Raw genomic sequence first — 46,729 nt, forward strand, 5'->3', positions numbered from 1 at the left:
GTTGGTCTGCTCGGCGACCGAACGGATGACGTCCAGCACCTGGCTGATGTCGCGGGTCTGCTCCGCCAGTTGGCGCGCCTGCTCGCTGGCGCCCAGCACGTTTTCGGTCAGCACCTCGATGGCGCCCAGGGTATCGCCCAGCTGGCGCTGGCCCTGGCGGGCGGTATCGGCGGCCTGGCGCGAGTCGGCCGAGGTCGAGGTGGCGTTGCCGGCCACCTCGTCCACCGCCTGGCTCATTTCGGTGACGGCGGTGGCGGCCATTTCGATCTCGCTGTTTTGCTGTTGCAGGCCGTGGGCGCTCTCCTGCATCACCGCGGTCATTTCCTCGGCGGCCGAGGCCAACTGGGTGGCGGAATGGCCCAGGTGCCCCAGGGTGTCGCGCAGGTTGGTCTGCATCTGCTGCATGGCCTGCATGAGCTGGGCGGCTTCGTCGTGACCGCGGGTATCCAGGGTTTGGGTCAGGTCGCCGCTGGCGATGGCCTTGGCGGTAAGCACCGCCTCGGCGAGGGGGCGGGTAAGACTCAGGGTCAGGCGCCAGGCCAGCAGCAGGGTCAGGCCCAGGGCCAGGCCGATGGCGATCCAGGTGACCACCTTGGCTTCGCCGTAGGTTTCGCTCGAGACGACCATGGCCTCATTCATTTCGGCCTCATTGACCTTGCGCAGGGCCTCGGTGTTCTCGTTCATCTTCCCACCCAGCTGCGCCATGCCTGCTTGCACCATGGCGCGCGCCTCATCCACCTTGCCGGCGCCCACCAGCTCAGCCAACCGGTTGATGTCGTTCAGGTATTCCCGGTGTACCTGCCGCAGATTCTCCAGCGCCTGCCGCTCCTGGTCCGAGTTGACCAGTTTGTCGTAGCGGGCAAAGGCCGCCGCGACCTCGTTGCTCTGGGAGTCGATCTTCTTGCGGGTGTTGGCCACGGTGACGGGATCGGGAATGGCCAACAGGCGCAGCACCTCGATCCGGGTGCGCGCGAGCAGCAAGGCCAGGTTGTCGGCCTCGACGATGCTGGGGACGTTGTTGGTCTGGATGATCAGGCTCTGGTCGCGGGTCTGCGACAACTTCAGGATGCCGAAGACACCCACGCTGGCGACCAGGATGGCCAGGAGGCTGAAGCACAACAGGCTGCGGGTAGCGATGTTGAACGAGCGGAAGGTCATGTCCATTTACCGATAGTGATTGTGCTAAGCACAACGGCAATGGCCAGGATTACTTGAATGCGGAGGGCGGGGGCGGGCCATTCCGCTGACAGATGGTGAAGCGGGGCGCCTGACGTCAGCATCGCGTTCGGCATGACGGCGATTGCTCCGGCGTGTCGTGCGCTACGGGCTAATCGTCGGCAGGCGTCCAACCAACGGTTGTCAAGGCTAAGTAGAGATGTCGCACTTATGACTAAGTAAAAATGTCACTATGACCTATGGTGATTGCGCGGGGAGCCAATAATCGAACGCCATAACACTTCGCTTAGCCAGGTATGGATCAACCGACGAAGTCGATGAGGTATAGGGCGATCAGATGGCCTGGGTAGAAGCAGTAACCCCATCGACGGACTGTCCAGATCTTCAGGTCGTAGGAGCAACGTAGCAGCCAAAGCCCGAGGACAAGGGCGATGAACGCTACCAGCAAAATAAGCGCGCCGAAGAGCGGCGGATCCCAGTCTTCCACCCAGCGATTGCGACAGTTGGCTAGTACGCAGAGAACGGCAGATAGGAGCCAGAGCAGGCCTGGCCGGCGTATGGCGAGGAGCGGCGCCGCGGGTAGTAGCGTGCCGAAGACGCCGTACATCAGCCGTTCGCGAATGAGCACGGCGACACCGACGCCAATCACCACCAGCAGCAGACCTTCGCGACCGCGATGGTGAACCCCCAGACAATCGATAACCCCAACATCAACGAGTACATGACATTGAGCGTACCGCTGTCGCTGGAGAGGAGCCGAAACGGCAGCTCGGAAATGACGGCAAATACCGTCATCCAGATCAGGTAGCGAGCGTTGCTTTCGGTATAGAGGTCGTCTGCCGGCGAGCGGGCGATGTTGGCGGCGATCCCCAGACAGAACAAAGGGAAGGCCAAGCGACCTACGATGAAAAGCCAATCAATGCTAGGCCACAGGTAGCGTAGATGATCCAGCACCATGGTAAGGATCGCGAGCCACTTGATCAGATCCAGGCCATTGTCTCGATTGTGCTCCTTCATCCCAGCCATCCCAGCGTTAGCCCGGCGAGTACCAGATACCGAGCGACTTTGGCCAGTGCGACGAGCACCAGAAAGCTCCAGAAAGGCTCACGCAGAATCCCTGCTACGACGGTAATCGGATCACCGATTATGGGCACCCAGCTGAACAGCAGCGATCCACGACCATAGCGCTGATACGCCCTTTGCGCCTTTTCCAGCTTCTCCGGGCTGATCGGAAACCAGCGTTTATGTCGATAGCGCTCAACCGAGCGGCCAAGCCACCAGTTCACGACGGAGCCCAGTACATTGCCCACCGTCGCGACCAGCACCAGCATCTATGTCTGGTACCGCTCAGTCGCCAACAGTCCAACCAGTACGGCCTCCGACTGCAAGGGCAGCAGCGTTGCAGCGCCGAAAGCCGCGACGAATAGGCCCAGGTAGCCGGATAGCTCCCACATTAGGCTAGGCGCTCAGGCCGATCCACCCGTGGATCCCTACGTAAATGCCGACTCCGATGATCAACAGGCTGGATAGGTAAGGAGCTCGCCGAGCGGCAGCGCTCAGCCAAGGCCACCGACTGGAAGCATGGCGGGCGCCTATGGCAGCCGCTGCACCGACAGTCACCAGGGTAACGGCCAGGCCGACGCTGAAGCACAACACGAGTACCGCCCCCAGCGCGATCTGCTTCACTTGTAGGCAAAGCAGCAGGACGGTAATGGCCGCTGGGCAGGGTATCAGCCCCCCCGTGAGCCCGAAGAGGAGGATCTGGCCCGTGGTGACATTCTGGTTGCTAAAGCGCGTCCGGATGTCATTGGCATGCGCCAGCTCGTGGGCATCCTGATAGCCCTCGGTGACGAGCGCCAGACCTTCCTGGTGGCCGTGATGATGATCGTGCTCCTGGAACGACAGATCGTAATCGTGAGAGTGGCCGGCATGCCCCAGGCTTAGGCGAACGTTGAATTCGTGGGGCTCGGGTATCTCGCCGACGGACTCCAGATAGGCACCATGATCGACGAAACGAAAGTGCTGGATCGCACCGTCTGGGCGGGCGGTGCTTAGGATCACTTCAGAGGCCGGCCAGGCATGCCCCTTCAAGGACTTCAGCCGCCAACGTGGCGGCACGCCGTCCTCAAAGATCGACAGCTCGACCCACCCATGCCCGGTATCGATGCGGCGCGTTTCATCGTGGTGGTGATCATGAGCGGCATGCCCCTCTTGGGCATGCCATAGCCGCTCACCCCGCCATGTACGCCAGAGCATCCACAACGCTATCGAGATGATGATGGCAGCCGAGGCCAGTTGGAAATAGGGCTCGGTAGTCTCTGCGTCTAGGCCTTGCCCAACATACATGCCGACCATGGCCACCAGCCAAACCACGGCCGTATGGGACAGTGTGGCAGCCAGACCCAGCAGCACCGCCTGCTTGACCGTGCCACGCACCGCCACGATGAAAGCAGCCATCATGGTCTTCGAATGCCCAGGCTCCAGGCCATGCAGGGCACCCAACAAGATAGCGCTCGGGAAATATAGCCAGGCGGGCGAGGCACCCTGTTGCAGCAGGTCAGCAAAGCTAGACATGGTGGGGCGGCCTACAGGTACTTGGTGATTTGCTTGAACTCTTCTAGCGAGGCCTGCCCGCCATTCACTACCGCTTCCATCGTGTCTTCAAGACAGTGATCGATGTGATCCTGGATCAGCGTGCGTTTCGCCTGGCAGACGGCCTTTTCAACCGCGTGCAGTTGCTGGGCGATGTCTACGCAGCCCCGGCCTTCTTCGATCATCTGGATGATGCTGCGCAGATGTCCGTCCGCTCGCTTGAGACGCTTGATGATCGCCTCATGAGACTGATGGGTATGGGGATGGGAGTGATCATGCTCGCTCATGACTTGAGCCCTCCGTGAGGATCAATTAGGCTTGCATGCTATCCCCCCCGGGGGGATACGATCAAGCAGGTGTCTGGTTTCTTCCCGGCACCTGCTCAGTTGGGCTGGCGGAGCTTCATGGCTAAACGAATCCGATCAATCATCGTTGTATGCTCGCTGCTGCTCGCCGTCATGACGGCGTGGACGGCGCATGCCTCGACATCGTTGATCACCGGTCATTCGCACAGCCTGGAAAGCAACGAGGACAGCGCCCACTCGCATGATGATCACGGTTCCGATCACGGCCACACGCCGTTGATGGGCGATCATCAGCATGAGGTGCCCCACCTCGGCGCGCCCCCTGCAATCAGGTACCCGACGTCAGTCTCCTTCCTAACCGGTGAGCGTTCCTATCCGCTTCCCATCGCGCCTGTATTCCAGATAAAACGCCCCCCGCGCCCTCAGTCCGTGCTCTGACCTCTGGCCTTTTTCGGCCCAAGACCACTGAGACTTAGGATCCGTTTATGTACACGTTCACCTCCAATGGGAGGCCGGCATGCGTCTCGACGATGCGCCGTCCGCTCCTGTTTCTCTTCGCCTGCCTGACCCTGCTGCTGGGTGCCAGTGATGCCCTGGCTCATGCCGTCGCGGAAGGTGACAAGGGCTTCATCCAGGAAAGTTCGGGAGTGATGCTGCTCCCGTTCATCTACATGGGCGCCAAGCACATGATCACCGGGTACGACCACCTGCTGTTCTTGTTTGGCGTGATCTTCTTTGTCTACCGCCTCAAGGATGTCGGCCTGTATGTCACCCTTTTTGCGGTAGGACATTCCGTGACACTGCTGTTTGGCGTCCTCACGAACATCAGCGTCAGCTCCTATGTTATCGACGCCATCATTGGTTTTTCCGTGGTGTACAAGGCGCTCGACAACCTGGGAGCGTTCCAGCGGTGGTTCGGCTATCAGCCAAACACACGGGTGGCCACCTTGGTGTTTGGCTTGCTCCACGGCTTCGGATTGGCAACCAAGGTTCAGGAGTTCGAGATCTCCCCAGACGGACTGATCCCCAATCTGCTGGCGTTCAACGTCGGCGTAGAAATTGGCCAGCTCCTCGCGCTCAGCGCCATCTTGATCGTGATGGGCTACTGGCGCCGAACCGCGAGCTTCTGGCGCCACGCCTACACGGCCAACGTCGCCATGATGAGCGCAGGCTTCTTGCTCATGGGCTTTCAGATCACCGGCTTCATCACTTCCGTTTGAGGACTCGACATGTTCAATTCCCCCCTGCCTACTGCCGCTGATCTTCCCTCCAGTGCCCAGCTACTACGCTCCACCGCCATCGCTCTGCTCGTCGCCACCGGCCTTCTGGTCACCGTAGTCATGCCCTCTGAATACGCCATCGATCCCACCGGCTTGGGCCGCGTCCTTGGCTTGCAGCAAATGGGTGAGATGAAGATCGCGCTGGCCAATGAGGCGTTGGCGGAAACCCAGGCGGCACCTGCCACCTCTGGTTCGGTACCGAGCCAGGCTACTGCAGCACCCGCCACAGCCATGCGTGCTACAGGCAATCAGTCGGTGCCCACTACAGCAGTAGCACCGGCACCGACCGCAGCCCCATCAGCCGCCCCGGTTAAAAGCGATACGATGACCATCAACCTCAAGCCTGGCGAAGGGCGTGAGATAAAACTGGAAATGGTGAAGGGCGCCAAGGTGCGCTACGAGTGGACGACGTCGGGCAGTGCGGTGAATTTCGATACCCACGGCGAACCCTACAACGGAGCAAAGGGGTACTACCACAGCTACAGCAAGGGCAAGCAGGTTACGAGCGATACCGGAGAGTTCACTGCGCTGTTTGACGGAACACATGGGTGGTTCTGGCGTAATCGCGGCGATGCGCCTGTGAGCATTTCGCTCAGCTTTAAGGGCGAATACTCCAATATCAAGCGATAGCCAGCTGCTCACCGATTACCCGACTGACTCCACCTGTCAGAGAGAACCTCCATGAACGCAATCCAGATTTTTCTACGCATCGCTCTAGCCGTTGTTTTGCTGGGATCACTCACTGCCTGTGGCGACAGCTCAACAAAGAGCGAAAAAGAGCACGGTCACTCCCACGAGTAGAAGCTCAGCAGGGGCCGCGCCAGCGGTCCTTGCTGATCCATCCGCTCCGTGCGGACGTCATGTGGATTAGTGGTTGCTGCAATAGATGATCGCGATAGCATATTGCCAGGTATCTACATGTATCCCTATCGATCCGCTTCGGCTGCAAAACCAGTAGGCTAGCCGCCTGGCGTGATCGGGACATTACTATCCGGCCGTAACAAGCGGTACTTAGTTCGGTCACGCGTCGACGCCCAGTCGAGCTTCAGCGAATCGGGTATTGGCGAACGGCCCGGCGAGGCGGGCGTGGCTGAGGCCCATTCGCGGCGGCGTGACGAGCAAGACGCTCACCCCGGCGGAGGTAAGCGCCTGCTTTGTGCCTCGAACCCTCGCGGTGCGAGGACTCGGGGCTACCGGGTCGAAAGGCTGCTACCGGGCGATCGCCGCCTCGATGTCCTTGAACTCCACCACTCGAACATAGGGTGCGATCTCGCCGCTGATGGAAAAATGGGCGCCGATCACGGTGACCTCGACGCCTTCGTTTTCCACCAGGTACTGGACGACCTCATGGAAGTCGCCGTCGCCGGCCACCAGGTAGAGCTTCTTCCAGCCACGCTTCGCATAGGAGCGCATCAGGTTGAAGGCAAGACCGACGTCCACGCCCTTTTGGCTCTTGGTCAGGTATTGCTCGCCCGTCTCCGGATGGAGGATAGGACCACCACCCACGGACGCCGGCCATTCGTGGGCCTTGCTTTGCAGCCAGTAGAGCTTGACCCGCAACCCCGCGCCCTTTGGCGGCGCCGAGCTGAGGAATTTGTTGAAGCCGGTCTGGGCGATGGTCGGCGGATCGCTATCGCAGTTGAAGTAATAGGCGTCGCCGATGGGTTCGCCGGCGTCCTGCTCGATGAAAAGACGAAGCTTCAGATAGTCGAATTTGGCACCGGAGATAGAGCCATTCCAGGCGCTCAGGGCATAGGCGCCGTCGACGAACCACGCCACGCCCGCTCGATTTGTAGTTGGCATCGTAATGCTGGGACCAAGCCTGTTACGGTTGATGGGCGCATACCCGCACGCGGGATACGCAGAGGACTATTGTGTGCTTAATTCGACGCTCGCGCCTCTTCTAGCGACAATTAGCTCCACGCAGGTCCAGGCGGGAGACCAGGGGGAGCGCCTGGACCAGTACGACCGGTTGGCGGGGTCTCTTGCCGTTACCCCGTGCCAGAGCGCTCACTGTCGAATGGTTTCGGTCGACCAGGCACGTGGATGGCCAGGACCAGTCTGCTCGCGAAGGATCGCCCTTGCACCTGGGGGCTGACCGGATGCCCATCAGGTGCCCTGAACGTCATGCTTTTTCGGCCGCCTCCGCCGCCAAGACCCGAGGACCTATGACCCGCGAACGCCGAACTTGAGGTAGGCGATGATGCTGACTGCGTCCTGGAAGGAGGATCCCGAAGCCCGGAGCTCTGGTGGTTAGAGAGTCCAGTTCGCGACGAAGGAAGCCAGAACGCCACCCCGATAGGGCTGCCAGAGCGTGAGCGTCGCTCTGTAGCTGGTACAGAATCTAGACGATTCAGCCTTGTGAGCTGGCAGGTCTGGGCTAACTGAGGCCCAGCCTGCCATTGCCGCGGTCCTCTTCGGCGGTAAGGCCTTCTGGCGTTCGCCGCCTTTTAATCAGGAAGAGTTCCGTACGACAATTGGCTCAGCCCAACTGCGCCCTGGCGAGCAGCGCGTACCCCAGCACCAGCAGCGGCCAGCCCAGCAGCGGCCCGAACAGCAGTCGCCACAGCCATGGCCGCGGCACGAAGCCGACGCCGTGGACCAACCCGGCGGAGATGCCGAGCATGACCCCCATCAGCAAGGGGTGGCTGTAGTGGCCGCTGGCGTCGAGCATCAATCCGGGGTGGATCAGCAACAGCAGCGCCAGCGGTGCCGCCAGCAGCAGGGACAGCGTCCGCCCCAAGGGGTGGACGCGGGGCAGGGCTTCAGCATTCGGCATCGTCATGGACGTCGAGCTCCCGGGTGCTTTCCAGCCAGAGGGCGTTGATGATGCCGAAGCTCGCGGCGAGCAGGACACCGAGGATCCAGGTGAAGTACCACATGGCGAATCTCCTTGGAGGGGCTGGTCAGTAGAGGCCGTGGGGATTGGCGTCGATGAAGCGGTCGTCGACCTTGCCCCACATCCGCACGTAGCTCCACAGGGTGTAGCCCAGGATCAGCGGCACGAAGAGGGCCGCGGCGACGAACATGATGCCCAGGGTGCGCTGGCTGGAGACGGCGTCCCAGACGGTGAGGCTCGAGGCCGGGTCAAGGCTCGACGGCAGCACGAAGGGGAACAGCGCGCAACCGGCGGTGGCCAGGGTGCCGACGATGGCCAGGGCGGTGCCGGTGAAGGCCAGCGCCGCCTGGCGCCAGCTGCTGCCGAGCAACGCCAGGATGCTGCCGAGTGCCGCCAGCAGCGGGGCGAGCAGGGTCAGCGGGTGGGCGTGATAGTTGGCCAGCCAACCCGGGTTGCCGGCGGTCACCACCTTGTGCAGCGGATTGAGGGCACTGCCCGGATCGCCCTGGCTGACCAGCAGGTAGCCCTCGAAGGCATGGGCCAGCCAGACCCCGGCCAGGCCGAAGGCGGCCAGGTGGAGCAGGGCGCACAGGCCGGTGGCGCGCCGGGCACGCTCGCCCAGTGCCTGGTGGGTACGCAGCATCAGCCAGGCACCGCCGTGGGCGCAGAGCATGGCCAGGCTGACTAGCCCGCAGAGCAGGGCGAAGGGATTGAGCAGGGCGAAGAAGCTGCCGTGGTAGCTGGATCTGAGGGTGTCGTCGAGCTGGAAGGGCACGCCCAGGAAGAGGTTGCCGAAGGCCACGCCGAACACCAACGCCGGAACCAGGCTGCCGGTGAACAGGCCCCAGTCCCAGGCAGTGCGCCAGCGGCTGTTGTCGAGCTTGCTGCGGTAGTCGAAGCCCACCGGGCGCAGGAACAGGGCGAAGAGCACCAGCAGCAGCGCCCAATACAGCCCGGAGAAGGCGGTGGCATAGACCAGCGGCCAGGCGGCGAAGAGGGCACCGCCGGCGGTGATGAACCAGACCTGGTTGCCATCCCAGTGCGGCGCGATGCTGTTGATGGCGGCGCGGCGCTCCTTGTCGGTCTTGCCGATCAGGGGCATGAGGATCATGGCGCCCAGGTCGAAACCGTCGGTGAGGGCGAAGCCGATCAGCAGCACGCCGATCAGCACCCACCAGGTGAGCTTGAGCACTTCGTAGTCGAACATGGCGGTCTCCTCAGACGTTGGCCGGGGCAGCGGGCTTGGCCACGGCGGCCTGGCGCAGGGCGTCGCCGACCTGGGCGGCGCGTTCGTGGTAGTAGCGGCCGGTATGCAGGCTGCTCGGGCCAAGGCGGGCGAAGCGGATCATCAGGTACAGCTCCACGATCAGCAGCAGGGTGTAGAAGGTCACCAGGGCGCCGATGGAGCCCCAGAGGTCCGCGGGGGCCAGGGTCGAGGCCGACAGGTGGGTGGGCAGCACCTCGCTGATGGTCCAGGGCTGGCGACCGTGCTCGGCGACCCACCAGCCGGTCTGGGTAGCGATCCAGGGCAGCGGCAGGCTGAACAGGGCCCACTTGAGCAGCCAGGGCTTCTGGAGTTCGTTGCGCCGGGTCGAGGCCCAGAAGGCGCAGACGAACAGCGCCAGCATCAGCACACCGCAGGCGACCATGAGGCGAAAGGTCCAGAACACGCTGGCCACGTTGGGGATGGTGTCCAGGGCAGCCTTGCGCACCTGTTCGTCGGAGGCGGCGGGCAGGTCGTTGGTGTACTTCTTCAGCAGCAGGCCGTAGCCGAGGTCCTGCTTGTGGGCGTCGAAGGCGGCGCGGGTGGCGGCGGAGTCGTCGCCGGCGCGCAGTTTTTCCAGCAGCGCATAGGCCTGGGCGCCATTGCGGATGCGCGCCTCGTAGTGCTTGACCAGGTCCTTGATGCCGGTGACCTGCTCGGTGGTGGAGCGGGTGGCGATCAGGCCCATCACGTAGGGGATCTTCACCGCGTAGTCGGTGCGCATCTCCTGCTGGTTAGGGATGCCGAAGAGGGTAAAGGAGGCCGGGGCTTCCTCGGTGTTCCACTCGGCCTCGATGGCGGCCAGCTTGACCTTCTGCACCTCGCCCACGCGATAGCCGGATTCGTCGCCCAGCACGATCACCGAGAGCACCGCGGCCATGCCGAAGGCCGCGGCCACGGCAAAGGAGCGCCGGGCGAAGCCGATGTCACGGCCCTTGAGCAGGTAGTAGCTGGAGATCGCCAGCACGAAGAGGGCGCCGGTGACGTAACCCGAGGCCACGGTGTGGACGAACTTGACCTGGGCCACGGGGTTGAGCAGCAGGGCGCCGAAGTCGACCAGCTCCATGCGCATGGTCACGTAGTTGAATTCGGCGCCCACCGGATTCTGCATCCAGCCGTTGGCCACCAGGATCCACAGCGCGGAGAGGTTCGAGCCCAGGGCCACCAGCCAGGTCACCAGCAGGTGCTGCCCTTTCGATAGCCGCTCCCAGCCGAAGAAGAACAGCCCGATCAGCGTCGATTCGAGGAAGAAGGCCATCAGGCCCTCGATGGCCAGGGGTGCCCCGAAGATGTCGCCGACATAGTGAGAGTAGTAGGCCCAGTTGGTGCCGAACTGGAACTCCATGGTCAGGCCGGTGGTGACGCCCAGGGCGAAGTTGATGCCGAACAGCTTGCCCCAGAACTGGGTCATGTCCTTGTAGACCTGTTTGCCGGTCATCACATAGACCGACTCCATGATCCCCAGGATCACCACCAGCCCCAGGGTCAGGGGCACGAAGATGAAGTGATACAGCGCGGTCATGCCGAATTGCAGGCGTGACAGGTCCACGACGGATTCCGAGATCATCCCGGCAATCTCCTCAACTAGAAGGAAGGGGGCTAGTCCAGCAGGTGGGCGCTGACCGCCTGGGCGGCGTCGGGCGGGACCGTGGGGGCGCTGAACCAGAGGCTCTTGATCGCCATCAGCAGCGCCAGCTTGATCAGCAGGATGACCAGCAGTTCCTTGACCAGGCGTCCGTTCATGGCGACCTCGCGAGCCGTGGCGCCCCTCCCGAACGGAGTGGCGACTGCAGGCAGGATGCGCCTGCTGGCCCGGGGCAAAACTGATCCAGATCAATTGGCCACTGGCCAGTAGCTGGGGCAGGTTGTCGCAGCCGTTCAGGTCGGGTTCAGAGGGGTTAAGACGGCGTTAAGACGGCAGGGCGCAAGGTGAAGCCGTGACTGACGCCGGACCGCTCTCGCGGTGACGCCAGCCCCCCTGTTCAAGACCGGAGGATCCACCATGAATGTCTTCAACAAGATGGCCGCACTCGCCCTGCTCAGCACCGCCAGCTACACCGCCATGGCCGCCGAGATCAACGAAAGACGCAGCCAGGCGCTGCCGCAGCCGCAGGTGGCGCCCGCCGAGGTCGTAGCCGTCCAGGAAGCGACCCCGGCCCGCTGGGACCAGGCGCTGGACCCCCACGCCTACCGCCAGGCCTCGGTGCGCTACCAGGCCCATGTGGTGGATCCGGCAACGTTGCGAGACCTGCGTTTCGGCTAGGCTGCTTCGCAGCGTCTCTCCCGTCACGCTAGAGCGACTTCCAGGAAGAATCCGACGTGCCCCTATCGATTGTTCACGAGGCGAAAGGGTGTGACGGGATCGCGGCCATGGGCCGCTCCTACAGGTTCGCGGTGAACTTAGGGGCGGCCGTATTGGCTGAGCGCCCTGGCCGCGTTGAGCGAAGCGCCGGATTGACGCGGGAGTGGCGGCTTCGGCAGGAGGTTGGGCAACGCCGTAGTCTGAGTCACCAGTGGACCTAAGGCCCATCAGTGGAAAACGCTGCGCCTTTTTCCACGCTACGGGCTCGACCACGGGGTAGGGTGCCTGGAGCATCGAACTCGACTGCCCCCTCTCCCCCCGGGAGAGGGCTGGGGTGAGGGCAGCCGTACCTTGGCGTATTCAACCGGTCAGGCTCTGGGCGCTCCGCCCACTCTATGTGGCGACGCTGACCGCTCAATCCGGGTTCTGCCGAGTAGTGAAGGCGTTGCTCAGGATATTGAAGCAGGCTCGCCGTGGGCTGATGTCCTGATCCTTCGTCAGTCTTTTCCCATTACGCATTGCAGCTGCCGTCCTGGTTACCTCTGGCCTGGTGACGGCTGCAGCCCGCTCCTTGTCACGACGTTCTTCCGTTAATCGCCCGGCAAAGGTGTCCTGGGGTCGAAACACCGTGCCAGACGGTCGCACGGCCACTTACCGTCTCGCTATACTGGTCCGAGGTGTGATCTTCATCACGCTTTTGTCTGGACGGCGAGTAGGACGGTTCTCGAATGGCGGGCTTCAGACCAGGGGCGAGCAAGGCAGGGAGTAGCAAATGGATTCGCCGGGGGTTGCCGCTGTTGGCCTTCCTCGGTTTTGTCCTCCTCGGCTGGACCCTGATCACCCGGTTCGACGACGAAACCCGCCGGATGGACCGGGTGCGCACCGGCGAGGTCGCCATGACCTTCGCCCTGTCGGTGGAGAAGGTGCTCGAAAGCGCACTCTCCGCCACACGAACCCTGGCGGTCATGGTCTACCAGGGCAAGGGCCAGGTTCCCGACTTCACCGCGCTCGCGCGCTTCCTGCTGCCGTTGTACAAGGGTGCCTACGCCCTGTCGCTGGCGCCGGACGCGGTCATTCGCCAGATCGAGCCGCTGGATCGCAACCTGCTGGTGCGCGACCACGACCTCTGGGAGCACCAGGACCGCGGCAAACTGCTGCAAACGCTGGAAAGCAAGGATTCGCGCATCCAGTTCATGGGGCCCTTCAAGTTGATCCAGGGCCCCATCGGGGCGATCGGCATGCTCCCGGTGTTTCTCCCCGACCACCAGGGCCAGCCGCGTTTCTGGGGCTACACCGTGGTCACCCTGACGCTACCCGAAGCTCTCGAAGACGCCAATCTCGCCGCCATCGAGGCCCAGGGATACGCCTATCGACTGACGGGGCTCGATCCGGAGACGGGCGAGCTGAGGGTGTTGCAACAGTCAACGGCGGCGGTGACCGATGGGCTCTGTCGTGACATACGGATCGAAGCGACGGTCTGGTCCCTGTGCGTGGCGCCGCTGCCACGGTGGCAGAATCAGGCGCGACACTACGTCGATTTCGGCTTGGTCGTGCTCGGCAGTGCCTGGTTGGCCTGGCTGGTCCAGGCACTGCTCAGCCGCCGCGAAAGGCGCGCCGAACTGGTGCGCCAGGCCTTGTTCGATCCGCTCACCGGCCTGGCCAACCGGCGACTGATGGTAGAGCGGCTGACGCAGGCCCGCGAGCATGCCCACCAGCAGGGTAGCGTCTTCACCGTGGCGCTGCTGGACCTGGATGGCTTCAAGGCCGTCAACGATAGCTTCGGCCACGCCCAGGGCGACCAGGTCCTGGTGGTGACCGCCGAGCGGCTGCTGAAGGAAATCCGCAGTTCGGACACCCTGGCCCGGCTCGGCGGCGACGAATTCGTGCTGATCATGGAAGACCTGCCCGGACGCGAGGTCAGCGAACGGGTGCTGGAGCGCCTGTTGCGCGCGGTGCGCGAGCCGCTGGCCCTGGAAGGCGGTACGGGGCAGGTCTATGCCAGCATCGGCGTGGTAATCAGCGACAGCCTGCCGGCCGACGACAGCGACAGCGTGCTGCGCCGGGCGGATGCGGCCATGTATGAGGCCAAGCGCCGCGGCAAGAATTGCTATGTCTTCGCAAGCGACCTGCCGAGTCCGGCAGCGGCCGATCCGCTACCCGCAGGCGGCTGAATGGCCCCGCTAGCCACCCAGGGACTGCAGCGCCGCAGGCGCGCCCGTTGGCCTGAACCCGGCGCAGGCCCAGAAAGCAGGCAGCGCTTGCTCGGCAATTCCCCAGAGGTGGGCCGCGGGGGCGGTCCTAGACGTATTGCGCCGCCGCGTAGCCCGAGGCCCAGGCCCACTGGAAGTTGAAACCGCCCAGGTGGCCGGTGACGTCCAGCACCTCGCCGATGAAGTAGAGGCCGGGCGACTTGAGGGATTCCAGGGTCTTGGAAGAGACCTCGCGGGTATCGACCCCGCCCAGGGTCACCTCGGCGGTGCGATAGCCCTCGGTGCCCGCCGGTACCAATCGCCAGTCGTTCAGGCGCGCGGCGATGGCCTTGAGTTCGTCGGCACCGTATTGCTTCATCGGCTTGGACTGGAACCAGCTGTCCGCGAGCAGCGTGGCCATCTTCTTGGTGAACAACTCCCCGAGCAGCGTCTTGAGTTCGCTGTTGGGCCGCGCCTGGCGCTGCTCGGCGAGCCAGAGCGGCAGGTCGAGGTGGGGCAGCAGGTCGATGCTCAGGGCGTCCCCGGGTTGCCAGTACGAGGAGATCTGCAGGATCGCCGGGCCGCTCAGGCCGCGGTGGGTGAACAGCAGATTCTCGACGAAGCTCTGCCCGTTGCAACTGATGCGGACGTCTTCCACCGCGGTACCGGACAGGCTGCTGCAGAAGTCCTTCAGCTGCGGATCGGTGACGGTGAAGGGCACCAGGCCCGCGTGGGTCGGCAGCAGCTCATGGCCGAACTGGCGGGCGACCTGGTAGCCGAAGCCGGTGGCGCCCAGGGTCGGGATCGACAGGCCGCCGGTGGCGATCACCAGGGATTCGCCGCGCACCGGCCCCAGGCTGGTCTGCAACAGGTAGCCCTGCTCGAGCCGGGCGATCTCGCTCACCGAGGTGTTCAGGCGCAGCTCGACACCGCCGCGCTCGCACTCGTCCAGCAGCAGGGCGAGGATGTCGCTGGCCTTGTTGTCGCAAAATAGCTGGCCGAGCTTCTTCTCGTGATAGGGCACCCCATGCTTGGCCACCAGGGCGATGAAGTCCCATTGGGTGAAGCGGGCCAGGGCCGATTTGCAGAAGTGCGGATTGTGCGAGAGGAAGTTGCCGGGCTCGCAGTACAGGTTGGTGAAGTTGCAGCGGCCGCCGCCGGACATGAGGATCTTCTTGCCGGCCTTGTTGGCATGGTCGAGCACCAGCACCCGCCGCCCGCGCGCCGCCGCGCTCAGCGCACACATCAAACCTGCGGCGCCGGCGCCGATGATGACGACCTGGGTATCGAACACGCTGAACTCCTTGCCTACTGACGTCTGGCCATTGGCCTGCGGCGGCGCATGTTACCCGATCGGTCGGGCAGGGTGGGGAACCGGCGGCGTGCCGCCGGTCCGCTACCCGTGGCCGGCGCTGTCGGGTTGGCCAAGCTGGCTCTGGCGGCACCCCTGGGGGTTCTGCTGGGGCGGGGAGCGCCGCTCGTGGGCGGCAGTGTCCCTGGCCACCGCGGGCTAGCTCACCAGGTGGGTGGCGGCTTCTTCCAGGATCGCCTGCAGGCGCCGAGACAGCTCTTCGATCGAATAGGGCTTGTGCAGCAGTTCGAAGCCCTGGGCACCATTGGTCGCGAGGATATGGCTGTAGCCGGAGGTCAGCAGGACGGGCAGGCTGCGATACAGCCGCCTGACTTCGATGGCGAGTTCGAGACCGCTCATGCCCGGCATCACCACATCGGAAAACACCACGTCATAGTGGTCCGGCTGATCGGCGAGCAGGGCCAGGGCGCGGTCGGCCGTGGTGGCGAGCACCGGGCGATAGCCGAGATCGCGCAGCGAGTCGACCGCGAAGTGACCCACCTCGGCATTGTCTTCGACCACCAGGACCGCGGCCCCACGGCCGTCGGCCACGTCTGGACTGGCATTTTCCGCCAGGGGCGGGACCTCGCCGGTCGCTTGCGGCAGATAGAGCTCGAAGGTCGTCCCCTGGCCGACTTCGCTGGCGACGTGGATCTCCCCACCGGATTGCTTGATGAAGCCGAACACCTGGCTCAGGCCGAGGCCCGTGCCCTTGCCCACGCGCTTGGTGGTGAAGAAGGGTTCGAAGATCTGTTCGAGGTGTTCCCGGGCGATGCCACTGCCGGTGTCCGTGATGGCGATGACCACGGCGGGCACGGGCCCCTCACGCGGCGGCGTGCTGTGCGGCATGTCGGCGACGGGGGTGACGCCTATGGTCAAGTGGCCGTTACCATCCATGGCGTCCCGCGCATTGACCACCATGTTGACCAGGGCGGTATCGAACTGGCCGGGGTCGGCATAGACCAGGCAGCTTTGCTCGGCCAGTTCCAGGGTGACATCGATGCGCGAGCCCAGCAGCGTTCCGAGCATGTCGTGCAGCGCCCGGACGTTGGCGGTGGCGGAAAAGGTCTCGGGCGTGAGTGCCTGGCGCCGGGCGAAAGCCAGCAGTTGCCCGGTGAGCTTCGCTGCACGATCCACGGTGGTGGAAATCGCGCCGACGTAGCGCTCGCGGCGCTCTTCGCTCAGGTTCGGGCGCTTGAGCAGATCGCAGGATGACTTGATGACCGTCAGCAGGTTGTTGAAGTCGTGGGCGACCCCACCGGTGAGTTGGCCGATGGCCTCCATCTTCTGGGCCTGGCGCAACGCGTCCTCGGCCGTGGCGAGATCCAGCGCCTGCTGCCGTTGCTGGGAGACATCGCGGACCGTGGCGTAGATGAGCTCGGCGTTGCGCACGGCATTCCATGACAGCCAGCGATAGGAGCCGTCGCGGTGCCGGTAGCGATTTTCGAAGCCGATCACCGGCGTCCCCTGCTTGAGCACCGTGAAGGCCTGTCGCGTGGCGGCCAGGTCGGCCGGGTGGACGAAATTGATGAACGGCTGGGCTTGGAGTTCTTCGATGGTCCAGCCCAGCGTCTTTACCCACGCCGGATTGAGGTTGACGAAGAAGCCGTCGGCGTTCGCCACGCACAGCGGATCGTTCGAGCAATTCCAGATCTGATCCCGCTCGGCGGTACGCGCCGAGACCTGTCGCTGCAGGTCATCGTTGCGGGTCGAGATGGCCGCGGCCTGGGCCTGTTGCGCCCGTTCCGCGAGCATGCGGCTGGTGATATCCCGCGTCACGCAGACGATCTTGAGACGCTCGGTGCCGGCGACCTCGACGGGTGAGCAGGACACCTCCCACCAGCGCGGCTCACCTTGGGCGGTCGGGCAGTAGCCCTCCACGCGCGTGGTCTGGCCTGCAGCCGCCAGGGCGACCGCGCGCCTGATCTTGCCGGCTTCCTCTGCCGGCCACAGCGCGGCGTATTCGCGCCCCAGGACCTGGTCCAGGCACTGCAGCTGGTTGAGCGCGAGGCCCTGGGCATTCATGAATTCGATATCGCCCGTGGCGGAGAGGACCTTCACGCAGTCCAGGCTGGCCTTGAGCAAGCTGCGGGAAAAGGCTTCGCTGTGCAGGACGTTGCGCGCGGCGTGGAAGCGGCGCCGCGCACCGATTTCCAGGGCGATCATGCCGGCGAACAGCTCGAAGGCCGGGAGGATCTCGGGGCTGCTCGGACGCGCGGGCTGGGGATCTATCGCGCAGAGGGTGCCGAAGAAGCTGCCGTCGTCCAGCACGATGGGAACGGAAATATAGCTGCGCAGCCCGTATTGCCTGGGGGTGTGATGGTCGCGATAGCGCTCGTCCTGGGCCACGTCGTCGATCACTACCGGCTGGCGATGGTCGCGGATCTCATCGCAGATGGTCGATTCGACCTTCAGTTCGCCTCCGGGCGCCAGGCCGAAGCCGATGTGATCCAGCGTGCAGCAGGCGATCCAGCGGTCATCGGTGACCCGGGCGACGGCGGCGAAGCCCATGCCGGTCATCCGGCAGACCACCTCCAGGATCTTCGGAATGGCGGCGATTTCGCCGACCAGATCGACATCGTCAGCGAGGGGGTACGCAGGCACTGCAGTCGAAATCGGGGCGCTCATTGGCTCGCTCGAACCGTGCCTAGGCAGGGCAGTAGGAAAGTGGCGAGCGACAGGCTGACCGCGCGGGAGCAGGGCGCCAGCGGTGTCTGTCACAGGCCTTGCGCGGCCAGTATAGCGAGGGTGACAGCGAAGCGGGGGATAGTATCGACCGGTAGTTGTGATGGTCGTCGCGGTCTTCCGGCGCGCCCTTCCAAGATCGCTCCCGCTAAGTTCCGCTTCGAGCAGCGGAATGGCTGCCAGGAGGTAATTCAAATACCCAGCCAGGCGATTACTACCGGAAAAATAAAACCCACATAACCCACAAATCCAATATCTTTCCGCTTGACCCCGCCCGTCCTTCGCTATTCAATGCCGCTCAGACACCCGAGCGGTGAGAACGGTCTGGAAGCCAATGAAAACGCCCGTAAAAGACGTAGTTGTACCTGATGTGATCAGTTCTGCGCGGCGCATTCGCGACGGGGGGCTGACCTCGGTGGCCCTCGTACAGGCGTGCCTGGACTCCATAAAAGCCACTAATCACACGCTCAATGCTTTCGGCGACGTCTACGCCGAGCGGGCGCTGGCAGAGGCCGCGGGGCTGGATGCCGAAGCGGGCGAAGGACGCTTCCGCGGTCCTCTGCATGGCGTACCGTTCGGCATCAAGGACCTGTTCCACACCGCTGGCCTGCGGACGACCCGGGGGTCGCTCACGGCGCTCGACTATGTGCCGACCCAGGATGCACCCATCATCCAGCGCCTCAAGGCGGCGGGTGGGATAGTGCTAGGCAAGACGGCGACCACCGAGTTCGGCTGGACCGGCGCCAGCACCTCGCGGGTATTCGGCGACGGCCGTACGCCGTGGAATACGAGTTTGACCAGCGGTGGTTCGAGCTCAGGCTCCGCCATTGCCACCGCGGCGTGCATGGTACCGGCGGCCCTGGGCTCGGATGGGGGTGGTTCGGTACGGATCCCCAGCGCCTTTTGCGGCACCTTCGCCCTGAAGGGTTCTCTCGGTCGGATACCGACCTGGCCGTGGTCGGCGACGGAAATGCTCAGCCACGCGGGCCCCATCACCCGTACCGTGCGGGACAGCGCGCTGCTGTTCGATGTCCTGTCCGGTCCGGATGCGCTCGATCACCAGGCGCTCCCGGCGCCGACGGAGTCCTACCTGGCGCGCTGTGACCAGTCGCTGCCGCCGCTGCGCGTGGCCTATTGTCCGACGCTGTTCGAGACCCCGGTGCATCCGGAGGTGGCGGCTGGCGTGGAAGCGGCAGTAAACACCCTGGCACGCCAACTGCCGATCGAGGTCGAGCGGTTGACCCTGGAGTGGCGCGATCCGCTGGCGACCTTCGAGACGCTCTGGGTGGCAGGGCGCGGCATCGCCTACGGCAAGACCCTGGGCGGACGCCTGGGCGAGCTCGACCCCGGCTTCGCCTCTCTGATCGAGAAGGCGCGTCAGTACGATCTCGCCGACTACCTGGCGGCGTCCCAGCAACGCGCGATCTTCGCCAACCAGGTCCATGCGTTGTTCGAGTCCTACGATCTGTTGCTGCTGCCGACCTTGCCGATCTTGCCTTTTCCCGCCCACCTGACCGGGCCGGAAGAGGGCTTCGAGGCAGCCGACAGCGGCACCCCGTGGGCGCGCTGGACCCCCTTTACCTACCCCTTCAACCTGTCGGGAAATCCCGCGGCGAGTCTGCCCTGTGCCTGGAGCGCCGACGAGTTGCCCATCGGCCTGCAGGTGGTGGGGCCCCGGCATGCGGATGCCGCGGTACTGCAATTCTGCGCCGCGGTAGAAGCCTTGCTGCCTTGGGCGCAACGAATACCGCCGCTGCTGCGTTGACCTGATCCATACGGCGCTCGCCCGCTAAAGAGGCTGGCCCGTTGCACCACCTTGTCACCCTGCCTTTCACCGCGCTACCTGTGAAAGGAAACGTTCCATGGCTTCACCCGTCCCGCTATCGCCTCGCCTGTTCTCGCCGCCCAAGGTCGCGGCGAGGCTGCACGCACGCCGCGCGAAATCAGCCGAAGCAGCCCGTTACACTGAGCGCTTCTCTCTGTTGCGGAAGATCCCTGCCATGCTGAATCAGCCTCGCCTCGACGAAATCCTGCGTCTCATCAACCTGCAGCAACGCGTCAAGGCCGCGGACCTGGCGCAGGCCATGCAAGTGTCGGAAGAGACCATCCGGCGTGATCTCAAGCACCTCGAAGAGGTCGGCAAGCTGCGCCGCATCCATGGCGGCGCGGTGCTACCCAAGCCCAACGAAGAGCAGCCCCTGCAGGTGCGCAGCCGCATCCAGACGCGGGCCAAGACCCGGTTGGCGGCCTGTGCGGCGGAGCTGGTCCAGGACGGCATGGCGCTGTTCCTCGACACCGGTACCACCACGCTTGCGCTCGCGCAGCAGCTCACCCGGTTCAAGGCCCTGCGGGTGGTGACCAATTCCCTGGACATCGGTCTGCTGCTCACGCAGCACAGCGCCAACCAGGTGCTGATGACCCCCGGCGACATCCGCCGCAACGACAACGCCCTGATCGGCCCCCATACCCTGGCGTTCGCCGCGGGCTTTCACTACGACATCGCCTTCATGGGCATCGGCGCGGTGGACGCCGAACTGGGGCTCATGGACTACGAGGAGCCCGAGGCGCATCTGCGTCGCACCCTGACGGCGAATTGCCGCCGCAGCGTGATCCTGGCGGACGACGCCAAGTTCGGTCACCGCACCTTCATCAATACCCTGCCGTTCTCGGCGGTGGACACGCTGGTCAGCAACCGGCCACCGTCCGCCGAGTTCGTGCGCTGCCTGGAGTCAGCCGATGTCGAGCTCGTTTATCCGTGATCTTCCCGTCGCCGACGCGGCAGACCTCGATGCCTTCGATGCGCTGTTCGCGCAAAGCTCGGCCATCGGCGCCACCGCCAACGGCGGCCTGCATCGCCTGGCCGCGTCCGCCGAGGATGGCGCCATGCGCGATGTCTTCAGCGCCTGGCTGCGCGCCCATGGTTTCACCGTGCAGGTCGATGCGGTGGGCAACCTGTTTGGCCTGATGACCTTCGATCCTGCAGCGCCCTATGTGCTCTGTGGCTCTCATCTGGATACCCAGCCCAAGGCCGGTCGTTTCGACGGCGTCTATGGCGTGCTCGCCGGCGCGGTCGCCATCGCCAGCATCGCCCGCCAACTCGAAGCGCGCGGCGAAACGCCGGCCTTCAATCTCGCCGTGGTGAACTGGACGAACGAGGAGGGCGCGCGCTTTCAGCCCAGTCTCATCGGCAGCAGCGCCTTCATCGGCAGTCTCTCGGTCGACGAGGCCTGGGCCAGCCGCGACGGCGCCGGGGTGACGCTGGGGGAAGCCCTCGGGCAGATCGGCTATCGCGGTGAGGCGATGCTGGACCTGCCCGTCGCCGCCTACCTGGAAATGCATGTCGAGCAGGGCGTTCAGTTGGAAAGCCAGGGGCTTGCCATTGGTGTGGTACGGCGCACCTGGGCCGCTTTGAAATGGCGAGTTCGTTTCGACGGGGAGCAGAACCATACCGGTCCGGCGCCCATGGCGGTGCGTCGCGATGCCCTCCTGGCGGCGGCCGAGGCGATCGTGGCGGTCAGGGCCGAAGCCGAGCGGCATGGCCTGGACATGCACACCTCGGTAGGCCGCCTGGAACTCGAGCCCAACTCCCCCAACGTGGTGCCGGCACTGACGCGGCTGTGGGTGGAGTTTCGTTCGCCGTCCATGGCGCTGCTGGTGGAGGCCGAAGAGCGCTTTCGTGCCAGCCTCGATTCGATCGCCGCCCGTACCGGCACCACCTTCACGCTGGAAAGCGAGCAACTGCGCCAACCCAGCCACCTGCACGAAGGACTGGCTGACCTGGCGCGACTGACCTGCGCGGCGCTGGGGGTGCCCGCCGGCGATAGCGCCACCGTCGCCGGGCACGACGCCATCAGCCTGGGGCGTCGCTATCCCGCGGCCCTGTTGTTCGTACCCAGCCAGGGAGGACTGTCGCACAACGAAGCGGAATTCTCGGCTACCTCCGATCTGCACCAGGGATTACGCGTCCTCACGGCCTTGCTGTATCGCACCTGTTGCCAACCTGAGCTGTACCTCTGAGGTCCTGCGCCATGACGTCCACCCTCGAATTCGATCGTTTGCAACATGCGCTGGCCGCAGCAGGCATGACCGTCCTGCAGATCACACCGGGCACCCCGGGCGTGGCCTCGCCAACCCGTTTGGCCTGTGAGTGGGCGGGTTTCCACGTGCACAGTGACCAGGGCGCCTTCTATGCCAAGGTGCTGTACGACGACATGCGGCCGCTCATCGATTTCGCCCAGAGCGTCGAGGCGACCCGCTGCGCGGCCGCGGCCGGGGTCACGCCGGCGGTGCGGCTCGCGGATGCCGACCAGGGTGTCATGCTGCTCGAGCGCCTGGCGCCGGAGGACTGGCATTGGGCGCGCCTCGACCGACTGCAGCCGGAGCTCAGCCTGGAGGTTCTCTGGCGGCTCAAGCGAGCGGTGCAGGAGGGGCCGGCACCGGCCTTCGAGCGATCGCCCTGGGTCGATCTCGAAAGGCTTCGCACGCTCTGTCGCCAGCAGGCGGTGGCCTTGCCCGCTGACCACGCCTGGATCGATGACTGCGTCGAGCAGGCGTGGCACGCCCTGCGCCAGCAACCCGGCGAGGTGCGCCCCCTGCATGGCGATGGCCTCGCCGGCAATGTGATGGTCAATGCTGCCGGCGAATTCCGGCTGCTGGATTTCGATCGGGGCGGTTGCTTCGATCCCTGGTACGACGTCGCCATCACGCTCAACGAGCTCTATCCCTTCGAGCCGCAATGGCGCGCCGGTATCGCTCACTGGAGTGCGACGGCGAGCGACGCGGACTACGCCCGCTGCCGCCTCTACGGTCTGCTCGATGACTGGTACTGGACGCTGTGGGGCCTCTGGGCCGGCGTCGCCTCGACGCGGCCGCTGGAGTTCTCCAAGGTCGGCCAGTGGACCCTGTTGCGCTGCCGCATGACGATTCAGGAGTCGCGCTTCGAAAGCTGGCTCCGTCAGGTACGAGGATGAGCGAGATGAAGCGACTAGGCGAAGCGAGTACCCAGGCGGAACGGCAGCTCGAGCAAGCGATTCTCGCTCATCGGCCCTGGGCCGGCTGCGCGGCCCACTATGCCCCGGTCAGCGGCGGCATTTCCAACACCAACTGGCGGGTGCAGATCGAAGGGGCGCCGACGGCGTTCTTCCTCAAGGTACCGGGGCAGGGCACGGAGCTCTTCATCGACCGGCGCACCGCCCACGATGCCAGCCTCAAGGCCGCGGCCACCGGTTATGGCGCCCCGGTGGTGGCCTTTCTCGAGGAACACGGCGTGGAGGTCTTCGAATTCATGGAGGGCTGGCGCGCCTCGTCCAATCGTGACTTCCTCGATCGCGACGTCCGCCACCGGGCGTTGCTTGCACTCAAGGCGTTCAACGACCAGCCCTTGCTGATCCAGACCAAGACGGCCTTCGACATGATCGACGAGCACCAGCGCCAGGTACGGGAGCTGGGCGGTCAGTGGCCTGACGACCATGCCTGGCTCGACCGCCAGTATCGCCGCGCCCGCCAGGCACTGGAGGCATCGGGTGTCGATCTGGCGCCCTGCATGAACGACACCCTGGCGGGCAACTTCATGCTCAACGCCGCCGCCGAGGTGCGCCTGGTGGACTTCGAATATGCCTCCAACAACGATCGCCACTATGAACTGGCGCTGTGGTTCGGCGAGATGTTCTTCGCCCCGGACATGGAATTGGCCTTGCTCGAAGACTACTTCGGCGCCGTGACCCCTCAGACGCTGGCGCGGGTGTACGTCAACAAGGCGCTGGCCGACCTCAAGTGGTCCACCTGGGCCATGGTGCAGCACGCCGTCTCGCAGATCGACTTCGACTTCTACAAGTATGGCGCGCTCAAGCACAGCCGCGCCCGCAGCGTCATCCACGATTCCCGCTGGGAGACCTGGCTCAGGCAGGTCTGACGGATCCCCGAGCCGCCTCGCAGAAGGTGGCCGACAACGACAGGAAACACCGGCGTACCCCAGGGGATGAGTTGCTCAGCCTCCTGGAACGCCCCTCGACTGCCTCGCGAAGCCTCTTTCGATCAACCGTCGGCCTGCCACAGGAGCCAGCCCTCGTGAACAGTCTCATTCTCCCTCGTGTGCCTTCCGCAGCGCTGCGCTGCGGCGTCCGGAAGGGGGTGTCGTCATGACGTCCTCCCGGCCTTTCTCGCTCAAGACCTGCGGTTTCGGTCTGTACTTCTTCGCCCTGCTGCTGATGGCGGTGTTCCCGCCGTTCTACCTCAGCGTGAGCGGCAGCGCTCGACTGGTACTGGGCATTCCCTTGCCGATCTTCTACTGGATCCTCATCGCCGTGCTGCTGGGCGTCGGCGTAGCGGCGCTCTATCTCGTCGAATCCGCCAATGGCGACATCCCCGAGGACCTTCAGCCATGATCCCTTCCGGCAGCACCTTCGACATGCTCATCAGCTTCGGCGTCATCGGCCTGTTCCTGGCCGGGATGATCGCCGTGCTCTATCTCACCAACAAGCAGAGCCATGACTTCGCCGACTACGCGGTCGGCGGTCGTTCCTACGGGCCCTGGTACATCGCCATGTGCTACACCAACTCCTGGTGGCCGGGCGCGACCTTCACGGCGTTCTTCTCCTTGTCGGTGGGCGGGGCGCTCGGCTTCTACGGCATGGTCTATTCGACCCTCGGCGTGACCGCCATGTACCTCATGGCCAATCGCGCCTGGACCTGGGGCCAGAAATTCAACCTCACCACCCAGCCCGACCTGCTGGGCATGAGATTTGGCAGCCCGGCGGTCAAGCGACTAGCCTCCATCATCGGCATCATCTCGGTGTTCCCCTGGGTGGTCATGGGCATCCAGGCACTGGCCATGCTGTTCCAGTTCGCCAGCTTCGGCAGCTGGGGCATCACCGCCTGCCTGACCGCCGGCGTGCTGGTGGTGCTGATCCGCCAATACTGGACGGTGAGCATGGGCATGCGTGGCCTGATCATGACCGACATGTACCAGGGCCTGATCGCCTATGTCCTGGCCGCCGCGCTCTGTGTCTTCCTGCTGGGGGGCAGTGAAAACGCCTCCTTCGCCAACCTGGCCGAACTGCCGGCCAAGATGCTGCTGATTCCCGGAGACACCGGCACCGGCTATGGCGCCTGGTATATGTTCAGCCTGATCTTCACCGGGGTGATCGGCTCCATGTGCTGGCCCATGAGCTTCCAACGCATCTACACCGCCAGCGGCGTCCGCTCGGTGAAGAAGGGCACGGTCTACACCATCCTGCTGGTGGGCGGTTTCTACGGCATCCTCATGCTGTTCGCCGCCGCGGTCAGCCAGGACCCGAACGTGGCGGCCCACCCGCAGCAGGGCTGGTTCCTGTCGCTGTTCGATATTGGCGGCCCCTGGCTGCTGGCGCTGGCCATCGCCATCGTGCTGGCCGCGAGCATCGGTCACGTCGACGGCTGCGTGCAGGTCTGCGGTGTGCAGTTCGCCAATGACCTGGCGACCTGGACCACGCCCCGGACCGACCGCCAGCTCACCGCGCTGGCCAAGGGTGGGATGATCGTCTTCATCGCCGCCGCCGCCGTGGTGGCCTACCTGACCTTCAACTACGCGCGCCTGCAGCTGTTGGCCCAGATTTCCTACCAGGGGATCATCCAGCTGGCCGTGCCGCTGTTCTTCGGCCTCTTCACCCGCTGGGGCAACAAGCAGGGCGCCATCCTGGGGATGCTTACCGGCATCCTCATCGCCATCGTCCTGACGGTGCTCTACCCGGATGACATCGCGGCACTGGGTTCGCTCACCAGCGGCATCGTCGGCGTGATCTTCAACGCGCTGGTGTTCGTCGGCTGCGCCCTGGCCATCAAGCCGAGCGAAGCGGAGAGCCGGCGGGTCGCCGAGCTGTTCGAACTCGGCGTGGTCTCGCGCGCGGCGGCCAAAGGTACCGCCGCGCCGGCAATGGGCTAAGCCATCCCTCGCGGCCGCCAGCGCCGGGTTGGCGGCCGCGTCTCTTCAACACGCTGGAAACTTCCCATGGCTCTTGCTTTGTTCGACCTCGACGAAACACTCATCCACGGCGACTGCGCCAGCCTTTGGAGTGCCTGGATGGCACGCATCGGCTGGGTGGACGCCGAGGACTTTCCGCGCCGCGACCAGGCGCTCATGGCCCTGTACGGCCAGGGGCGACTGGCCATGGAAGACTACATGGCGTTCAGCCTCGAACCGCTGGTTGGCCGGACGCCCGAGGAAGTGGCCGAGGTGGTGCGCAGTTACCTCGACACTGTCATCGCACCGCGCTTCTATCCCGACGCCCGCAGCACCGTGGCGGCCCATCGCCAGGCGGGTGACCGTCTGCTGGTGATCTCGGCATCGGCGGCCTTCCTGGTCCAGCCCATCGCGGCCTGCCTCGGCATCGACGAGGTGCTGGCGATAGACCTAGAGGTGGTTGCGGGCCGGTATACGGGGCGCACCTCGGGCGTGCTCACCTACCGCGAGGGCAAGGTGATTCGTCTCGAGCAGTGGCTGCAGGAGCAGCACGAGTCCCTGGCGGGCGCCAGTTTCTATTCCGACTCCCGTAACGACCTGCCGCTGTTGAGCAAGGTCGAGCACCCGGTGGCGGTCAACCCCGACGAGGTTCTGCTGGCCCAGGCCCAGGCCGCGGGATGGAAGGTGCTCGACTGGCGGATCGCCTGAACCTTCGCGGCTCGGCAGGCTGCGTCATAACGTCACGCTCCAGGGCGCTTTGACCCCGGTCGCGGCGCGGCAGAGTTACACCGCGACCTGCTGGAGCCGATGGACACGCCCTGGTCATCAGCGTGGCTCAAGCTGTGCGGGGCCAGGCGTCGCGTCTCGCCGAGCGCCGCTGCCGACCGTTCGTTAAAGCCTGAACTGACGGAGCGGTGCGGCTCTCTTGTGCGTGCTGTCGCCGATAGTCAGTGGCCGCCTCCGGCAATCGCAAGCGGCGCGCCAGACAGGTTCTGCTCAAGTAATCGCGGTTGCAGCCGCTTCGCTTGCCTCTCTCATCATGGGTTCCTCGCTATGTCTTTTCGCTTATTCAGCATCGCTCACCGCAGTCTCTTCTGTTTCGGCCTCATGGCTATCCTGGTCGCGAGCCTCGGCATCTTCAGCGTTCTGGAAATGACCCAGATCCGGCGGCAGAGTCTGGTGATAGAGACCAGGAGCGTTCCCGGTATCCTCGAGGCGGACAACCTGGCGGTCCAGGTGGCCCGTACCCGAATCGAAGTCTTGCGCCTGCTGGCCGTACCTGAGGCCGCTTCGGTCGCGGCGACGCGGAAGAAGATCGAAGCCATCAGCGCCGAGGTCTCGACGGGCTTCGGTCGCTATGAGCGACAGGGCATGTCCGATCGTGAGCGCCAATCCTTCGAGGTGCTGCGGGATACCTACCGGGATTATCTGGCCAACGCCTATCGGGTGGCCGACTTGGTACTGGCGGGGAAGATGGATGAGGGGCGCTCCCTCGTGCAAGCCGCCATGACGCAGCAGGGCAATCAGATGAACGAGCGCACCGAAGCCTTGCGCAAGATCAACCAGGAAGACATCCAGACCGCGGCGGATGCTTCCAGCGCCACCTATGGCCAGGCGAAGTCGGTCACCTGGGTCGCCATTGCCCTGGCTTTGAGCCTCACGCTGCTGTTGGCCTGGCGGCTGACGGTCAGCATGACCAGGCCGATCGCGGCAGCGGTCGCGGCGGCCAAGACCATCGCGAGTGGCGACCTGACGCAGGTCCTGGACACCCAGGGGCGCGACGAGGCAGCCCAATTGCTGCAGGCCATGCGTCAGATGCAGGCGAACCTGCGCGACACCCTGGGGCACCTCGGGCATTCGGCGACGCAGCTGGCGTCGGCGGCGGAAGAAATGTCGGCGGTCACTCAACAAAGCGCCCAGATGCTCCAGCAGCAGAACAGCGAAATCGAGATGGCCGCCACCGCCGTCACCGAAATGAGCCAGGCGGTAGAAGAGGTGGCGGGTAACGCCACTTCGACGTCTGCCGAGTCACGCCAGGCGGCCGAGACGGCGCGCCAAGGCCAGCAGCAGCTGGGCGATACGCTCAGCGCCATCCAGACGCTCACCGATAACGTCATGGGCGCGAGCGAACGGGCACGGGAACTGGCAGACCAGACCCGCAACATCAGCCAGGTGCTGGATGTCATTCGCTCGGTCGCGGACCAGACCAACCTCCTGGCCCTCAACGCCGCGATTGAGGCGGCACGCGCTGGTGATGCGGGGCGTGGCTTTGCGGTCGTGGCCGATGAGGTTCGGGCGCTCGCGCATCGCACCGGGGAAAGCACGCGGGAAATCGAAGGCATGATCGGCAGCATCCAGCAGGGCACCGGCCAGACCGTGGACGCCTTGCTGACCAGTGCCGACCAGGCACGGCAGACCCGTGACCGGGCGGAGTCGGCCAATGCCGCATTGGTCGCCATTGCCCAATCGGTATCCGGCATCGACGAGCGGAATCTGGTGATCGCCAGCGCCGCCGAGGAGCAGGCGCAGGTGGCGCGGGAAGTCGACCGCAACCTGGTGCAAATCCGTGACCTGTCGGTGCAGACCGCCACCGGCGCCAGCCAGACCCGTGCGGCGAGCCGGCAGCTGTCGGACCTGGCGCTTTCGCTCACGGGACAGGTCGGTCGCTTCCAGTTGTAAGACGAGGTCGGGCGCGCACCCTAGGGCCGTCACCCTGCCGCAGGCGGATTCAGCCAGGAGGGGAGCTGCCTGATGCGGGAGGGGGCAGGGTCCCTCGTGGCCCAAGTCGGACTTCGGCGGCCTCACGGTGAGGATGGGCAAGGGGCAGGGTCGCGCTGATCCCCGGTTTCGCCGGGCGCGCTGCCAGGATGACGAGCGGCACGCCCCGACCGGGAGGACGGCCGCATGAGGCGATGGTGGGACAGGAAGGTTTCCCCGTGCTGGTGCGTCAGGGTTCTCGCTGCACGCTACTGGTGCGCGGATCGATCATCGGCCGGGACACCGGTTGGTCATTCGAGCGCCTGGGGCTTGAGATAGACGCTGACGGCAGTCCTCGCCTGTTTCAGGGGCAGGTTGGCACAGAGCATGCAGATCTTGAATTCACACTTGTATACAAGAATGAATGCTCATGAATCCGTACCCCATCAGCACCCTGGCCCAGCGCTATGCCGCAGGTGATCTGACGCCCAGTCAGACCGTACAGACCTTGCTCGAGACGCTGGCGCTCAGTGATCGACCGGAGGTGTGGATTCACCGTCTACCGCAGGAGGTCCTGCAGGCGCGGGCTCGGGAGTTGGAGCAGCAGGCCCGCGAGCTCGGCGAGGCGTTGCCGGAGCGTTTGCCGCTCTATGGCATTCCCTTCGCGGTCAAGGACAACATCGATGTCGCCGGACTGCCCACCACGGTGGCCTGTCCAGAGTTCGCCTACGTGGCCCGGGAAAACGCCTACGTCGTCCAGCGTCTGCTGGATGCCGGCGCGATCCTGGTGGGCAAGACCAACCTCGATCAGTTCGCCACCGGCCTGGTGGGCGTCCGCTCGCCCTATGGCGCCGTGCGCAATGCGGTCGATGAGCGCTATGTGTCGGGTGGCTCCAGCTCCGGCTCGGCGGTGGCCGTCGCCCTGGGCCAGGTGGCCTTCGCCCTGGGGACGGATACCGCCGGCTCCGGGCGGGTGCCCGCTGGCTTCAACGGTATCGTCGGGCTCAAGCCGAGTCTGGGACTGCTCAGCAGCCGTGGCGTCGTGCCGGCCTGCCGAAGCGTCGACACCCTGTCGATCTTCGCCGCGGATGCGGCCAGTGCCTGGCAGGTCATGCAGGTGGCGGCCCACTACGATGCCGGGGACGCCTATGCGCGCCAACCCCTGGTCCGCCCCGTGCAGCGCCGGCAACGCCGGGTGGCGGTACCGGCGCAGCCGGAATTCTTCGGCGACGACCAGGCCAGGGAAGCCTTCGCCCAGAGCCTGGCGCGGTTGCGCCAGGATCCGAGCGTGGTGCTGACCGAGATTCCCTATGCCGTCCTGGCCGAGGCCGCCGCGCTGCTGTACCAGGGGCCCTGGGTGGCCGAAAGGCGGGCGGCCGTAGGGCCGTTCTTTGAGCAGCGACCGGCGGCCATCCATCCCGTGGTCAAGGGCATCCTGGCTGGCGCGGATCGTTTCAGCGCGGTCGATACCTTCGAGGCCCACTACCGGCTGCAAGCCCTGACCCGGGAGGCCGAGCGGCTGCTGGCCGACGTCGACCTGCTGGTGGTACCTACGGCGCCGTGCATGCCCACCATCGCCGAGGTACTGGCCGATCCCGTCCAGAGCAATGCGCGCCTGGGCCACTACACCAATTTCGTCAACCTGATGAACATGGCGGCCTTCGCCCTGCCAGGCGTGCGCCGCGCCGATGGCTTGCCGGCGGGTATCACCCTGATCGGCCGCGCGGGCTCGGACCAGTACCTGGCCGAGACGGCCGCCCGCTGGCAGTCGCTGTTCGGGGGCGAGGATCAAGGCGATGCCATCGCCCTCGCGCCGCTGGACGCGGGTGAACCCCAGGTGGAAGTGGCCGTCGTGGGCGCGCATCTCTGGGGCCAGCCGCTGAACTGGCAACTGCTCGAAAGCGGTGCCCGCCGCCTGTCCAGCACCACCACCAGCGACCACTACCGGCTCTATGCGCTGGCCAATACCCAGCCGGCCAAGCCTGGCCTGGTCAGGGTGGCGGAGCAGGGCGCGGCGATTAACCTCGAGGTCTGGGCCATGCCGCTGCGCCTCTTCGGCGCCTTCGTCGCCGCGATTCCCGCGCCACTCGGCATCGGCTCGGTCGAGTTGGCCGATGGACGCTGGGTCAAGGGCTTCATCTGCGAGCCTGCCGGGCTCGCTGGCGCCCAGGACATCACCCGCTTTGGGGGCTGGCGCGCCTATCGCGCTTCGCTCTGATCCCGACACCCACCGAGGACCTTGACATGAATCCTATCGACCGTCGCAATTTCATCAAGCTGGCAGGGCTGATCGGCGCCAGTGCCGCGCTCCCGTTCAGCCTGGCCCGGGCTGCCGACAAGCCCCTCGTCGTCGGCTTCATCTATGTCGGTGCCCGCGACGATTTCGGCTACAACCAGGCCCATGCGCAGGCTGCCGCGATTATCAAGACGCTGCCCAACGTCAAGGTGATCGAAGAGGAGAACGTCCCGGAAACCGTGGCGGTGCAGAAGTCCATGGAAGCCATGATCCGCCAGGATGGCGCCACCCTGATCTTCCCCACCTCCTTCGGCTACTTCGACCCCCATGTGCTCAAGGTGGCGAAGAAGTACCCGGATGTCCGCTTCGCCCACTGCGGTGGCCTCTGGCAGGAGGGCAAGGATCCGCTCAATGCCGGCAGTTTCTTCGGCTACATCGATGAGGGGCAGTACCTCAATGGCGTGGTGGCGGGCCATATGAGCCAGTCGAAGAAGCTCGGCTTCATCGCGGCCAAGCCCGTGCCCCAGGTACTGCGCAACCTCAATGCCTTCACCCTCGGTGCCCGTTCGGTGGATCCGAGCATCACCGTGACGGTGATCTTCACCGGTGACTGGTCGCTGCCGGTCAAGGAAGCCGAGGCGGCCAACAGCCTGATCGACCGCGGCTGCGACGTCCTGACCTGCCACGTGGATGGCCCCAAGGTGATCGTCGAGACCGCCGAGAAGCGCGGCGTCATGACCTGTGGCTATCACGCCAGCCAGGCCGCCCTGGCGCCCAAGGGCTATCTCACCGGTGCCGAGTGGAATTGGGAAACCCCCTATCGCGCCCATGTCGAGGCCGCGCAGGCCGGCAAGCCGATGGTCAACTTCATGCGTGGCGGGCTCAAGGACGGCTTCGTGAAGACCTCGGCCTATGGCCCGAAGGTGAGCGACGCCGCCAAGCAGCAGGCCGATGCCATCAAGGCGCAGATGCTCGCGGGCAGCTTCGTCATCTTCAAGGGCCCGATCAAGGACAACAAGGGCACGGTCGTCATCGCGGACGGTACCAGCCAGCCGCAGACCGACGTGGTGCTGGAGCGGATGAACTACCTGGTCGAAGGCGTCCAGGGCCAGATCTGAGGGCCGCATGAATAGCCTCGAACACAAGCTGCACCGGCTGGCCGCCAGGGCGCTGCCCGGACTGCCCACGCTGCTCGCCGTGCTGTCCTCGGGCGCGCTGTTTCTGCTCTTCCTCGCCGTGCAGAACAAACCAGCACTGGCGGCGGGCGCGCTGGTCTTCGAAGGCGCCTTCAGCTCTTCCTTCGCCTGGGAAAATACCCTCCAGCGCGCCGCGCCCCTGATGCTGACCGCACTGTGCGTCGCGCTGCCAGCCCGGGCCGGGTTGATCATCATCGGCGGGGAGGGCGCCCTGGTACTGGGTGGTCTGGCCGCCGCGGTGCTTCCCCTGTGGCTACCGGCGTTTCCCGGGCCTTTGATGCTGGTGCTGATGGGCCTGGCGGCCATGCTGGTCGGTGGCCTGTGGATCGGGCTGGCGGGCTGGATGCGGCAGACCCGCGGCCTCAACGAGACGATTGGCAGCCTGCTGCTCTCCTACATTGGCATCGCGCTGTTCCGCCAGTTGGTCGAGGGTCCGCTGCGCGATCCGGCGAGTCTGAACAAGCCCTCGACCGTGCCGCTCGAGGATACCTATCTCATCGGCACGGTGAGCGATGCCTTCGCCGTGCACTGGGGGCTGGTGGCGGGCGTCATCGCCTGCCTGCTGGCCTATGTCCTGTTGCGCCATAGCGTCAGCGGTTTCGCGCTGGGCATCGTCGGCGGCAACGTGCGCACGGCGCGGATGCTGGGACTGTCCGTCAACCGGCTGGTACTGCTGACCTGCCTGCTCGGCGGGGCGGCGGCCGGTTTGGCCGGGATGTTCGAGGTCGCGGCGGTGCAGGGCAGCGCGAACGCGGCGCTGATCGCCGGCTATGGTACCAGCGGCATCCTGGTGGCCTTCGCCGCCCGGCATAACCCCCTGGCCATCATCCTCTGCGCCACGCTGCTGGGCGGCGTCGAAGCCAGCGGCAGCCTGTTGCAGCGGCGCCTGGACCTGCCCGATGCGACGACGCTGATCCTCGAAGGCATCCTGTTCACCAATCTGCTGGCCTGGGAAGCCCTGAGTCCGCGCCTCACGGCCTGGCGTCTGCGGCTGTTGGCGAAGGCGGCAACCCCGGTCGGAGGCGTTCCCGAGCATGGCTAACCTCGATTGGCTGACCTTCTTCCTGGCGCTGCTGGCCGGCGCGGTACGGGTGGGCACCCCCTTTCTGTTCGTCAGCCTGGGTGAGTGCCTCACCGAGAAAGGCGGGCGCATCAACCTGGGCCTGGAGGGCATCCTGGTCGCGGGAGCCATGACCGGCTACGCCGCGTCCTACCTGTCCGGCTCACCCTGGCTGGGCGTGCTCGCGGCAGGCAGTACCGGCCTGGTCCTGGGGTTGCTGCATGGCATCGTCTGCTCGCTACCCAAGGTCAACGACATCGCCTTCGGTATCGCGCTGATCCTGCTGGGAACGGGCCTTGCCTTCTTCCTCGGCAAGGCCTTCATCCAGCCGCAGGCACCCGTGCTGCCGTCGTTCGCGCTGGGGCACTGGTCCGCGGATGAGCGGGTGCGCTCGGCACTGAACATCAATGTGCTGTTCTTCCTGGGTGTCGCCCTGGCCGTCCTGCTGCACTGGGGGCTGCGCAGCACTCGTTGGGGGCTAATGCTGCGCCTGGTCGGTGATCATGCTGAATCGGCCCAGGCGCTGGGCTATCGCCCGATCAGGGTGCGCATCTGGGCGACGTCGGTCGGTGGCTTTCTCGCCGGTGTCGGCGGCGCCTACCTGTCGCTGTACTACCCCGGCAGCTGGAACGAGGGGCTTTCCAGTGGCCAGGGGTTGATGGCCGTGGCCCTGGTGATCTTCGCGCGCTGGCAACCGCTGAACTGCCTGTGGGCCTCCCTGTTGTTCGGCGCGGCCGGTGCCATCGGTCCCGCGCTGCAGGCGGTGGGTATCAGCACGGGTTACTACCTGTTCGCCGCCGCGCCCTATGCCCTGACGCTGCTGGTGATGTTCGTCACCTGCCGGCCGAATCGAACCCTGACTGGTGCTCCCGGCGAGCTCAGTCTCACCCGCTAGAGGTATAAGCTCATGTCCAGTGGTCTTGGTGGTTTGAACAAGTCGCCCAATGGCGTCGTGATCGGTCTGGCGCAGCTGTCGCTGCCGGATCCCCATACCCGGGAGGCCCTGTGGGCGCAGACCCAGCGGGTGGTGGAGATGGTCGGCAAGGCCCGGCGGGGCATGCCCAGCCTGGACCTGATCGTCTTCCCGGAGTACTCCCTGCACGGGCTGTCCATGGATACCTCGCCGGAGATCCTCTGCTCCCTGGACGGGCCGGAAGTGGCGGCGCTGCGCCAGGCCTGCGTCGACCATTGCATCTGGGGCTGCTTCTCCATCATGGAGGCCAATCCCCATGGCAATCCTTTCAACAGTGGCCTCATCGTCGACGACACCGGCGAGATCCGCCTGTACTACCGCAAGATGCATCCCTGGGTGCCGGTCGAGCCCTGGGAGCCGGGCGACCAGGGCATTCCGGTCTGTGACGGTCCGCGCGGCAGCAAACTGGCACTGATCATCTGCCACGATGGCATGTTCCCGGAAATGGCGCGCGAGTGTGCCTACAAGGGCGCCGAGATCATGATCCGTACCGCAGGTTACACCGCCCCGATCCGCCAGGCCTGGCAGATCACCAATCAGGCCAACGCCTTCTGCAATCTGATGCAGACCGCCAGCGTCTGCATGTGCGGCTCCGATGGCACCTTCGATTCGATGGGCGAAGCCATGTTCGTCGATTTCGACGGTAGCGTGATGAACCAGGGCGGTGGTCGTGCCGACGAGATCGTCTGCTGCGAGATGCGTCCGGACCTGGTGCGTGAAGCGCGCCTGCACTGGGGCGTGGAGAACAACATCTACCAGTTCGGCCATCGTGGCTATTCCGCGGTCAAGGGCGGCGCCCAGGATTGCCCCTACACCTACATGCATGACCTGGCGGCGGGTCGCTATCGGCTGCCGTGGGAGGACCAGGTGGTCCACACCGATGGCACCTCCTGCGGACTGCCCGCGCCGGAGCGCCTGTTCACGCCCTCAGCCCAGGAGTGACCCATGAGTTCACGTCACCTCGCTTCAGCGCCTTACCCTTGGCCCTATGACGGTCGCCTCGATCCGGGCAACACCGCCCTGGTGATCATCGACATGCAGACCGACTTCTGTGGAGTCGGTGGTTACGTCGATGCCATGGGATATGACCTGTCGCTGACCCGCGCGCCCATCGAGCCCATAAAATCCGTGCTCGAGGTCATGCGGGCCCAGGGATTTCCTATCATCCACACCCGCGAAGGCCATCGTCCCGACCTGTCCGACTTGCCGGCCAACAAGCGCTGGCGCTCGCGCAACATCGGCGCCGGCATTGGCGATGACGGTCCCTGTGGTCGCATCCTGGTTCGCGGTGAACCGGGGTGGGAGATCATTCCCGAGCTGGCGCCGCTACCCGGCGAGATCGTCATCGACAAGCCCGGCAAGGGTTCCTTCTACGCCACGGACCTCGAGTTGATCCTGCGCACCCGCGGCATCGCCAACCTGATCCTCACCGGCATCACCACGGACGTCTGTGTGCATACCACCATGCGCGAGGGCAACGACCGCGGTTTCGAATGCATCCTGCTCGAAGACTGCTGCGGCGCCACGGACCACGGCAACCACCGGGCCGCGCTCGACATGGTCAAGATGCAGGGCGGTGTCTTCGGCGCGGTGGGTGATTCGGCCATGCTGCTCGCCGTGCTGGCAGGGGGCTGAGCCATGCGTGCCCTGAGCCTGGAGATCATCGGCGCCGGCAAGCGCTTCGGCAGCTTCCGTGCCCTGGCCGACGTTGCGCTGCACGTCAGGGCCGGGACGGTGCACGCCCTGCTGGGCGAAAACGGGGCGGGCAAGAGCACCCTGGTCAAGGGCATCGTCGGCTATGGCCCGCTCGACGAAGGCGCGATCCTGGTCAACGACCGCGAGCGACAGATTCGCACGCCGAGGGACTCCCACGCCCTGGGGATCGGCATGGTCTACCAGCATTTCACCGTGGCCCCGGGGCTCAGCGTCGCCGAGAACCTGGTGCTGTCGCGCGGCGACCTGGGCTGGCGTATCGACTGGCCGCGAGAGCGTGAGCGACTGGCGGCCTTCATGGCGCGCATGCCCTTTCGGCTGAATCTTGAGCGCCCCGTGAGCAGCCTGGCGGCGGGTGAAAAACAGAAGCTCGAGATCCTCAAGCAGCTGTATCTGGAACGGCACTTCATCATCCTTGATGAGCCGACCTCGGTCCTCACGCCGCAGGAGGCCGATGAGGTGCTGGGGTTGATGCAGCAGATGGCCCACCGAGGAGATATCTCGGTGCTGATGATCACCCATAAATTTCGCGAAGTGAGCGCCTTCGCCGATGACGTGACGGTACTGCGCAAAGGCCGGCTGGTCGGTAGCACCGCCGTTGCGGCCACCTCGCCCGAGCCCCTGGCCGTCTGGATGATGGGCGCGGCGGGGACCCCAGCGGCCACGCTGGAGCGGCCCGCCGTGGCTGCCGGCGCCCCGCGCCTCGAGGTGCACACGCTCGATGTGCCGGGCGACAAGGGGACCTTGGCGGTCAGCGGGCTGTCGCTGGCCGTGCACCCGGGCGAGATCGTGGGCATCGCCGGGATTTCCGGTAACGGCCAGCGGGAGCTCACCGAGGCCCTGCTGGGGCAGCGCAAGGCCAGCGGCGGCGAGATCCGCGTGAATGGCCGTCCCTATCGCGCCACGCGCCGCGAGATGCAGGAGCTGCGGGTCTACAGCCTGCCGGAAGAGCCGCTGCGCAATGCCTGCATCGCCGGCCTGAGCGTGGCGGAGAACCTGGCCTTGCGCAACTTCGACCAGGCGCCGCTGTGCCGCCAGGGCTGGCGCCTTGATCGCCGAGCCATCCGTACTCAAGCGCGCGACCTCATCGCGCGCTTCCAGGTGACGCCGGCCGATCCGGAACGGCCCATCGGCACCCTGTCGGGAGGTAACGTCCAGCGCGCCGTCCTGGCACGTGAGCTGACCGAGGGGGTCGCGGTGCTGATCGTCTCCAATCCGGTGTTCGGGCTGGACTTCGCGTCGGCGGCGCTCATTCACCAACGGATCGTCGCGGCCAGGAATGCCGGGGCGGCGGTGCTGCTGTTGAGCGAAGACCTGGATGAGCTGCTGGAGTTGGCCGACCGCATCCTGGTGATGCACGATGGCCATATCGGCTTCGAGACCACCAGCGCCCAGGCCGACCGGGCCGTGCTGGGTCACCACATGGCCGGCGGTGCGACACAGGCGGAGGCCGTATGATCCAGGTGAACGCCCATCCCGATACCTTCGCCTTCGAGCCGGCCAGCACCGCGCTGGTGGTGATCGACATGCAGCGGGATTTCATCGAGCCGGGCGGCTTCGGCGCGGCGCTGGGCAACGACGTCACGCCGCTGAAGGCCATCGTTCCGGCGGTGCAGCGGCTGCTGGCGTTGGCCCGTCAGCACCGGGTGCTGGTGGTCCATACCCGCGAATCCCATCTTCCCGACCTGTCCGATTGCCCGGCGGCCAAGCACGCCCACGGCCTTCCCGGGCTGCGTATCGGCGACCCCGGCCCGATGGGTCGCATCCTGGTCCGTGGCGAACCCGGCAACCAGATCATCGCCGAGGTCGCGCCGGTCGAGGGCGAGTGGGTGATCGACAAACCGGGCAAGGGCATGTTCCATGCGACCGGTCTGCACCAGCGATTGCAAGCCCGTGGTATCAGTCACCTGGTGTTCGCCGGGGTGACCACCGAGGTCTGCGTGCAGACCAGCATGCGGGAAGCCAATGACCGCGGCTATCGCTGTCTGCTGATCGAGGAGGCCACGGAAAGCTATTTCCCGGCGTTCAAACGCGCGACACTGGACATGATCGTCGCCCAGGGCGGCATCGTCGGCCGGACGGCCTCTTTGGCGGCCCTGGAGGCCGCTCTGTACAAGGACACACCATGACATCGCTTTCCGCGATCAATCTTCCCGAGGTAGTGGCCGCGGTCACCGCGGCCTTTCGTGATTACGAACGGGCGCTGATCGCCAACGAGCTGGAAACGCTCGATGGGTATTTCTGGGCATCGCCCCACACGGTGCGCTTCGGGGTGGCGGAAAATCTCTATGGCAGCGAGGCTATCGCCGCGTACCGTCGGCTCTGCGAACCGGTCGGAGCGGGCAGGCGTCTGCACCACACGGTGATCACCACCTTCGGCGAGGACTGCGCCACCGTCAGCACCGAGTTCAGCGATGGCGTCACCGCACGGGTCGGGCGCCAGATGCAGACCTGGCTGTGCCTGGATGGGGAATGGAGGGTCGTCGCCGCGCACGTCAGTATCGACCTGAGCAGCTTGGACGCCCGCGGATAACCCATGACCCAGTTCCAGACCAACGCCCTCGGCGAGCAGATCTACCTGAGAATCAAGCAGGAAATCTTCGATTTCTATCTGCTGCCCCATGACCGCTTCACCGAGACGCAGATCGCCGAGCGCTACCAGGTGTCGCGCACGCCGGTCCGCGACGCCCTCTATCGCCTGCAGCGCGAAGGCTATCTGGAGGTGGAGTTCCGCCGCGGCTGGATGGTCAAGCCGCTCGACTTCGCCCGTATCGACGAGCTCTACGACCTGCGGATCGTGCTCGAATCCGCCGCCGTGGATCGGCTGTGCGGGCTGGTCGACTTGCCGGAAATGCTGGAAGCCCTGTGCCAGGTCTGGATCGTGCCGCAGGACCAGCGCCACACCGACATGCAGACGGTCGCCGAACTGGACGAATCCTTTCACAGCGGGCTGGTGGCCGCCACGGGCAACCGGGAAATGCTGCGGGTGCACCGCGAGGTGACGGAGCACATCCGCATCGTCCGACGCCTGGACTTCTCCCAGCGCGCCCGCATCGAGGACACCTACAACGAGCACGTGAGCATCCTCAAGGCACTGCGCCTGCGCAAGCGCGAGGACACCCTGCTGATGCTGAGGGCCCATATCGAGCAGAGCAAGATCGAGGTCCGCAAGCTCAGCCTCTCGAAGCTGTCCGAGGCGCGCCGCCGATTCGAGCGTCCGCCGGCGGCGTCCGAGGGGTGAAGGTTGGTGGCCTTCTCGAATGCCGGCCTGCTCCGCGAGGTTCACCCTGACGCGCCTGTATCCCTTCGCCCGTTCTTGCGGCCTAGGGTCATCTTCAACGTCGCGGACCCTTCTCACCGGCCATCCTGCTGCGGGTGCCGGTCAGGGCAGTCGGTAGACCAGGCAGGGATTGGTGTTCAAACGACGCTCCAGGCTCGGCGTTAGCCTCTCCAGCGGGGTTCCGTCGAGCCATTCGCGGTCGCGTCGGGCGAGCACCACCCAGGACCCGGACGGCAGTGCAGCGAGCCGGGCCTTCTGCTCGCGGGCAACGAAGATCGGCTGTTCGTCGTGATCCAGATTCATCATGTAGCGAATCGCCCAGCTGTCCTGGCCTATGCCAAAGAACACCAGCGGCCCTGGTTGTCGGGCGCGCATATCCTCGACTTGGGTGACGAAGCCCCTGGTGTCGTATTCCACGTCCTGGATGGGTTCGACTACCGCTAAGAGCATTAGCCATTGCGCGGCGAAGGCGACGCCGCTCAGGGTCAGCAGGCGCCGCACGCCGACGGTAGAACGCCACTTCACGAAGGCTACGAGCTCCAGTCCGGCGAACAGGAGGATCAGCCCCGGCAGCGAGACGTCTGGCCAGTTACCTTGCTTTTGCCAGAGATGATGGCCGACGAGCACCACCAGCAGCACAAGCCCGGGTAGCACGCCCACCAGGGTGCGATAGGTCATCTCCATCCAGCGCAGCCGCGCTGCCGCCTGAATCAGTGCGAAGGCGGCAATGGCGGCGAGGAAGGGCACCATGGGCACGACGTAGTAGGCCCGTTTGAAGTTGGGGATGGACAAGCCAATCAGAACGATCAGGCCACACCCGGCCAGCCACAGCAGCTGGCGGCGTTCGGAGTTGTCTGGGCTGAACAGCAATTCCCGGCGCCAGGCCAAGAGGGTCAGCAGCGCCAGCGGCATCACCGGCACATAGCGATACAGGCCCAGTTGCAGATAGAACCAGAAGGGTTGTCCGCTCTCGTCCAGGCGGCCCTTGACCTGCATCTGCCAGACCTCGGCAGCGAAGGCCTCGCCGCCTTCCAGGCGGGCCAGTTGCATCAGCGTCCACCAGCAGGCGGCCAGCAGGATAAGACCGACCAAGCCGTAGCCAATCAGACCGCGTAGTGCAGCCGGTCTGCGGTGCGGATCGCACCAGGCAGTCACCAACCAATACACGCTCACGATCGCGCAGGGCTCGATCAGGCCCAGGGGGCCACGGATGGCGAAGCCCAGGACAAAGAGCGGAAAGACGAGTAGACGTAGCCCGGGGCTGTTATCGCGATCGGCGCGGTAGAACAGGTAGAAGCACGCCATCATCACGAGCGCCACCATCTGATCCAGGCAGACGGCCCGCGCCTTTTCCAGCCACTGAGGAGTCAGCACGACCAACAGCACGGTGAGCAGGGCCCAGGCCCGGCTGCGGTCGGCGAGAGTCCGGTAGGTAATGGCCAGAACACCGGCAGAGGCCAGGGCCGTGGGCAATACGTTGGCGAGTTGATTGGGTGCACCCAAGACCCTCGCGGCCAGCCAGCTTAACCAGGTCGCGGTGGCGGGATAATCGGGATAGGGCTGGCCATAGGTCGTGGCGAAGAACGAGGGGCCATGACGGAACATTTCTTTCAGAAACAGCGCCCAGCGGTAATCGAAGCCTTGCGGCGCTTGATCCCAAATCCCGAGGGTGAAGAGTGCGGCTGCTGCAACGAATACCAGCAGGCTTTCGACCCTGATTCCAGTGTTCGAACGTGCCAGCGACGGCTCTTCGGTAGACATCTTTAGAGGTTTCATTGGTGCAAAGCCCAGTTAGGGAAGCCGATATACCAAGCAGGGGTTGCCATTCAGACGGCGTTCCAGCACGGGTTGAAGCTGTTCCAGCGCTGTACCGGCGAGTAAGTCGCGGTCTTGCCGTGCGAGCACGATCCCCTTGGGAGGGCATCCAGTTGCGTGCTCTGATCGCGCCCAACGAAGAGCGGCTGCTCGTCGTGATCCAGGTTCATGATGTAGCGGATAGCCCAGGTGTCCTGGCCAAGTCCGAAGAACACCAGCGGCCCCGGCTGCTGTTCACGCAGGCCCTCCACCTGGGTGACAAAGCCTCGCGTCTCGTATTCCAGATCCTGGGCGGGCTCGATAACGGCGACCAGCATTACCCAGAGCGCCGTAAAGGCAAGGGCGCTCAGCGTCAACAGGCGTTTGGTGCCGGACTGGCTACGCGACGTCATGAAACCTACGAGCTGCAGGCCAGTGAAGAAAATGATCAGGCCCGGTAGGGAGACGTCCGGCCAGTAGCCGTGCTTTTGCCAGAGGTGGCGGCAAACGAACAGCGCCACGATCGCCAGCGCGGGTAGCAGGCCCACGAGCGTGCGATAGGTGACTTCCATGCGACGCAGACGTGCTTCTACCTGTATCAGCGCGAAGGCGGCGATCGCGGCCAGGAAGGGCACCATGGGTACGACGTAGTAAGCGCGTTTGAAGTGTGGAACGGACAAGCCGAGCAATATGATCAGCCCACACCCAGCCAGCCACAGCAGCTGTCGGCGGTCGGCACTGTCCTGGCTGAAAAGGAATTCCCGGCGCCAGGCGAAGAGCGTCAGCAGCGCCAGCGGCATCACCGGCAGATAGCGGTAAAGACCAAGCTGCAGGTAATACCAGAACGGCTTGCCGCTCTCGTCGAGACGTCCGGTGACCTGCATCTGCCAGACCTCGGCAGCAAAGGTGTCACCGCCTTCCAGCCGGGCCAGCTGCATCAATGTCCACCAGCAAGCGGCCAGCAGGACAAGGCCAGCCACGCCATAGCCAATCAGGCCACGGAGGGCGGCCGGTCTGCGGTGCGGGTCGCACCAGGCAGTCACCAGCCAGTACACGCTCACGATGGCGCAGGGCTCGATCAGGCCCAGGGGCCCACGGATGGCGAAGCCCAAGACAAAGAGCGGAAGTACGAGCAGGCGCAGCCTGGGGCTGTTATCACGATCGGCGCGGTAAAACAGGTAGAAACACGCCAGCACAACGAGGGCGATCATCTGATCCAGGCAGACGGCTCGTGCCTTTTCCAGCCACTGCGGGGTCAGCACCACCAGCAGCACGGTGAGCAGCGCCCAGGCCCGGCTGCGGTCGGCGAGAATCCGGTAGGTGATGGCCAGAACGCCGGCAGAAGCCAGGGCCGTGGGCAGTACGTTGGCGAATTGATTGGGCGCGCCTATGACCCGCGCGGCCAGCCAGCTCAGCCAGGTCGCCGTGCCAGGGTAATCGGGATACGGCTGGCCATAGGTGGTGGCGAAGAAGGAAGGCCCGTGGCGGAACATCTCGTTGAGGAACACTGCCCACCGGCCATCGAAGCCTTGAGGAGCTTGGTTCCAGATACCAAGGGTAAACAGCACCGTCGCTGCTACAAGCACGAGCAGACTCTCGACGCCGAGCTTGCCTTGAAAGCCATGCGGCAAGCGCGTGTCGATGGATAACTGCAGGGTTTTCATTGAACACTATCCAGAGGAAATACAGTGTCAGGCGGCGAGGGACTTGCCGCGGCCAATGGCGAAGTACTCGAATCCGCGCTTGGCCATCCGCTCGGGGTCGTAGAGATTTCGGCCGTCAAAGACCAGGGGTTGCTTTAGCTGTTCATAAAGGAGGTCGAAATCGGGTGCCTTGAACTGCTGCCACTCGGTGCAGATGATCAGGGCGTCGGCGCCCGCGAGCGTAGCTTCAGGCGTGCCCATGAGGGCCAGGCGATCGGCATGTCCATAGAGGCGCTGGGCCTCGGCCATCGCCACAGGATCAAAGGCGCGTACGCGGGCGCCGGCAGCCCACAAGGCCTCCATCAACACGCGACTCGGCGCATCGCGCATGTCGTCCGTGTTCGGTTTGAATGCCAGGCCCCAGAGTGCAAAGGTGCGGCCTTGCAGGTCTCCTTTAAAGTAGCCTTGGATACGGCTGAAGAGCTTCGATTTCTGTCTGGCGTTGATCGCCTCGACCGCGTGCAGCAGATCCAGGGAGAGTCCTTGTTCTTCGCCGGTACGGATCAACGCCTGCAGATCCTTGGGAAAGCAGGAGCCGCCATAGCCGCAGCCGGGGTAGATGAAGTGACTGCCGATACGCGGATCCGCGCCTATCGCCAGACGCACGGCCTCGATATCGGCACCTACGCGCTCGGCGACCTCGGCGATCTGGTTGATAAAGCTGATCTTGGTAGCCAGCAGACTGTTGGCTGCGTATTTGGCGAGCTCCGCACTGCGGATATCCATGAACTGGATGCGGTCGTGGTTACGGTTGAAGGGTGCATAGAGTTCGCGCATCAGCTCGCGCGCCTCGGGTGACTCGGTGCCAACCACGATACGATCCGGTCGCTTGCAATCCGTGATGGCCGCGCCCTCCTTGAGAAACTCCGGATTCGAGACCACCTCGACGTGCAGCGTTCGACCTTCCTCCACCAGGACTTCATCGATGATGGCACGCACCCGATCGCCGGTACCGACGGGGACGGTCGATTTGTTGACCACCAGCAGGGGATCGCTGCCGCGGTGTTCCAGGCGTAGGCGAGCGATGGTTTCGGCCACGGCTAACACCGCCGTGAGATCTGCTGAGCCATCTGCAGCGGGAGGGGTGCCCACCGCGATGAATTGAACGCTACCGTGGGCGACCGCGGTCGCCGCATCCTGGGTGAACTCCAAACGGCCGTCGGCGAGGTTGTTACGCACCAGTTCTTCGAGGCCAGGCTCGTACAGCGTGATTTCTCCGCGTTTGAGCCTGTCGATCTTGGCCTGGTCGATGTCCATGCACACAACCTGATGGCCGACTTCCGCCAGGACGGCGGCCTGCACCAGGCCGACATAGCCGATGCCGAATACGCTGATGTTCATAGGGTATTCCTGAGAGGGGAGGAGACAGGGGCGCGATCGCTGCCAACTAGCGCAACGCCAACCACGATCAGCGCGATGCCCAGTAGCGGGCGCGCGGACGTGAACTCGGCAGCACCTGGCAGCCAGAGGGCGCCGAGGTGAACCAGTACGTAGGAAAGACTCAAAGCAGCGTAGGCCTGGCCAAGCGGGATCTTCGCCAGGGCGGTCAGCCAGGCCAGCATCGACAGGCCATAGCACCCCACGGCAAGGGTTAGTTGCATGCCAGCGGTGCTGAGTAGCGCCCCCGGATCGGTTGGCCAGCTCGACACTGCAGGTAATTGCACGAGGGCATAGCGCATGAGCAGTTGCGCCGCGGCAGTCAGCCCGATGCTGGCGAAGAGGGCAACCACGCTACTCATGCCTGACCACCCAGGAGGGCTGCGCCCAGTACGATGCACAGGCAGCCCCACCAGGCCCTGCGGCCGATCTGCTCGTTGAACGCGACGCGGGCAAGGATCGTGACCGCCAGGATATTGAGGGACAGTAAGGGGTAGGCGATGCCGACCGGAACGCGTTGAAGCACGGCGAACCACAGCAGCAAGGCGGTTCCCATGCAGGCCAGTGCTAGCCATAGCCATTTCGAACTTATGAAAGCGGCAAATCCCGATCCTGCATCTGCAGCCTTTTTCTGCCCGAATTGACTGGCGCTGGTAAGCAGGATGACTGCCACAATCAATGTCACTTCAGTGGCCGTCACCGTGCTGTCCTCGGGTAGACCAGCAGGACGAGACGCTCGTTGACGATCTTGTCCGAAGTGGCCGGTAGACTCGCGAGCAGCCGGTCGTCACTGTCGCCACTCATTCGCAGCAGCACAGCGATGGAGCCTTCGCGACGATGCTCCTCGATCCAGTTCGGCAGTTCGCCGTCATCTAGCAGACGACCACTGTCCGGCCGGCGTTCGAAGCCGTATTTCAGCTCTCCAGGGCCGCCGACGATTACGACGTTGGAGCGTCGGGTCGCCCAAGCGAGGCTGGCGGCCACGCCAAGGTCGTTGCTGACCAACAGGTGCGCCGGGTTCAGTTTGCGTAGCTGTTCCTGGACGAAGACGCTCGGCAACTTGTTGTACACAAGACCTTTGGGCAAGGCGACGGTCAGCAGCGGCAGCACCAGCCAGATCGCTAGGGCCGGGGCCAGCGCCGTCTGCCTAGGCCACAGCAGAGCGCCCAGACCTGCCAAGATGAAGCCAAGTGGCGCCAGTAGCGCCAGCGCCCATGCCAGATTGTCGCCCCGGCCATAGAGACGATCATCGAACATCAGCAACGCACCGAGGCCTAGGATGCCCAACAGCAGATTGGCACCCCCGTTGAGCCGCAGGGCCTGCCATTGACCTGTCCGATAGGCATCGAACGCGGCCCGGGCAATCAGCGGCACCAGTGCCGCCATGGCTGGAAGAAGGTACGTGGGCAGCTTGCCGCGGCTGAGGCTGAAGAAGATCAGCTGACTGATGAAGGTGATTCCCAGGAAGGCGGTCCCCGTATGGCTGCGCTGCTGCCAGAGGTTGCCCAGGGTGCGAGGAAGCAGGCCCGTCCAAGGCAGGATGGCGACCAGCAGAATCGGCCCATAGAACCAGAAGGGTCGCTCGTGCTGGGCGTCATCGCTGGCAAACCGCTGGATGTGCTCGTGCCAGAAGAAGAAATTCCAGTAGTCGCCATCGCGCTGGGCTACCCAGAGCGCCCAGGGGGCCACGACCAGCGCCGCCACGATGACGGCCAGGGGGCCGCGGAAAATCAGTTCCAGCAGTCGGCGTTGCCAGACGAAAAAGGGCAGGGCGACCAGTACGGGTAGCACCAGGGCGAGGAAGCCCTTGGTCAGTAGGCCACAGCCGCAGGCCAGGCCGAGCAACGCCCAGTTGCGCAGGGCCACGCCAAGGGAGGTAGCGGTTTGGGCTTGCCAAAGGGCCAGCAGCGAAAGGGTCGTCCAGAAGGCGAATTGGGCGTCCAGGGTCACATAGGTGGCCGACGCCGCTATGGCGAGGCACGACAGGTAGAGCACACCGGCGAGTAGCGCGAGCTGTCGATCGCCCCAGATCAGGCGCGTCAGGCGGACGACCAGGGCTGCCGTGGCGAAGCCGGCCAACAAGGGTACAAGGCGTACGCTGAGCAGCGAGTCGCCCAGCAAGGCTTGAGCCATCGCCTGCGTCCAATAGCCACCGATGGGCTTCTCGAAATAGGGCAGACCGAGGAAATGGGGTACTACCCAGTCGCCGCTTCGCCACAGCTCTTGGCCGATTTGGGCGTAGCGCGATTCGTCTGGAATCCAGAGACCACGCCAGTTAAGGGGCAGCACGTACGCCAAGAGCGCCAAGGGCAACAGGAACAGCAGACGCACACGACTCATTGTTGAACTCCTAACCATCCCTGGCGCCCTGCGAGGCTGCCGCGGACAACGCTTCCTTCCGGAAGCCTGTGTGGATCCTCGGGCAGGCGATCGCCCATGGGTACGAAATGGATTTCCTGCTCCTGCGCCGCCTTGAGCAGTGCGCGGAGGTCCTCGGCGAAGGCGATGCCTTCCACCTCGGCGTGCAGGGTGTAGACGTTGAGCGCCCCCGGACGGAAGCGCTTGAGTAGATAGTTGTTCCAGTCGGCCGCAGGAAGGTCGGGGCCGACCACCTCATCGAAGGTAGGCATGTCTACCGGGATCTGCGGAGTGCCCAACGCTCCACTTTCCAACCGAGGAAGGAAGAGGGTTCTGCCGCGGCAATCGCTGTTGTAGCGCAGGCCGAAGGCCTCCTTGGCCAGCACCACGCGCGGATCGGCGCGCCAGCCGGCGGCGGCGGAG

The 46,729-nt window shown here is 64.9% G+C and carries 40 protein-coding genes and 4 pseudogenes; 23 read left to right on the plus strand and 21 right to left on the minus strand.

Annotated features, from left to right (window positions below; translation table 11 throughout):
- The 6 genes and pseudogenes from FSV73_RS24515 to FSV73_RS24540 form a co-directional block, all read right to left on the minus strand.
- Window positions 1-1,158 (minus strand): methyl-accepting chemotaxis protein (locus FSV73_RS24515; RefSeq protein WP_145012890.1); only part of this gene is annotated, 1,158 nt, incomplete at its 3' end.
- 319 nt (window positions 1,159-1,477) lie between these two features.
- Window positions 1,478-2,202, minus strand: a pseudogene (locus FSV73_RS26325) (TraX family protein).
- Window positions 2,190-2,630 (minus strand): annotated as a pseudogene (locus tag FSV73_RS24525) (YqaA family protein). Before FSV73_RS24525 ends, FSV73_RS26325 begins: the two co-directional pseudogenes overlap by 13 nt.
- Before the next feature lie 4 nt (window positions 2,631-2,634).
- Entirely contained in the window at window positions 2,635-3,750 is a 1,116-nt protein-coding gene (locus FSV73_RS24530) for a nickel/cobalt efflux transporter (RefSeq protein WP_145012892.1), read from the minus strand.
- 11 nt (window positions 3,751-3,761) lie between these two features.
- Window positions 3,762-4,055: a metal-sensing transcriptional repressor gene (locus tag FSV73_RS24535; protein ID WP_145012894.1), complete on the minus strand. Its 294-nt coding sequence runs from the start codon at window positions 4,053-4,055 to the stop codon at window positions 3,762-3,764.
- A 135-nt stretch (window positions 4,056-4,190) separates the two neighbouring features.
- Window positions 4,191-4,370: a hypothetical protein gene (locus tag FSV73_RS24540; protein WP_145012896.1), complete on the minus strand. Its 180-nt coding sequence runs from the start codon at window positions 4,368-4,370 to the stop codon at window positions 4,191-4,193.
- A 233-nt stretch (window positions 4,371-4,603) separates the two neighbouring features.
- Here FSV73_RS24540 and FSV73_RS24545 point away from each other — a divergent pair, with 233 nt between their 5' ends.
- A complete protein-coding gene (locus FSV73_RS24545; protein ID WP_437179315.1) occupies window positions 4,604-5,293 on the plus strand; it encodes a HupE/UreJ family protein in 690 nt (229 codons plus the stop codon).
- A gap of 9 nt (window positions 5,294-5,302) precedes the next feature.
- Window positions 5,303-5,983, plus strand: coding sequence for a transmembrane anchor protein (locus FSV73_RS24550; RefSeq protein WP_145012900.1), 681 nt, complete (start codon window positions 5,303-5,305; stop codon window positions 5,981-5,983).
- A gap of 579 nt (window positions 5,984-6,562) precedes the next feature.
- On the opposite strand, the gene FSV73_RS24555 is transcribed toward FSV73_RS24550, so the two are convergent.
- From FSV73_RS24555 to cydP, 6 genes are all read right to left on the minus strand, one after another.
- Window positions 6,563-7,132, minus strand: a complete 570-nt coding sequence (locus tag FSV73_RS24555) for an NYN domain-containing protein (RefSeq protein ID WP_186309341.1) — start codon at window positions 7,130-7,132, stop codon at window positions 6,563-6,565.
- A 703-nt stretch (window positions 7,133-7,835) separates the two neighbouring features.
- Window positions 7,836-8,132, minus strand: coding sequence for a cyd operon YbgE family protein (locus tag FSV73_RS24560; RefSeq protein WP_145012962.1), 297 nt, complete (start codon window positions 8,130-8,132; stop codon window positions 7,836-7,838).
- Window positions 8,119-8,235, minus strand: a complete 117-nt coding sequence (gene cydX / locus FSV73_RS24565; protein WP_007158843.1) for a cytochrome bd-I oxidase subunit CydX — start codon at window positions 8,233-8,235, stop codon at window positions 8,119-8,121. The genes FSV73_RS24560 and cydX overlap by 14 nt, the downstream gene beginning before the upstream one ends.
- A 24-nt stretch (window positions 8,236-8,259) precedes the next feature.
- A complete protein-coding gene (cydB, locus tag FSV73_RS24570; protein WP_145012903.1) occupies window positions 8,260-9,399 on the minus strand; it encodes a cytochrome d ubiquinol oxidase subunit II in 1,140 nt (379 codons plus the stop codon).
- Window positions 9,400-9,409: 10 nt separating this feature from the next.
- A complete protein-coding gene (locus FSV73_RS24575) occupies window positions 9,410-11,023 on the minus strand; it encodes a cytochrome ubiquinol oxidase subunit I (protein ID WP_145012906.1) in 1,614 nt (537 codons plus the stop codon).
- Window positions 11,024-11,055: 32 nt separating this feature from the next.
- Window positions 11,056-11,199, minus strand: a complete 144-nt coding sequence (cydP, locus tag FSV73_RS25685) for a cytochrome oxidase putative small subunit CydP (RefSeq protein WP_186309342.1) — start codon at window positions 11,197-11,199, stop codon at window positions 11,056-11,058.
- A 259-nt stretch (window positions 11,200-11,458) separates the two neighbouring features.
- Between cydP and FSV73_RS24580 the strand changes: the two genes are divergently transcribed.
- Window positions 11,459-11,719, plus strand: a complete 261-nt coding sequence (locus FSV73_RS24580) for a hypothetical protein (protein ID WP_145012908.1) — start codon at window positions 11,459-11,461, stop codon at window positions 11,717-11,719.
- Between the two features lie 827 nt (window positions 11,720-12,546).
- Complete coding sequence (locus FSV73_RS24585; RefSeq protein ID WP_186309343.1) at window positions 12,547-13,929, plus strand: sensor domain-containing diguanylate cyclase; 1,383 nt, start codon at window positions 12,547-12,549, stop codon at window positions 13,927-13,929.
- A gap of 127 nt (window positions 13,930-14,056) precedes the next feature.
- Here FSV73_RS24585 and FSV73_RS24590 read toward each other — a convergent pair whose 3' ends face one another.
- Window positions 14,057-15,241 carry an NAD(P)/FAD-dependent oxidoreductase gene (locus tag FSV73_RS24590; protein ID WP_145012912.1) on the minus strand — a complete coding sequence of 395 codons (1,185 nt, stop codon included), beginning with the start codon at window positions 15,239-15,241 and terminating at the stop codon, window positions 14,057-14,059.
- 216 nt (window positions 15,242-15,457) lie between these two features.
- Complete coding sequence (locus tag FSV73_RS24595) at window positions 15,458-17,902, minus strand: PAS domain S-box protein (protein WP_260856163.1); 2,445 nt, start codon at window positions 17,900-17,902, stop codon at window positions 15,458-15,460.
- Window positions 17,903-18,317: 415 nt separating this feature from the next.
- On the opposite strand from FSV73_RS24595, the gene FSV73_RS24600 reads away from it, so the two are divergent.
- The 19 genes from FSV73_RS24600 to FSV73_RS24690 all read left to right on the plus strand — a co-directional run bounded on the left by FSV73_RS24600 (window position 18,318) and on the right by FSV73_RS24690 (window position 39,035).
- Entirely contained in the window at window positions 18,318-19,748 is a 1,431-nt protein-coding gene (locus tag FSV73_RS24600) for an amidase (protein ID WP_145012916.1), read from the plus strand.
- Window positions 19,749-19,983: 235 nt separating this feature from the next.
- A complete protein-coding gene (locus tag FSV73_RS24605) occupies window positions 19,984-20,742 on the plus strand; it encodes a DeoR/GlpR family DNA-binding transcription regulator (RefSeq protein ID WP_145012918.1) in 759 nt (252 codons plus the stop codon).
- Window positions 20,720-22,000 carry a Zn-dependent hydrolase gene (locus FSV73_RS24610; protein ID WP_145012919.1) on the plus strand — a complete coding sequence of 427 codons (1,281 nt, stop codon included), beginning with the start codon at window positions 20,720-20,722 and terminating at the stop codon, window positions 21,998-22,000. The genes FSV73_RS24605 and FSV73_RS24610 overlap by 23 nt, the downstream gene beginning before the upstream one ends.
- A gap of 11 nt (window positions 22,001-22,011) precedes the next feature.
- On the plus strand, window positions 22,012-22,953 hold the full coding sequence (locus FSV73_RS24615) for an aminoglycoside phosphotransferase family protein (RefSeq protein ID WP_145012921.1): 942 nt from the start codon (window positions 22,012-22,014) through the stop codon (window positions 22,951-22,953).
- Between the two features lie 5 nt (window positions 22,954-22,958).
- Entirely contained in the window at window positions 22,959-23,894 is a 936-nt protein-coding gene (locus FSV73_RS24620; protein WP_145012923.1) for a choline kinase family protein, read from the plus strand.
- Window positions 23,895-24,120: 226 nt separating this feature from the next.
- The gene (locus tag FSV73_RS24625; RefSeq protein ID WP_145012925.1) at window positions 24,121-24,366 is read left to right on the plus strand and encodes a hypothetical protein; all 246 of its coding nucleotides are present in this window, start codon (window positions 24,121-24,123) and stop codon (window positions 24,364-24,366) included.
- Window positions 24,363-25,901: a sodium:solute symporter family protein gene (locus tag FSV73_RS24630; RefSeq protein WP_145012927.1), complete on the plus strand. Its 1,539-nt coding sequence runs from the start codon at window positions 24,363-24,365 to the stop codon at window positions 25,899-25,901. Before FSV73_RS24625 ends, FSV73_RS24630 begins: the two co-directional genes overlap by 4 nt.
- Window positions 25,902-25,967: 66 nt before the next feature.
- Window positions 25,968-26,627: an HAD family hydrolase gene (locus FSV73_RS24635; protein WP_145012929.1), complete on the plus strand. Its 660-nt coding sequence runs from the start codon at window positions 25,968-25,970 to the stop codon at window positions 26,625-26,627.
- 345 nt (window positions 26,628-26,972) lie between these two features.
- Complete coding sequence (locus FSV73_RS24640) at window positions 26,973-28,598, plus strand: methyl-accepting chemotaxis protein (RefSeq protein WP_145012931.1); 1,626 nt, start codon at window positions 26,973-26,975, stop codon at window positions 28,596-28,598.
- Window positions 28,599-29,046: 448 nt separating this feature from the next.
- Window positions 29,047-30,834, plus strand: coding sequence for an allophanate hydrolase (gene atzF, locus FSV73_RS24645; protein WP_145012933.1), 1,788 nt, complete (start codon window positions 29,047-29,049; stop codon window positions 30,832-30,834).
- A 26-nt stretch (window positions 30,835-30,860) separates the two neighbouring features.
- Complete coding sequence (locus tag FSV73_RS24650; protein WP_145012935.1) at window positions 30,861-31,970, plus strand: BMP family ABC transporter substrate-binding protein; 1,110 nt, start codon at window positions 30,861-30,863, stop codon at window positions 31,968-31,970.
- Between the two features lie 7 nt (window positions 31,971-31,977).
- Entirely contained in the window at window positions 31,978-33,090 is a 1,113-nt protein-coding gene (locus tag FSV73_RS24655) for an ABC transporter permease (RefSeq protein ID WP_145012937.1), read from the plus strand.
- Window positions 33,083-34,003: an ABC transporter permease gene (locus FSV73_RS24660; RefSeq protein ID WP_145012939.1), complete on the plus strand. Its 921-nt coding sequence runs from the start codon at window positions 33,083-33,085 to the stop codon at window positions 34,001-34,003. The genes FSV73_RS24655 and FSV73_RS24660 overlap by 8 nt, the downstream gene beginning before the upstream one ends.
- Before the next feature lie 12 nt (window positions 34,004-34,015).
- On the plus strand, window positions 34,016-35,023 hold the full coding sequence (locus FSV73_RS24665; RefSeq protein ID WP_145012941.1) for a formamidase: 1,008 nt from the start codon (window positions 34,016-34,018) through the stop codon (window positions 35,021-35,023).
- 3 nt (window positions 35,024-35,026) lie between these two features.
- The gene (gene biuH, locus FSV73_RS24670) at window positions 35,027-35,716 is read left to right on the plus strand and encodes a biuret amidohydrolase (RefSeq protein WP_145012943.1); all 690 of its coding nucleotides are present in this window, start codon (window positions 35,027-35,029) and stop codon (window positions 35,714-35,716) included.
- Window positions 35,717-35,719: 3 nt separating this feature from the next.
- Window positions 35,720-37,252: an ABC transporter ATP-binding protein gene (locus tag FSV73_RS24675; protein WP_145012945.1), complete on the plus strand. Its 1,533-nt coding sequence runs from the start codon at window positions 35,720-35,722 to the stop codon at window positions 37,250-37,252.
- A complete protein-coding gene (locus FSV73_RS24680; protein ID WP_145012947.1) occupies window positions 37,249-37,923 on the plus strand; it encodes a cysteine hydrolase family protein in 675 nt (224 codons plus the stop codon). The genes FSV73_RS24675 and FSV73_RS24680 overlap by 4 nt, the downstream gene beginning before the upstream one ends.
- The gene (gene hpxZ, locus FSV73_RS24685; protein WP_145012949.1) at window positions 37,920-38,327 is read left to right on the plus strand and encodes an oxalurate catabolism protein HpxZ; all 408 of its coding nucleotides are present in this window, start codon (window positions 37,920-37,922) and stop codon (window positions 38,325-38,327) included. Before FSV73_RS24680 ends, hpxZ begins: the two co-directional genes overlap by 4 nt.
- A gap of 3 nt (window positions 38,328-38,330) precedes the next feature.
- Window positions 38,331-39,035 carry a GntR family transcriptional regulator gene (locus FSV73_RS24690; protein ID WP_145012951.1) on the plus strand — a complete coding sequence of 235 codons (705 nt, stop codon included), beginning with the start codon at window positions 38,331-38,333 and terminating at the stop codon, window positions 39,033-39,035.
- A gap of 141 nt (window positions 39,036-39,176) precedes the next feature.
- Here FSV73_RS24690 and FSV73_RS24695 read toward each other — a convergent pair whose 3' ends face one another.
- The 7 genes and pseudogenes from FSV73_RS24695 to FSV73_RS24725 form a co-directional block, all read right to left on the minus strand.
- Complete coding sequence (locus FSV73_RS24695) at window positions 39,177-40,835, minus strand: ArnT family glycosyltransferase (protein ID WP_186309344.1); 1,659 nt, start codon at window positions 40,833-40,835, stop codon at window positions 39,177-39,179.
- A 30-nt stretch (window positions 40,836-40,865) separates the two neighbouring features.
- A pseudogene (locus FSV73_RS24700) lies at window positions 40,866-42,532 on the minus strand (ArnT family glycosyltransferase).
- A 27-nt stretch (window positions 42,533-42,559) separates the two neighbouring features.
- The gene (locus FSV73_RS24705) at window positions 42,560-43,912 is read right to left on the minus strand and encodes a UDP-glucose dehydrogenase family protein (protein WP_145012954.1); all 1,353 of its coding nucleotides are present in this window, start codon (window positions 43,910-43,912) and stop codon (window positions 42,560-42,562) included.
- Window positions 43,909-44,310, minus strand: coding sequence for a hypothetical protein (locus tag FSV73_RS24710; protein WP_145012956.1), 402 nt, complete (start codon window positions 44,308-44,310; stop codon window positions 43,909-43,911). The genes FSV73_RS24705 and FSV73_RS24710 overlap by 4 nt, the downstream gene beginning before the upstream one ends.
- The gene (locus tag FSV73_RS24715; protein ID WP_145012958.1) at window positions 44,307-44,648 is read right to left on the minus strand and encodes an EamA family transporter; all 342 of its coding nucleotides are present in this window, start codon (window positions 44,646-44,648) and stop codon (window positions 44,307-44,309) included. Before FSV73_RS24715 ends, FSV73_RS24710 begins: the two co-directional genes overlap by 4 nt.
- A complete protein-coding gene (locus tag FSV73_RS24720; RefSeq protein ID WP_145012960.1) occupies window positions 44,645-46,288 on the minus strand; it encodes a phospholipid carrier-dependent glycosyltransferase in 1,644 nt (547 codons plus the stop codon). The genes FSV73_RS24715 and FSV73_RS24720 overlap by 4 nt, the downstream gene beginning before the upstream one ends.
- Window positions 46,285-46,729: pseudogene (locus tag FSV73_RS24725) on the minus strand (4-deoxy-4-formamido-L-arabinose-phosphoundecaprenol deformylase); the annotation flags it as partial. The pseudogene FSV73_RS24725 and the gene FSV73_RS24720, both read right to left, overlap by 4 nt.

The sequence above is a fragment of the Pseudomonas oryzihabitans genome (assembly GCF_007665395.1).
Lineage (GTDB): Bacteria > Pseudomonadota > Gammaproteobacteria > Pseudomonadales > Pseudomonadaceae > Chryseomonas > Chryseomonas psychrotolerans_C.

What these genes read in the sequence shown, in the direction of transcription:
- FSV73_RS24530 (WP_145012892.1), bottom strand. Translation starts at nt 3,750, where the DNA reads ATGTCTAGCTTTGCTGACCTGCTGCAACAGGGTGCCTCGCCCGCCTGG.
- FSV73_RS24535 (WP_145012894.1), bottom strand. Translation starts at nt 4,055, where the DNA reads ATGAGCGAGCATGATCACTCCCATCCCCATACCCATCAGTCTCATGAG.
- FSV73_RS24540 (WP_145012896.1), bottom strand. Translation starts at nt 4,370, where the DNA reads ATGCTGATGATCGCCCATCAACGGCGTGTGGCCGTGATCGGAACCGTG.
- FSV73_RS24545 (WP_437179315.1), top strand. Translation starts at nt 4,604, where the DNA reads ATGCGCCGTCCGCTCCTGTTTCTCTTCGCCTGCCTGACCCTGCTGCTG.
- FSV73_RS24550 (WP_145012900.1), top strand. Translation starts at nt 5,303, where the DNA reads ATGTTCAATTCCCCCCTGCCTACTGCCGCTGATCTTCCCTCCAGTGCC.
- FSV73_RS24560 (WP_145012962.1), bottom strand. Translation starts at nt 8,132, where the DNA reads ATGCCGAATGCTGAAGCCCTGCCCCGCGTCCACCCCTTGGGGCGGACG.
- cydX (WP_007158843.1), bottom strand. Translation starts at nt 8,235, where the DNA reads ATGTGGTACTTCACCTGGATCCTCGGTGTCCTGCTCGCCGCGAGCTTC.
- cydB (WP_145012903.1), bottom strand. Translation starts at nt 9,399, where the DNA reads ATGTTCGACTACGAAGTGCTCAAGCTCACCTGGTGGGTGCTGATCGGC.
- FSV73_RS24575 (WP_145012906.1), bottom strand. Translation starts at nt 11,023, where the DNA reads ATGATCTCGGAATCCGTCGTGGACCTGTCACGCCTGCAATTCGGCATG.
- cydP (WP_186309342.1), bottom strand. Translation starts at nt 11,199, where the DNA reads ATGAACGGACGCCTGGTCAAGGAACTGCTGGTCATCCTGCTGATCAAG.
- FSV73_RS24580 (WP_145012908.1), top strand. Translation starts at nt 11,459, where the DNA reads ATGAATGTCTTCAACAAGATGGCCGCACTCGCCCTGCTCAGCACCGCC.
- FSV73_RS24600 (WP_145012916.1), top strand. Translation starts at nt 18,318, where the DNA reads ATGAAAACGCCCGTAAAAGACGTAGTTGTACCTGATGTGATCAGTTCT.
- FSV73_RS24605 (WP_145012918.1), top strand. Translation starts at nt 19,984, where the DNA reads ATGCTGAATCAGCCTCGCCTCGACGAAATCCTGCGTCTCATCAACCTG.
- FSV73_RS24610 (WP_145012919.1), top strand. Translation starts at nt 20,720, where the DNA reads ATGTCGAGCTCGTTTATCCGTGATCTTCCCGTCGCCGACGCGGCAGAC.
- FSV73_RS24615 (WP_145012921.1), top strand. Translation starts at nt 22,012, where the DNA reads ATGACGTCCACCCTCGAATTCGATCGTTTGCAACATGCGCTGGCCGCA.
- FSV73_RS24620 (WP_145012923.1), top strand. Translation starts at nt 22,959, where the DNA reads ATGAAGCGACTAGGCGAAGCGAGTACCCAGGCGGAACGGCAGCTCGAG.
- FSV73_RS24625 (WP_145012925.1), top strand. Translation starts at nt 24,121, where the DNA reads ATGACGTCCTCCCGGCCTTTCTCGCTCAAGACCTGCGGTTTCGGTCTG.
- FSV73_RS24630 (WP_145012927.1), top strand. Translation starts at nt 24,363, where the DNA reads ATGATCCCTTCCGGCAGCACCTTCGACATGCTCATCAGCTTCGGCGTC.
- FSV73_RS24635 (WP_145012929.1), top strand. Translation starts at nt 25,968, where the DNA reads ATGGCTCTTGCTTTGTTCGACCTCGACGAAACACTCATCCACGGCGAC.
- FSV73_RS24640 (WP_145012931.1), top strand. Translation starts at nt 26,973, where the DNA reads ATGTCTTTTCGCTTATTCAGCATCGCTCACCGCAGTCTCTTCTGTTTC.
- atzF (WP_145012933.1), top strand. Translation starts at nt 29,047, where the DNA reads ATGAATCCGTACCCCATCAGCACCCTGGCCCAGCGCTATGCCGCAGGT.
- FSV73_RS24650 (WP_145012935.1), top strand. Translation starts at nt 30,861, where the DNA reads ATGAATCCTATCGACCGTCGCAATTTCATCAAGCTGGCAGGGCTGATC.
- FSV73_RS24655 (WP_145012937.1), top strand. Translation starts at nt 31,978, where the DNA reads ATGAATAGCCTCGAACACAAGCTGCACCGGCTGGCCGCCAGGGCGCTG.
- FSV73_RS24660 (WP_145012939.1), top strand. Translation starts at nt 33,083, where the DNA reads ATGGCTAACCTCGATTGGCTGACCTTCTTCCTGGCGCTGCTGGCCGGC.
- FSV73_RS24665 (WP_145012941.1), top strand. Translation starts at nt 34,016, where the DNA reads ATGTCCAGTGGTCTTGGTGGTTTGAACAAGTCGCCCAATGGCGTCGTG.
- biuH (WP_145012943.1), top strand. Translation starts at nt 35,027, where the DNA reads ATGAGTTCACGTCACCTCGCTTCAGCGCCTTACCCTTGGCCCTATGAC.
- FSV73_RS24675 (WP_145012945.1), top strand. Translation starts at nt 35,720, where the DNA reads ATGCGTGCCCTGAGCCTGGAGATCATCGGCGCCGGCAAGCGCTTCGGC.
- FSV73_RS24680 (WP_145012947.1), top strand. Translation starts at nt 37,249, where the DNA reads ATGATCCAGGTGAACGCCCATCCCGATACCTTCGCCTTCGAGCCGGCC.
- hpxZ (WP_145012949.1), top strand. Translation starts at nt 37,920, where the DNA reads ATGACATCGCTTTCCGCGATCAATCTTCCCGAGGTAGTGGCCGCGGTC.
- FSV73_RS24690 (WP_145012951.1), top strand. Translation starts at nt 38,331, where the DNA reads ATGACCCAGTTCCAGACCAACGCCCTCGGCGAGCAGATCTACCTGAGA.
- FSV73_RS24695 (WP_186309344.1), bottom strand. Translation starts at nt 40,835, where the DNA reads ATGTCTACCGAAGAGCCGTCGCTGGCACGTTCGAACACTGGAATCAGG.
- FSV73_RS24705 (WP_145012954.1), bottom strand. Translation starts at nt 43,912, where the DNA reads ATGAACATCAGCGTATTCGGCATCGGCTATGTCGGCCTGGTGCAGGCC.
- FSV73_RS24710 (WP_145012956.1), bottom strand. Translation starts at nt 44,310, where the DNA reads ATGAGTAGCGTGGTTGCCCTCTTCGCCAGCATCGGGCTGACTGCCGCG.
- FSV73_RS24720 (WP_145012960.1), bottom strand. Translation starts at nt 46,288, where the DNA reads ATGAGTCGTGTGCGTCTGCTGTTCCTGTTGCCCTTGGCGCTCTTGGCG.